The sequence below is a fragment of the Plantactinospora sonchi genome, assembly GCF_036422035.1.
GTDB classification, from domain to species: domain Bacteria; phylum Actinomycetota; class Actinomycetes; order Mycobacteriales; family Micromonosporaceae; genus Plantactinospora; species Plantactinospora sonchi.
In genome coordinates, this window is record NZ_JAZGQK010000002.1 from 1 (window position 1) to 57671 (window position 57671).

General features: G+C 71.5%; 42 protein-coding genes (1 of these 42 running past the window's edge). 21 read left to right on the forward strand and 21 right to left on the reverse strand.

Features of this window, described 5'->3' with window-relative positions; genetic code table 11:
• Positions 1-92: 92 nt before the first annotated feature.
• A complete protein-coding gene (locus V1633_RS02220) occupies positions 93-2063 on the reverse strand; it encodes a penicillin-binding transpeptidase domain-containing protein (RefSeq protein ID WP_331212425.1) in 1971 nt (656 codons plus the stop codon).
• Positions 2064-2369: 306 nt separating this feature from the next.
• On the opposite strand from V1633_RS02220, the gene V1633_RS02225 reads away from it, so the two are divergent.
• Entirely contained in the window at positions 2370-7463 is a 5094-nt protein-coding gene (locus tag V1633_RS02225) for an NAD-glutamate dehydrogenase (RefSeq protein ID WP_331212426.1), read from the forward strand.
• An 89-nt stretch (positions 7464-7552) separates the two neighbouring features.
• Here V1633_RS02225 and V1633_RS02230 read toward each other — a convergent pair whose 3' ends face one another.
• The 4 genes from V1633_RS02230 to V1633_RS02245 all read right to left on the reverse strand — a co-directional run bounded on the left by V1633_RS02230 (position 7553) and on the right by V1633_RS02245 (position 11720).
• Positions 7553-8365: a class F sortase gene (locus V1633_RS02230; protein ID WP_331212427.1), complete on the reverse strand. Its 813-nt coding sequence runs from the start codon at positions 8363-8365 to the stop codon at positions 7553-7555.
• A gap of 1 nt (position 8366) precedes the next feature.
• The gene (locus V1633_RS02235) at positions 8367-9143 is read right to left on the reverse strand and encodes a hypothetical protein (RefSeq protein WP_331212428.1); all 777 of its coding nucleotides are present in this window, start codon (positions 9141-9143) and stop codon (positions 8367-8369) included.
• Positions 9144-9439: 296 nt separating this feature from the next.
• Entirely contained in the window at positions 9440-10168 is a 729-nt protein-coding gene (locus tag V1633_RS02240) for a class F sortase (protein ID WP_331212429.1), read from the reverse strand.
• Positions 10161-11720 (reverse strand): hypothetical protein, encoded by a 1560-nt coding sequence (locus V1633_RS02245; RefSeq protein ID WP_331212431.1) that lies wholly within the window; start codon positions 11718-11720, stop codon positions 10161-10163. The genes V1633_RS02240 and V1633_RS02245 overlap by 8 nt, the downstream gene beginning before the upstream one ends.
• A 769-nt stretch (positions 11721-12489) precedes the next feature.
• Here V1633_RS02245 and V1633_RS02250 point away from each other — a divergent pair.
• On the forward strand, positions 12490-14247 hold the full coding sequence (locus V1633_RS02250) for a glycoside hydrolase family 6 protein (protein ID WP_331212432.1): 1758 nt from the start codon (positions 12490-12492) through the stop codon (positions 14245-14247).
• Between the two features lie 120 nt (positions 14248-14367).
• On the opposite strand, the gene V1633_RS02255 is transcribed toward V1633_RS02250, so the two are convergent.
• From V1633_RS02255 to V1633_RS02265, 3 genes are all read right to left on the reverse strand, one after another.
• Positions 14368-14736: a hypothetical protein gene (locus V1633_RS02255; RefSeq protein ID WP_331212433.1), complete on the reverse strand. Its 369-nt coding sequence runs from the start codon at positions 14734-14736 to the stop codon at positions 14368-14370.
• A gap of 211 nt (positions 14737-14947) precedes the next feature.
• Positions 14948-15829, reverse strand: coding sequence for a hypothetical protein (locus tag V1633_RS02260; RefSeq protein WP_331212667.1), 882 nt, complete (start codon positions 15827-15829; stop codon positions 14948-14950).
• 11 nt (positions 15830-15840) lie between these two features.
• Positions 15841-16539 carry a hypothetical protein gene (locus V1633_RS02265; RefSeq protein ID WP_331212434.1) on the reverse strand — a complete coding sequence of 233 codons (699 nt, stop codon included), beginning with the start codon at positions 16537-16539 and terminating at the stop codon, positions 15841-15843.
• Between the two features lie 435 nt (positions 16540-16974).
• Between V1633_RS02265 and V1633_RS02270 the strand changes: the two genes are divergently transcribed.
• From V1633_RS02270 to V1633_RS02295, 6 genes are all read left to right on the forward strand, one after another.
• The gene (locus V1633_RS02270) at positions 16975-18465 is read left to right on the forward strand and encodes a catalase (RefSeq protein WP_331212435.1); all 1491 of its coding nucleotides are present in this window, start codon (positions 16975-16977) and stop codon (positions 18463-18465) included.
• A 210-nt stretch (positions 18466-18675) separates the two neighbouring features.
• Entirely contained in the window at positions 18676-20025 is a 1350-nt protein-coding gene (locus V1633_RS02275; RefSeq protein ID WP_331212436.1) for an MFS transporter, read from the forward strand.
• A 186-nt stretch (positions 20026-20211) separates the two neighbouring features.
• Positions 20212-22932, forward strand: coding sequence for a sensor histidine kinase (locus V1633_RS02280; protein ID WP_331212437.1), 2721 nt, complete (start codon positions 20212-20214; stop codon positions 22930-22932).
• Positions 22933-23355 carry a roadblock/LC7 domain-containing protein gene (locus tag V1633_RS02285; protein WP_331212438.1) on the forward strand — a complete coding sequence of 141 codons (423 nt, stop codon included), beginning with the start codon at positions 22933-22935 and terminating at the stop codon, positions 23353-23355. It begins immediately after the preceding gene.
• Positions 23345-23731 carry a DUF742 domain-containing protein gene (locus V1633_RS02290; RefSeq protein ID WP_331212439.1) on the forward strand — a complete coding sequence of 129 codons (387 nt, stop codon included), beginning with the start codon at positions 23345-23347 and terminating at the stop codon, positions 23729-23731. The genes V1633_RS02285 and V1633_RS02290 overlap by 11 nt, the downstream gene beginning before the upstream one ends.
• Positions 23712-24314 carry a GTP-binding protein gene (locus tag V1633_RS02295; protein WP_331212440.1) on the forward strand — a complete coding sequence of 201 codons (603 nt, stop codon included), beginning with the start codon at positions 23712-23714 and terminating at the stop codon, positions 24312-24314. Before V1633_RS02290 ends, V1633_RS02295 begins: the two co-directional genes overlap by 20 nt.
• Positions 24315-24376: 62 nt before the next feature.
• Here V1633_RS02295 and V1633_RS02300 read toward each other — a convergent pair whose 3' ends face one another.
• The 3 genes from V1633_RS02300 to V1633_RS02310 form a co-directional block, all read right to left on the reverse strand.
• A complete protein-coding gene (locus tag V1633_RS02300; RefSeq protein ID WP_331212441.1) occupies positions 24377-25036 on the reverse strand; it encodes a LutC/YkgG family protein in 660 nt (219 codons plus the stop codon).
• Positions 25033-26511 carry a lactate utilization protein B gene (locus tag V1633_RS02305; RefSeq protein WP_331212646.1) on the reverse strand — a complete coding sequence of 493 codons (1479 nt, stop codon included), beginning with the start codon at positions 26509-26511 and terminating at the stop codon, positions 25033-25035. The genes V1633_RS02300 and V1633_RS02305 overlap by 4 nt, the downstream gene beginning before the upstream one ends.
• 71 nt (positions 26512-26582) lie before the next feature.
• Positions 26583-27332: a (Fe-S)-binding protein gene (locus V1633_RS02310; RefSeq protein WP_331212442.1), complete on the reverse strand. Its 750-nt coding sequence runs from the start codon at positions 27330-27332 to the stop codon at positions 26583-26585.
• A gap of 182 nt (positions 27333-27514) precedes the next feature.
• On the opposite strand from V1633_RS02310, the gene V1633_RS02315 reads away from it, so the two are divergent.
• The 3 genes from V1633_RS02315 to V1633_RS02325 all read left to right on the forward strand — a co-directional run bounded on the left by V1633_RS02315 (position 27515) and on the right by V1633_RS02325 (position 32295).
• Positions 27515-28552, forward strand: a complete 1038-nt coding sequence (locus V1633_RS02315) for a lactonase family protein (RefSeq protein ID WP_331212443.1) — start codon at positions 27515-27517, stop codon at positions 28550-28552.
• A 290-nt stretch (positions 28553-28842) separates the two neighbouring features.
• A complete protein-coding gene (locus V1633_RS02320) occupies positions 28843-30564 on the forward strand; it encodes a VWA domain-containing protein (protein ID WP_331212444.1) in 1722 nt (573 codons plus the stop codon).
• Between the two features lie 246 nt (positions 30565-30810).
• Entirely contained in the window at positions 30811-32295 is a 1485-nt protein-coding gene (locus V1633_RS02325; RefSeq protein WP_407951947.1) for a sugar transferase, read from the forward strand.
• Positions 32296-32391: 96 nt separating this feature from the next.
• Here V1633_RS02325 and V1633_RS02330 read toward each other — a convergent pair whose 3' ends face one another.
• The gene (locus tag V1633_RS02330; RefSeq protein WP_331212445.1) at positions 32392-33522 is read right to left on the reverse strand and encodes a PP2C family protein-serine/threonine phosphatase; all 1131 of its coding nucleotides are present in this window, start codon (positions 33520-33522) and stop codon (positions 32392-32394) included.
• A 128-nt stretch (positions 33523-33650) separates the two neighbouring features.
• On the opposite strand from V1633_RS02330, the gene V1633_RS02335 reads away from it, so the two are divergent.
• Entirely contained in the window at positions 33651-34127 is a 477-nt protein-coding gene (locus V1633_RS02335; protein WP_331212446.1) for a MarR family winged helix-turn-helix transcriptional regulator, read from the forward strand.
• A 287-nt stretch (positions 34128-34414) separates the two neighbouring features.
• Here the strand turns inward: V1633_RS02335 and V1633_RS02340 are convergent, their stop codons facing one another.
• Positions 34415-35626 (reverse strand): ROK family protein, encoded by a 1212-nt coding sequence (locus V1633_RS02340; protein WP_331212648.1) that lies wholly within the window; start codon positions 35624-35626, stop codon positions 34415-34417.
• A 134-nt stretch (positions 35627-35760) separates the two neighbouring features.
• Here V1633_RS02340 and xylA point away from each other — a divergent pair, with 134 nt between their 5' ends.
• Both xylA and xylB read left to right on the forward strand, forming a co-directional pair.
• Positions 35761-36948, forward strand: a complete 1188-nt coding sequence (gene xylA, locus V1633_RS02345) for a xylose isomerase (protein WP_331212447.1) — start codon at positions 35761-35763, stop codon at positions 36946-36948.
• Positions 36949-37333: 385 nt separating this feature from the next.
• Positions 37334-38752 (forward strand): xylulokinase, encoded by a 1419-nt coding sequence (gene xylB, locus V1633_RS02350; RefSeq protein ID WP_331212448.1) that lies wholly within the window; start codon positions 37334-37336, stop codon positions 38750-38752.
• A gap of 107 nt (positions 38753-38859) precedes the next feature.
• Here xylB and V1633_RS02355 read toward each other — a convergent pair whose 3' ends face one another.
• Complete coding sequence (locus V1633_RS02355) at positions 38860-39570, reverse strand: DNA alkylation repair protein (protein WP_331212449.1); 711 nt, start codon at positions 39568-39570, stop codon at positions 38860-38862.
• Between the two features lie 114 nt (positions 39571-39684).
• Between V1633_RS02355 and V1633_RS02360 the strand changes: the two genes are divergently transcribed.
• On the forward strand, positions 39685-40998 hold the full coding sequence (locus V1633_RS02360; RefSeq protein ID WP_331212450.1) for a hypothetical protein: 1314 nt from the start codon (positions 39685-39687) through the stop codon (positions 40996-40998).
• A gap of 102 nt (positions 40999-41100) precedes the next feature.
• On the opposite strand, the gene V1633_RS02365 is transcribed toward V1633_RS02360, so the two are convergent.
• From V1633_RS02365 to V1633_RS02375, 3 genes are read right to left on the reverse strand one after another with little or no spacing between them, the layout of a single operon-like run.
• Positions 41101-42051: a carbohydrate ABC transporter permease gene (locus V1633_RS02365; protein ID WP_331212451.1), complete on the reverse strand. Its 951-nt coding sequence runs from the start codon at positions 42049-42051 to the stop codon at positions 41101-41103.
• A complete protein-coding gene (locus V1633_RS02370) occupies positions 42048-43028 on the reverse strand; it encodes a carbohydrate ABC transporter permease (protein ID WP_331212452.1) in 981 nt (326 codons plus the stop codon). Before V1633_RS02370 ends, V1633_RS02365 begins: the two co-directional genes overlap by 4 nt.
• A gap of 7 nt (positions 43029-43035) precedes the next feature.
• The gene (locus tag V1633_RS02375; protein WP_331212453.1) at positions 43036-44379 is read right to left on the reverse strand and encodes an extracellular solute-binding protein; all 1344 of its coding nucleotides are present in this window, start codon (positions 44377-44379) and stop codon (positions 43036-43038) included.
• A gap of 313 nt (positions 44380-44692) precedes the next feature.
• Between V1633_RS02375 and V1633_RS02380 the strand changes: the two genes are divergently transcribed.
• Together V1633_RS02380 and V1633_RS02385 are read left to right on the forward strand one after the other, a co-directional pair.
• Positions 44693-46315, forward strand: coding sequence for an amidase family protein (locus V1633_RS02380; RefSeq protein WP_331212454.1), 1623 nt, complete (start codon positions 44693-44695; stop codon positions 46313-46315).
• A 132-nt stretch (positions 46316-46447) separates the two neighbouring features.
• Positions 46448-47398, forward strand: a complete 951-nt coding sequence (locus V1633_RS02385; protein ID WP_331212649.1) for a TIGR03557 family F420-dependent LLM class oxidoreductase — start codon at positions 46448-46450, stop codon at positions 47396-47398.
• A 57-nt stretch (positions 47399-47455) separates the two neighbouring features.
• Here the strand turns inward: V1633_RS02385 and V1633_RS02390 are convergent, their stop codons facing one another.
• The gene (locus tag V1633_RS02390; RefSeq protein WP_331212455.1) at positions 47456-50074 is read right to left on the reverse strand and encodes a glycoside hydrolase family 65 protein; all 2619 of its coding nucleotides are present in this window, start codon (positions 50072-50074) and stop codon (positions 47456-47458) included.
• 29 nt (positions 50075-50103) lie between these two features.
• On the reverse strand, positions 50104-50850 hold the full coding sequence (locus V1633_RS02395; protein WP_331212456.1) for a PfkB family carbohydrate kinase: 747 nt from the start codon (positions 50848-50850) through the stop codon (positions 50104-50106).
• A 160-nt stretch (positions 50851-51010) separates the two neighbouring features.
• Here V1633_RS02395 and V1633_RS02400 point away from each other — a divergent pair, with 160 nt between their 5' ends.
• Positions 51011-51250: a DUF6458 family protein gene (locus tag V1633_RS02400; RefSeq protein WP_331212457.1), complete on the forward strand. Its 240-nt coding sequence runs from the start codon at positions 51011-51013 to the stop codon at positions 51248-51250.
• Between the two features lie 51 nt (positions 51251-51301).
• Here V1633_RS02400 and V1633_RS02405 read toward each other — a convergent pair whose 3' ends face one another.
• Entirely contained in the window at positions 51302-52198 is an 897-nt protein-coding gene (locus V1633_RS02405) for a LysR family transcriptional regulator (protein ID WP_331212458.1), read from the reverse strand.
• Positions 52199-52315: 117 nt separating this feature from the next.
• Here V1633_RS02405 and V1633_RS02410 point away from each other — a divergent pair, with 117 nt between their 5' ends.
• From V1633_RS02410 to V1633_RS02420, 3 genes are read left to right on the forward strand one after another with little or no spacing between them, the layout of a single operon-like run.
• Positions 52316-53584: an MFS transporter gene (locus tag V1633_RS02410; RefSeq protein ID WP_331212459.1), complete on the forward strand. Its 1269-nt coding sequence runs from the start codon at positions 52316-52318 to the stop codon at positions 53582-53584.
• A 56-nt stretch (positions 53585-53640) separates the two neighbouring features.
• A complete protein-coding gene (locus tag V1633_RS02415; protein ID WP_331212460.1) occupies positions 53641-54675 on the forward strand; it encodes an NAD(P)H-dependent flavin oxidoreductase in 1035 nt (344 codons plus the stop codon).
• Positions 54676-54728: 53 nt separating this feature from the next.
• Positions 54729-55703 carry a serine hydrolase domain-containing protein gene (locus V1633_RS02420; protein WP_331212461.1) on the forward strand — a complete coding sequence of 325 codons (975 nt, stop codon included), beginning with the start codon at positions 54729-54731 and terminating at the stop codon, positions 55701-55703.
• Between the two features lie 27 nt (positions 55704-55730).
• On the opposite strand, the gene V1633_RS02425 is transcribed toward V1633_RS02420, so the two are convergent.
• Positions 55731-57671 carry the 3' portion of an ABC transporter ATP-binding protein gene (locus V1633_RS02425; RefSeq protein ID WP_331212462.1) on the reverse strand. 30 nt of this gene lie beyond the right edge of the window, so 1941 of the gene's 1971 nt are visible here — the last part of the coding sequence; the start codon falls outside the window, past its right edge — the gene reads right to left on this strand; it ends in the stop codon at positions 55731-55733.

Below are 57671 nucleotides of genomic sequence, written 5' to 3' on the forward strand. Positions count from 1 at the left end.
GGGGGGGCCGGCGCCCCGGGGGGCCAACACGACGCGCCCCCCACCCAGGGGGTGGGGGCCCGCTTCGGTTGTCGGCGGGCGGGCCGGGGACCTCAGTCCCGGGCGAGGTCGCGCAGGAACTTCTCCGCGATCGGTACGGCGGTCGCCGAACTCGATCCGCCCTTCTCCACGAAGACCGCGATCGCGACGTCACCCTGCCAACCCACGAACCAGGCGTGGGTGTGCGCCGGGTTGTCGTCGTACTCGGCGGTGCCGGTCTTGCCGTACACCGGCCCACCCGGCACGTCCTTCAGCGCCGTCGCGGTGCCCCCGGTGACCACCTCGCGCATCATGGTGCGCAGCGGCTCCACCGAGCCGGGCTTCAACTGCGGGCCGGGCGGCGCGGACTCACCCGGGGCCGGCTCCAGGACCAGCTTCGGCTGCTGCCACTGACCCCGGGCCACCCCGGCGGTGGCCGCCGCCATCGCCAACGGGCTGACCAGCGTGGTGCCCTGGCCGAACGCCGCGGCGGCCCGCTCGGGCGCCGAACCACCGGTCGAGACCTTGCCACTGAACGCGTCGAGGCCGAGTTGCCAGGCCGCCTCCAGGCCGAGGCTGCGGCCGGCCTCGGCCAGCCCGTCCGGGCCCAGCCGCGGGGCGAGCGCGGCGAACGCCGTGTTGCACGACTTGGCGAAGTCGACCCGGAACGGCACCCGGCCGAGGGCGAAGTTGTCGGAGTTCTTGAACGAGCGCCCCTCCACGGTGAACGTCTTCTCGCAGTCGACCGGGGCGTCGAGACTGACCGCGCCGGCGTCGAGCAGACCGAGTGCGCTGACCATCTTGAAGGTCGAGCCCGGCGGCACCTGGGCGGTGAAGGCGAGGTTCTCGGCGGTGCCGCCGTTGGCGGCGGCGAGCACCGCGCCGTCGCTGACCCGTACCGCGACCAGTGCGCTGCGCTGCGAGGTACCCCGCAACGCGTTGTCGGCCGCGGTCTGGGTCGGTACGTCGAGGGTGGTCCTGACCGGAGAGCCCGGCTTCGGCTCCTGCCGGAACACCTCGGTGTCGGTCGGGGTGACCGAACCGTCGGGACGCCGGCTCGCGATGATCACACTGGTGCCGGCGGCGCCGCGCAGCTGCTTCTCGTACCGGCCCTGGAGACCGCCGTGTCCGACCGAGTCGCCGAGTTCGTAGGCCCCGGGCTCGGCCGTCATGTCGTCGGCCTGCACCGGGTCGACCGAGCCGAGCAGGGCCCGGGCGAAGTCCCGGGTCGGGGCGAGCTGCCGCTGCTCGTCACGGAACTTCGTGCCGGGCAGGTCGTAGATCCGGGGCTTGATCTGCAGGTACGCCTCCCGGCGCAGGCTCACCACGTCGACGAAGGCGTTCGGCTTCGCCTCCTTCAGCCGGTCCGGCAGGTCGGAGAGGTCGACCGGCGGCTCGATCCGGGGCCGGATCGCCCGGAACGCCGCGTCGAGTTCCTTCACCAGATCCGCCGTGTCGGTCACCTCGTCCGGCTGCACCCCGACCAGGACCACCGGACGGGGGCGCACGATGTCCGCCCCGGCACCGTCGCTGATCGGCGCGCGGGCTGCCGGGAGCCGCCTCAGGGTCAACTGGTCACCACTCGTGAGCTGCGGCTGGACCACCTTCGGTTCCCAGATGATCTGCCAGTTGTCGTCGTCGGCACGCGTGAGGCGCAGTTCCGAGGGGTAGATCCAGTGCGTGTCTCCCGGAAGCGTCCAGTCGACCCGTACCGTCGCTGTCGCGCTGTTGTCTGTGATCTTCGCCGCACCTTCCCGGCGGAGCGTGGGTGGAGTCTTGGCCAGGTCGCCGGAGAGTTGTTTGATCTCCTCGGCCACGTCCGTGGCCGGGACCCGCTGTCCCGCCGGGTTGCGGAAGCCGACCGGGTTGAGGTCGCCGCCGCGCCAGCCGGCGAGGAACGCGTCGACCGCCTGTTCCGGTCCGTCGGATTCGGAGCAGGCGGCGAGGGACCCGGTGGCGAGCAGCAGGCCGGCCAACGCCAGGAGTGGCAACCGGGGGCCTGCCCGCCGGAGAGGGGGGCGATGGGGTGGATAAGGGAGACGCATGCCGTTGTTACCTTCCGGGTGTGCCCGCCGCCGTGACAGCCACCGGCGGCAGGTTGACGGTAGTACGCCCGGTGTCCCCGCATGTGCCCCCGTGTCGCGGCTCCGGTGTCCGACCGGTGCGGCGGGTGATGGCGGAGGCAGTGTGGGTACTCCAGGACGGGCGTGCCCGCTGTCCGCAACGGGTGACGGGACAACGTCCGGATCCGGACGTCGGGCCGGCGGTCCACTGACAAGACGGTGGATCGGCAGGGCCTAGTCTGGGCGCAGAGTGACCCACGGCGTGGTGGGTCGAGGGGAGTGGCACCGATGGACCGGCGTCCGGCGATCAAACCGGAACCCGCTCTTCGGCCGGCTTACGCTGGTCGGGACGACAGCTACGATTCGGCGGTCGACGACGACGGGGTGGGCTCTCGGCTCGCCTCGGGCGTCACCGGCGTGCCGGGGGCCAGCATCGACACCCTGTACGACCTGGGCTTACCTCCGGAGGCGCTGGCCGACGACGTCGAGGACGCGGATCTCGACGAGCCGGTACCGAACGCCGAGCGGCTGGTCGCCCAGGCGGTGGCGCTGGCCGGCGACGACCATGACGCGGCGACCCTGGTCGACCGGTTCTGGCGGTTCGCCCCGGACGAGGAGCTGATCGGGTTCACCCCGGAGGAGATGCTGGCCGCCGCGCGGGAGCATCGGGAGTTGGCCCAGCAGCGGGTGCCGGGTGAGCTGAAGCTGCGGATCCACGAGCCGGCGCCGGAGCAGCAGCATACGGTAATTGAGATCGTTACCGACGATATGCCCTTTTTGGTGGATTCTGTCACCGCGTTGCTCACCGGGCATCACCTCGACGTCCACCTGCTGGTGCATCCGCTGGTCGTGGTGCGTCGGGAGCCGCTCGGCCGGTTGACCGAGGTCGCCGCCGACGTGGAACCGGACGACGCGATCGACGGCGACATCGTGGAAAGTTGGATGCGGATCGAGGTGGATCCGATCCGTGGACCCGAGGACCGGACCCGACTGCGGGCCGAGTTGCAGCGGGTGCTGACCGATGTCCGGGAAGCGGTGGAAGACTGGCCCCGTATGCGTCAGCGGGCCCTCGAACTCGCCGACGAGTTGGCCGCCGCCCGTACGGCGGAGAACCGCCCACCCGTGCCGGAGAAGGACATCACGGACTCGGTGGAGCTGCTCCGCTGGCTGGCCCACGAACACTTCACCTTCCTCGGCTACCGCGAGTACCGCCTCGTCGAGCCGGCCGCCCCCGACGACGACCAGGGGCCCGCGTTGCAGGCGGTGCTCGGCACCGGGCTCGGTATCCTGCGGCAGGACTCCACCGTGCCGCGGACGCTCTCCTCGATGACCCCGGAGGCCGCCGCCAAGGTGCGGGAGAAGCGGCTGCTGATCATCACCAAGGCGAACTCCCGGGCGACCGTGCACCGCTCGGCGTACCTGGACTACATCGGGTTCAAGATCTTCAACGAGGCCGGCGAGGTGGTGGGCGAGCGGCGTTTCCTCGGCCTGCTCGCCACGGCGGCGTACCGGACCAGCGTCCGGGAGCTGCCGGTGGTCCGCCGCAAGGTCGCCGAGGTGCTGGAACGCTCCGGCCTCAGCCCGCGCAGCCACTCCGGCAAGGACCTGTTGCAGATCCTGGAGACCTACCCGCGCGACGAGCTGTTCCAGATCAAGACCGACGACCTCTACCAGGCGGTCATCGGAGTGCTCCGGATGGCCGGCCGCCGCCAGTTGCGGGTCTTCCTCCGGCGGGACGGCTACGGGCGGTTCATCTCCTGCCTGATCTACCTGCCCCGGGACCGGTTCACCACACAGAACCGGTTGCGCATGCAGGAGATCCTGCTCCGTGAACTGAACGGCGTCGGCGTCGACTACACCACCCGGGTGACCGAGTCCATGCTCGCCCGGGTGCATTTCATCGTCCGGACCGACCCGGCCAACCCGCCCGGCGAACTCGACGCCGACCTGCTCGCCGAGGAACTGGCCGACGCGACCCGGCTCTGGGACGACGACTACCGGCTGGTGCTGGAGCGCAAGCTCGGTGACGAGCAGGCCAAACACCTCTTCAGCCGGTACGCGGACGCCTTCCCGGAGGGCTACAAGGACGGGCACACCCCGTACGAGGCGATGAAGGACCTCGCCAAGCTGGAACTGCTCGAGGAGCCGGGCCAGCTGGAGATGCACATGTTCCGCAAGTTCGCGCCGCCGCGCTCGACGGCGGCGGTGGCGCCCGGCACCGAGGTCGGCCCACCGCCGGGCCCCGGCGCCGAGGACGTCCGGTTCAAGGTCTACCGGTACGGGGAGCCGATGATGCTCTCCGCCGTCCTGCCGGTCCTGCACTCGCTCGGGGTACGGGTCGTCGACGAGCACCCGTACGAGGTGGAGCGGGTCGACGGGCGGATCTACCTCTACGACTTCGGCCTGGAGCTGCCGGACGGCGCCCGGGACCTCACCGAGGTCCGCCCACACGTGGAGAACGCCTTCTCCGCCACCTGGCGAGGTGAGGCCGAGGTCGACGGTTTCAACGAACTGGTGCTGCGTGGTGGCCTGACCTGGCGGCAGGTGGTGGTGCTGCGGGCGTACGCGAAGTACCTGCGGCAGGCCGGCACGGTCTTCTCGCAGGACTACATGGAGTCGACCTTCATCGCGTACCCGGAACTCGCCTCGTCGCTGGTCGACCTCTTCGAGACCCGGTTCTCGCCGCTGCTCGGCCTGACCGCCGAGGAACGCACGCTGCGCAGCAAGGAACTGGTCACCTCGATCGGGCAACAGCTCGACGAGGTGAGCAGCCTCGACCAGGACCGGATCCTGCGCTCGTACCTGACACTGATCCAGGCCACCCTGCGGACGAGTTTCTACCAGCGGCGTACCGACGGGCGGCCGAAGGCGTACGTGGCGTTCAAGCTCGACCCGCAGGCGGTGCCGGACCTGCCGGCCCCCCGGCCCAAGTACGAGATCTTCGTCTACTCGCCGCGCTTCGAGGGCGTGCACCTGCGGTTCGGCCCGGTGGCCCGGGGCGGTATCCGCTGGTCCGACCGCCGGGAGGACTTCCGGACCGAGGTGCTCGGCCTGGTCAAGGCGCAGATGGTGAAGAACGCGGTGATCGTGCCGGTCGGCGCCAAGGGCGGCTTCGTGCTGAAGCAGAAGCCGGGGGACCGGGACGAGGCGGTCGCCTGCTACCAGGAGTTCATCTCGGCCATGCTGGACGTGACCGACAACCTGGTCGGCGGGCAGATCGTGCCGCCGCAGGAGGTGGTCCGGCACGACGGCGACGACCCGTACCTGGTGGTGGCGGCGGACAAGGGGACCGCGACCTTCTCCGACATCGCCAACGAGATCTCGGTCCGCAACGGCTTCTGGATGGCCGACGCGTTCGCCTCCGGCGGCTCGGCCGGCTACGACCACAAGAAGATGGGGATCACCGCCCGGGGTGCCTGGGAGTCGGTGAAGCGGCACTTCCGGGACATGGGGATCGACACCCAGAGCCAGGACTTCACCGTGGTCGGCGTCGGCGACATGTCCGGCGACGTCTTCGGCAACGGGATGCTGCTCTCCGAGCACATCCGGCTGGTGGCCGCCTTCGACCACCGGCACATCTTCCTGGACCCGAACCCGGACGCGGCCTCCTCGTACGCGGAGCGGCGGCGGCTGTTCGACGTCCCGCGTTCGTCGTGGGCGGACTACAACACCGAGTTGATCTCGGCCGGTGGCGGCGTCTTCCCGCGTACCGCGAAGTCGATCACGATCACCCCGGAGGTGCGGGCGGCGCTCGACCTCGACGCCGGCGTCGAGTCGATGTCCCCGCCGGAGCTGATGCGGGCGATCCTGACCGCGCCGGTCGACCTGTTCTGGAACGGCGGCATCGGCACCTACGTGAAGGCGTCGTCGGAGTCGAACGCCGAGGTGGGGGACAAGTCCAACGACATGATCCGGGTGGACGGCAAGGACCTGCGCTGCCGGGTGGTCGGCGAGGGCGGCAACCTGGGCTTCACCCAGGTCGGCCGGATCGAGTACGCCCTGGCGGGCGGCCGGATCTTCACCGACTTCATCGACAACGCGGCCGGGGTGGACACCTCCGACCACGAGGTGAACATCAAGATCCTGCTCGGCGCGTCCGTGGCCGACGGTGAGCTGAGCGTCGAGGACCGGGACGCGCTGCTCGCCGAGATGACCGACGAGATCGCCGAACTGGTGCTCCGGGACAACTACGACCAGGCCCGGGCCATCGGCAACGCGATGGCCCAGGCGCCGTCGCTGCTGCCGGTACACCGCCGGATGATCTCCGACTTCGAGCGGGCCGGTCACCTGAACCGGGAACTGGAGGCGCTGCCGCCGGACGAGGAGCTGGCGGTCCGGACCGACTCCGGGCTCACCGCGCCGGAGTTCGCGGTGCTGCTGGCGTACGTCAAGATCGTGCTGGAGCGGGAGATCCTGGCCGACAGCCTGCCCGACGAGGAGTGGACCTCCGAGGTGCTGGCCGGCTACTTCCCGACGCCGCTGCGCGACCGGTACGCCGACCGGATGGCGGAGCACCGGCTGCGCCGGGACATCGTGACCACGGTGCTGGTCAACGAGGCGGTCAACCGGGGTGGCATCTCGTTCATCTACCGCGTGGTGGAGGAGACCGGAGCCTCGCCGGCGGACGTCATCCGGGCGTACGTGGTGGTCCGGGAGGTGTTCCGGCTCAGGGAGGTCTGGACCGCGATCGAGGCCCTCGACAACCGGGTGCCGACCGAGGTGCAGACCGCGATCTACCTGGACACCCGTCGACTGCTCGACCGGGCGGTCCGCTGGCTGGTCACCAACCGGCGGTCGCCGATCGACGTGCCGGCCGAGATCGACCGGCTCCGCGACGGGGTGGCCCGGCTCCTGCCCGAGCTGGGGAACCTGTTCGTGGGTGGCGAACGGGCGGCGCTGGAGGCGCACATCGAGTCGTCGGTGGAGCGGGGGCTGCCCCGGGACCTGGCGGAGCGGGCCACCCGGTTGATGTACAGCTTCGGGTTGCTCGACGTGGTGGAGACCACGACGGCGACCGGTCGGGACGTCGGCGAGGTGGCGTCGGTCTACTTCGTCCTCTCCGACCGGTTCCGGGTTGACTCGCTGCTGTCGAAGATCTCCCTGCTGCCCCGGGAGGACCGCTGGCAGACGCTGGCCCGGATGGCCCTGCGCTACGACCTGTACGCCGCACTGGCGGCGCTCACCGCCGAGGTGCTCGGCGCCACGTCGGCCGAACTGCCGCCGGAGGAGCGGGTGCAGGAGTGGGAACGGTCGAACGCCATCTCGATCACCCGTACCCGCAAGGCGATCGGGGAGTTCGACGAGTCCCGGGCCGACCTGGCGGCACTCTCGGTGCTGTTGCGGCAGATCCGGACCCTGGTCCGCACCTCGGCGGCCGGCTGAGGCCACCAGCCGGGTGGAACACGGAGCTGTCGCCGGCGTCCTCCGCGGACATCGGCGACAGCTCGGTGTTCGGTGGGTGTCGGATCCGGTCAGGGGATCCGGGTCGCGGACACCACGATGTTGTTGGGATAGCTGCCCTTCTTCTTGTCGAAGACGCCGCCACAGGTGACCACCTGCAGCCGGGCGCTATCGCTGGACCCGTAGACCAGTTCGGCCGGGAAGGCTGTCTTCGGGTATGACTTGACGGTGTCGACGGCGAACCGGACGACGCTGCCGTCGGTCCGGGTCACCTGGACCTGGTCCGCCTTCTTGAGCGCGCCGAGCCGGAAGAAGACGGCGGGACCCATGGCGGCCGAGTCGACGTGCCCGACCACCACGGCGTTGCCGATCTCGCCCGGACTGACTCCCAGCCGGTACCAGCCGGCGAGGTGCGCCTGCTTCAAGGAGGGCACCTCGACGGTGCCGTCGGCGTGCAGCCCGACCGACATGATCTTCGCGTTTACCTTGATCTTCGGAATGGTGATCTTCACGGGCTCGGACCGGGGCAACGGCGCGGGTGCGGCCGGGGAGGGTGCGGCCGGGCCGGTGGACGGAGGTGTCGCACCGGGAGTCGGGGGCGGCCCGGTCTCGGACCAGCCGGAGGCCCAGTCGGGCCCGGCCGCCGAACCGGGCGCCGCTTCCGGTTCGGCATCGGCTGCGGACTCCCCACCGACCGCCGGCTCCCCGGTCGGAGCGGGTTCGTCTCCGGTCACCACGTCGACCGGCTGGGGCGGTTGGGCCGGTGCCGGTTTGAGTCCGGCGGTGAGCATCGCGGTGCCGCCGAGGGTGAGGAGGGCGACCAGGAGTACGCCGGCGGCACGCCACGGTCGCCCGTGCCGGTCGCCGGCGCTCCTGGTGTCCACGTCAGGCGAGTGAGCCATCGGTACGACGTCGGCGCATCAGCAGGAATCCGCCGATCGCGGCCGCTCCCAGCATGCCGGCCCCCGCCACGGTCCGGCTGTCGTCGGTGGTGGCGCCACCGTCGCCGCCGGGTACGGAACCCCTGGGCAGTACGACGATCTTGCCGTTGCCACACGAGCCCTTGACCGCGTAGTGACCCGGCTTGGTCTTCTCCGGGACCTTCGCCCAGGCCCAGTAGCGGTAGCTGTGGCGGTGGCCGTCGGTGGCCTGGCCTCCCTCGCCGCCACTCTGGGCCTGCGGCTGGAGGTCGTCCGGCAGCACCGGCTGTCCGTCCTCCGGCAGCCCGGGCTGGCCCGGCTGTCCCGGCTGACCCGGCTGTCCCGGTTGGCCTGGCTGTCCCGGCTGACCCGGCTGTCCCGGTTGGCCCGGTTGGCCCGGCTGTCCCGGTTGGCCCGGCTGCTCCGGCTGGTCGTCACCGTTGTCACCGTTCGCCGGTGGCTCCGACGGCCGGTCCCCGTTGTCCTTCAGCGGCTTGAGCCAGAGCTTGCCGGTGATCCTGGACGAGACCCAGGGACGATCCTCGGGAGAGAAGCAGGTCAAGATGATCTTGAACTTGGCGCCCGGCTTCACTCCCTTCGGCTCGGTCTTGACGTAGCCCCGGTACTCCGGGTCGTGGTGCGATCCGCCGTCCGCCAGGGCGGTTCCGGGTGCGCAGATCAGCAACGATGCGGCGCCGAGACCCGCGCCCGCCATCACCTTCCCCAGCAACTTCCTACTCATGACGCGTAGTCACTCCTTCCCCGTTGGGTTCGCCCGACGGCAGCCGGGCTAGGACCGACGCTAATTAGTTTGTGAGCCAATGTCGTGATTATGGGTGTTTAGGCCGCCAGGTAGCGTTGGCGTGGTAGAGAACTCTTTGCGTTTGCTGCGGCCTTGCTGTGCGCCCAGCCCCATTTGGGGTGCCCCGTCCGGCTGGGGCTGCCCGACCACACCCGTGCGACGCGCAGGGAACAACGGCTCGGGGGTGACGCCGCAGCGTCACCCCCGAGCTCTCGTAGCCGTCCGCCCGGCCGTACCTAGCTGGCGAGCCTGGCGAACGCGATGATGTTGTCCGGATAGGAGCCGGCCCGCTCGTCGAAGTCGCCCCCGCAGGTCACCAGGCGGAGCCCGGGCTGCACCGAGGGGCCGTAGACGAGATCGGTGGGGAAGTTCGTCTTCGGGTACGACTTCACGCTGTCCACGACGAACGTGGCGGTGCCGCCGTCCTTCCGGACCACCTCGATCCGGTCTCCGGGCAGCAGGGCGCCGAGCCGGAAGAACACCGCGGGTCCGATCTCCTTGGAGTCCACGTGACCGACGATCACGGAATTGCCCGCCTCGCCGGGCGTCGGACCCGGCTGGTACCAGCCGGCGAGGTGCGCCTTGCTCAGCGGCGGTACCTGCACCATGCCCTCGTCGGTGATCCCGACCGGCATGACCGCCGCAGCGACCCCGATCTTCGGGATGCTCACCATGACCGGCTCGCTCCGGGGCAACACCCTGGTGCTCGGCGTCGGGTCGGGCGTCGACGGTACGAGGTCGGGTGACTCGGACCGGTCCGGCGCGCCGCTCGCGACCGGCCCCACGGAGGGTTCCGGAGCTGCCACCGGTCGCGGCTGTGGCGGGGCGGCGGTGTCCGGTGCGTTCAACGCGGCACCGATGAGGCCCGCCCCGACCAGGGCGAGCAGGGCGACGAAGCCGATGCCGGCGGCTCGCCACGGTTTCCCGGGACGGCCGCCGGCTCCGCTCGTCACGGCGTCAGGCACGTGATTCATCGGTACGGCGCTGACGCATCAGCACCAGGCCGCCGAGCGCGGCCATCCCGAGCATCCCCACGCCACCGACCGCGAGGTTGTCGCCGTTGCCGGCGGTGATGCCGCCGTCGCCGCCGTCGACCCAACCCTTCGGCACGATGATCAGCTCGCCCTCACCGCACGAGCCCTTGAGGTCGTACGTGCCGGGCTTGGCGTCCCACGGGATCGTGACGCTGGCCCAGTACTCGTACCCGGCCTCGCCCTTGTGGTCCCGGTTCCGGCTCTCCTCGGAGGCCTTGTCCTCCTCGGCCCTGCCGCCGTCCTGCCAGTCCTTGTAGTCCTCGGCCTTCTTGCTGTCTTCCCAGGCCTTGTAGTCCTCGCTCTTCTTGCTGTCTTCCCAGGCCTTGTAGTCCTCGCTCTTCTTGCTGTCTTCCCAGGCCTTGTAGTCCTCGCTCTTCTTGCTGTCTTCCCAGGCCTTGTAGTCCTCGCTCTTCTTGCTGTCTTCCCAGGCCTTGTAGTCCTCGCTCTTCTTGCTGTCTTCCCAGGCCTTGTACTCCTCGGCCTTCTTGCTGTCCTGCCAGGCCTTGTAGTCCTCGCTCTTCTTGCTGTCTTCCCAGGCCTTCTGCTCTTCGGCCGAGTAGTCCCCGGACTTGTGCTCGTCGGCCTTCTTGGCGTCGTCCTGGGCCTTCGGGTCGTAGGACTTGTGCTCGTCGGCCTTGTACTCCTCGGCCTTCTTGCTGTCTTCCCAGGCCTTCTGCTCTTCGGCCGAGTAGTCCCCGGACTTGTGCTCGTCGGCCTTCTTGGCGTCGTCCTGGGCCTTCGGGTCGTAGGACTTGTGCTCGTCGGCCTTCTTGCCGTCCTCCCAGCCGGTCCCGCCGCTGTTGTCCGCGAGCAGTCCGCCGCCGACCCCGCCCGAACCGGCTCCCGGCTGCCCCGCCGGGGGCTGGTAGCCGTCGGCCGGCTGCTCGCCCTGCGAGCGGGACGGTGCCGGCACCGCGCCAGCTGACGGACCAGGCGATTCCGCCTTCTCCTCGGCGGACGCCGAGTCCTCGGGCGCCTTCTTCTCCTTGTACCGGCGGTACTCCTGGTACTCCTGGTACTCCTTGTACTTCAGGAACTCCTGGTACTCGTGATCCTGCTTGTAGTCGCCGCCCTTGTAGTCTCGGGGCTCGGTACCGTTCTTCCCGCTCTCGGCACCCTCCTCGGACTTCTTGTCGTCCCAGCCCTTGCTGTGCTCGGACTTCTTGTCGTCCCAGCCCTTGCTGTGCTCGGACTTCTTGTCGTCCTCGTACGAGTGCTCCTTCGGGGTCAGGTCGACCTTGCCGGTGACCTTCGACCACAACCAGGCGTGTTTCTGCCGCTCGGAGCAGAGCTCGCCGAGCTTGACCTCGTGCCCGGGCTTCACCACGTGCGGCTTCGTGAAGACGCGGCCCAGGCTGTCCTTGTAGTGGTCGCCGGAGTGGTCGGCGCCGTCAGCGAGGGCGGCCGAAGGGGCGCAGAAGAGTAGGGACGCGCCGCCGAGGGCGGCTCCAGCGATCACCTTGCCGAGGAACTTCTTGGACATGACTTTCGTCATCCTTCCCTCTTGCTTCAGCTCGAGGAGACGAGCCATGACCGAGATTAACGAGTTTGTGAGCTTTCATCAGATTTTCCAGGCATTTACCCAAAGGTGCTGCTCACGGTGCTACAGGTGGGTATCTGCACGCCGCGATCGGCTCGTCTCGTCAGGTCCCGACCGGGCCCCTCCGCGCCCTCCGGGCAAGACCCTGCCGCTTCGCCCCGCCCGGTGTCGTCGAGGCGGGGATCGGCCTTTCGATCGCGCCGGGCCGGTCTCGGCCGTTCGGCCCCGTTCGCCGTTTTGTCCGCTCCCGGCAGGTGTGGAGTCAGCGGTCGGTGGGCACCCGGTCGGTGCTCGTCGGGGCCCTCCAGTCGGCTGATATCCACTGTGGATGGCCTGCCGAGAGGTGGTGTGCCCGCCTGCCGGAGATCGGTGCCGGCGGTCTGGCGGAGCCGGGCGGGCGCCCGCCCGGGGGGCTGGGATATCGTCATCCGTAACTGTGATGGGTGTTGTGGTGGAAGCGCTCCCATGCAAGAATTCATCCACTGTGCTGGGGGAGCCACACCGCGCAGCAGACGCCGAGGGCATCCGGTCTCCGGACGGCGTCACCACGGCCGCCTGACCGCGGTCGGCACCACCACCAATCGCGCCCGTCCGGGTCGGGCGAACCGCAGTCCCCCATGGCGCCCGCGGACCTGTCCCACCGAACGACGTCCGCAAGGCCGCCGCGCCGGCTCCGCTCGATCGGACCGGCTGGCCCTAGGAGATCAGTGGCATGAATTTACGGAGTAGATTGTCCATCCGCCAGAAAGCTGTGGCGGTGGCCGGTGCGAGTGCCCTGGTGGCCGCCGGTCTCGTAACCCTTCCGGCGTCGTCCGCGCTCGCCGCTCCCGGTTGCAGCGTGACCTACAGCGCCAACCAGTGGCAGGGTGGCTTCAGCGCCAGCATCACCATCCGGAACGTCGGCGACCCGATCAACGGTTGGACGCTGCGCTTCACCTTCCCGGACAGCGGCCAGCGGGTCAGCCAGGGCTGGTCGGCCACCTGGAGCCAGTCCGGCAGCCAGGTGACCGCGCAGAGCCAGTCGTGGAACGGCAACCTGGCCACCGGCGCCTCCACCAGCATCGGCTTCAACGGCTCGTGGAGCGGCAGCAACCCGGCGCCGACGTCGTTCAGCGTCAACAACGTCGCCTGCAACGGCACCGCGCCGACCACCCCGCCGACCGGCGGCCCGACCGGCGGCCCGACCAACCCGCCGACGACGAGGCCGCCGACCGGTGGGCCGACCCCGGCGCGGGTGGACAACCCGTACGCCGGAGCCACGGGTTACGTGAACCCGGAGTGGAAGGCCAAGGCGGAGAGCGTCTCCGGTGGAAACCGGGTGTCGAACACGCCGACCGGCGTCTGGATCGACCGGATCGCCGCCATCGAGGGCACCCCGGACAGCAGCTCGAACGGTCCGATGGGCGTCAAGGACCACCTGGACGAGGCGCTGGCACAGGGCGTCGGCTACATCCAGTTCGTCATCTACAACCTGCCCGGCCGGGACTGCGCGGCGCTCGCCTCCAACGGTGAGCTCGAGGCGGGCGAGATCGACCGCTACAAGACGGAGTACATCGACCCGATCGCGGCGATCCAGGACGACCCGGCGTACGCGAGCCTGCGGATCATCAACATCATCGAGATCGACTCGCTGCCGAACCTGGTCACCAACGTGTCGCCGCGGGAGACCGCGACGGCGAACTGCGACACGATGAAGGCCAACGGAAACTACGTCAAGGGCGTCGGCTACGCGTTGGCCAAGCTCGGTGCGATCCCGAACGTCTACAACTACATCGACGCCGGCCACCACGGCTGGATCGGTTGGGACGACAACTTCCGGGCGTCGGCCACGATCTTCGCCGAGGCCGCTCGGGCCGAGGGCAGCACCACGTCGAACGTGCACGGCTTCATCGCCAACACCGCCAACTACTCGGCCACGCTCGAGCCGTACCTGAACGTGACCGAGGCGAACCGGCAGTCCAGGTGGATCGACTGGAACCGGTACGTCGACGAGCAGCGCTTCGCTCAGGCCCTCCGTACCGAGCTCATCTCGCAGGGCTTCAGCAGCAGCATCGGCATGCTGATCGACACGTCCCGTAACGGTTGGGGCGGCTCGGCCCGGCCCACCGGCGCGGTGACCTCCGGCACCGTCGACCAGCAGGTGGACGGTTCCCGCATCGACCGCCGGATCCACCTCGGCAACTGGTGCAACCAGAGCGGGGCCGGCCTCGGCGAGCGGCCGCGGGCCAACCCGGCCAGCGGCATCGACGCGTACGTCTGGATCAAGCCCCCGGGCGAGTCGGACGGTTCCAGCACCCTCATCGAGAACGAAGAGGGCAAGGGCTTCGACCGGATGTGCGACCCGACCTACGGTGGCAACCCGCGTAACAACAACAACATGAGCGGCGCGCTCTCCGGCGCTCCGATCTCGGGTGCCTGGTTCGCGGCTCAGTTCCAGCAGCTGATGCAGAACGCCTACCCGGCGCTCTGACCGACAGCGACGGCTGAACCGGCGCCAACCGGTACGTACCAACCAGGCGGTCCCCGCCTCCGGTCCGAGAGGGTCGGAGGCGGGGACCGCCGCCGTCAGAACGCCGGATCCGTGCCCCGCTCAGGGAACGGTTCTCTCCACCGCGGCCGGTCCCTCCCGCTCCAGTTCCCGCCGGGCGCGCTCGACGTTGCCCGGGTCGGGGTCGCGGCCCTGCGCCGCCGCCAGGTCCTCCGGATCCCACGGCTGCTCGGCGCCGGTCCGGGCCCGTTCCGGTGCGCTGCCCGCACCGGCGCCGTGCGGGTCACCGAGCAGGTCGTCGGTGGGCGGGAAGTCGGCGGAAACGTCGTCCGGGTCGACGAACTCGGGGTTCGCCGCCCCGGGGCCTCCGTCGGAGGCGAACTGCGGTACCGCGATGTCGTCGTCGATCGCGGCGGCCACCTCGGGAGTCTCCTCAAGCGGACGGTCCGGCCTCGGATCGCGGTCGGTCATCTAACTGCCCTCCTGTCCGGTGTCCCGACGTACGGGTGGGATGTCCTCCGGTCGGCTGTCTCTTCCCACTCGCGTACCCGGGATGGCCGGCGCCATACCTGCACCGGTCGCCGGCGGGTCGCCGCGCGGGAACGCGGCGTGGTACACACGACGGCTCCCCGACGCGCCGGTGGGCGTCGGGGAGCCGAGGGTCGAGCGGTACGGCCGGCCGCTAACGGCCGAGTATCCGGTCCAGGAACTCGCGGTGCCGCCGTACCGTTATCCGGAGCTGCTCGGTGTCGGTGGAGCCGTCCGTCGCGCCGTCACCCTGCCCGAGCCCGAGGTCCGCACGCTGCGCGGCCAGGGCGGCGGTCAGCGCCTCGACCGACTCCTCCACCAGCCGCTGCGCGTCCGCCGCGGCGCCGGACGGGTCGTCCACGAACCGCAGCTGCACCTCCCGCCAGCGGTCCCGGAAGCCCTGCACGGTCTCCGGCTCGAGGAACGCCGCCGCGGCCGGCTGTCCCTCCATGGTGGAGCCGCCGGTCCCGGACAGGCTGCCGTCCGTGGTGGTCCGGCTGTCCCCCGACGGGCTGCCGGCCATGGTCGGGTAGCTCTCCGCGACGCTGTCGTCGGCCGGACTCCGGTTCGCCGCACCGGTGGTGGCGGCGGTTCCGGAGTCGTCGTCGATGCCGTCGATCCGGTCCTCGGCCACGCCGTCACCGGACCGGGCGAGTTCCTCCTCGCGGGGATCGCGGCGGTCGCCGGCCAGCGCGGACGACGCGACGGCGCCGCCGACGCTGGTGGCCCCGAAGGCGGTCGGCACCGGTGCCGGCTCGTGGAACTCCGGCCGCTGCGCCCCGTCGATCCGTCGGGCGCCGCCGTCCTGCTCCGGCACCCCGTCGTGGTCCGGCCGGTCACCGACGGCGTCGGCGTGGCTGGCGTCGGCCAGGTCACCCCGGTCCGCCGTACCCCGGGCGGTGTCCGGGTCGTCGGTCACCGAGCCCTCGACCTGGCCCGGGGCCTGTCCGGCCGGGTCGTTGTCGTAGGAGCCCCGCTCGTCCAGCGCGTCCTCGGGGCGGGGGTCTTCCTGGATCTGCTGGTGCTGTTGGCGCATGGCAGGTCTCCTCAACGACTCGAAACGTCCTGCGGGGTCTCCGGGCGGGGCTGTGCCGCGTGGGGGCGACGTCCGTCGTCCGTCGTGCTGTCGTGCTGACGTGCGGGGTCCGCACCGTCACCTACGGCCTCCGCGTCGTCGTGGCGGCTCACCCCGTCCGCGTCACGGTGCTGACGTACCGGGTCCTCGCCGAGTAGTTCGGCGAAGAGCGCCCGGTAGTGCACGACGGCCTGCCGCAGCTCCTCGGTGTCGGCCTCGCCACGCTCGTTGCGCAGATGGATGTCGTGAGCCTCGCGGTAGTGGCCCAGGGTCTGGGCGTGCTCGACGGAAAGGTGGGCGAGTCGCTCGTCGTACTCCCCGGTGGGGTAACCACGTTCGGCGACCAGTCGGGTGACCAGCTCGTCGGCCGCCCCGACCGCTTCACCAGGCGAGTCGACGAACCGGGCCTGGATCTCCTCCCAGTCGGCCGCGTAGCGCTGCCGGGACTCGGCGGAGAGCGGGGTCAGGGTCAGCTCCGCGTGCCGGCGCTCCCGTTCCCGCAGTTCACGTTCGGCGGCGGCGCGGCTCTCCTGCTCGGCGACCAGCCGCTCGTACTCGGGCCCGAACTTGCTGCGCAGGGCCCGGCGGCGGCTCGCCACCCAGATTGCCGGCACGGCCGCCGCGACCACGAGGACAACGAGGACGATGAGGACGATTTCTGTGGGCGACATGGCTCCTCCTTCGACCTCTGGTATTCCCGCCTGCCCCTGATCCGCAATCCACCTGCGCCGTACTTTCACGCGCAGTGATCGGAGCCGGCGAAAGCCCTGAAGCTGTCGTAACAGGCCCGAAGTGGCATGAAATCCCGGGGTGGATCCCCGACCCGTCGACGGATGACCCTGGCCTCAAAACTTGACTCATTCCAGAAAACGCGTTTGGCTGGTCCGGTACGGGCACGGACGGATGTGGGGCACCTGCGGGTGACGACCCGCTCAGGCGGACCGCCACCCACCGGCGGTGACGGCCGGTGCCGTCCGCTGCCTGACCCGGGCGCCCCGCGTTGACCCGGTGGTGGCACGTCCCCGCTCCGCTGGACCACCACGGGACCGGCGCTCGGGGCCGCGCGGCCCCGAGCGCCAGGAAGAGCAATGATCAGGAGGAGACCGATGAGCGATCCCCAGTCGACCAAGCCGACGCTCACGACCCGTCAGGGTCACCCCGTCCACAACAACCAACAGCAGCGCACCGTGGGGTCGCGTGGGCCCGCCACGCTGGAGAACTACCACTTCCTGGAGAAGATCAGCCACTTCGACCGGGAACGGATCCCGGAGCGGGTGGTGCACGCCCGTGGTTTCGTTGCGCACGGTGAGTTCGAGGCGTACGGCACGATCGGTGACGAGCCGGCCTCCACCTACACGAGGGCCAAACTCTTCCAGACCAGCGGCAAGATCACCCCGGTCACGGTCCGCTTCTCGACCGTGATCGGCGGCCGGGACTCCTCCGAGGCGACCCGGGACCCCCGCGGCTTCGCGGTGAAGTTCCGCACCGACGACGGCAACTGGGACCTGGTCGGCAACAATCTGCCGGTCTTCTTCATCCGGGACGCGATCAAGTTCCCGGACGTGATCCACGCGCTGAAGCCGGACCCGGTGACCTTCCGACAGGAGCCGAACCGGATCTTCGACTTCATGTCCAACACCCCCGAGTCGATGCACATGCTGACCTGGCTGTTCAGCCCGCGTGGCATCCCCGCCGACTACCGCCGCCAGGACGGGTTCGGCGTCAACACCTACCGGATGGTCAACGCCGCGGGTGAGGGCGTACTGGTCAAGTACCACTGGAAGTCGCAGCAGGGCATCGAGTCGCTGACCGAGGAGCAGGCGGCGGCGATCCAGGCGACCGAGTTGGGCCACGCGTCGAAGGACCTCTACGAGGCGATCGAGCGCGGCGAGTACCCGAAGTGGGAACTCAACGTCCAGATCATGAGCGACGACGAGCACCCGGAGCTGGACTTCGATCCGCTGGACGACACCAAGACCTGGCCCGAGGACCGGTTCCCGCTGCGGCCGGTCGGGATGATGACGCTGAACCGTAACGTCACCAACTTCCACAACGAGAACGAACAGATCGCGTTCGGTACCGGCGTACTGGTCGACGGGCTGGACTTCAGCGACGACAAGATGCTGGTCGGCCGGACGTTCTCCTACTCCGACACCCAGCGGTACCGGGTCGGCCCGAACTACCTCCAGCTGCCGATCAACCGGCCGCGCGAGGACGTCCAGGTAAGTACCAACCAGGACGGTGGACAGATGTCGTACGGCGTGGACAACCGGGGCGCCAACCCGCACATCAACTTCGAGCCCTCCTCGGTCGCCGGTCTCGCCGAGGCCGACGAGTCGTACCGGGAGTACCGCCCGCACGTCTCGGGACAGCTCATGCGGGCGCCGATCGAGCGGCAGAACAACTACGGCCAGGCCGGCGAGCGCTACCGCACCATGCCGGACTGGGAGCGGGAGGACCTGGTGAAGAACCTGGTCAACCTGCTGGGCCAGTGCGACAAGCACATCCAGGAGCGGATGGTCTGGCACCTCAGCCAGTGCGACGAGGACTACGGACGTCGGGTCGCCGACGGGCTCGGCCTCGTGGTCAGCGCCTGATCCAGCCGGCCTCGAGCCGGGCGGCCCCCGCCCCCGCTCCCGCCTGTTCCGACCTGATATCGGGCGCGGGCGGGGGCGGTGACCGACTACGATCGCCGCCATGACGCGCCGACATTAATTCCCACCCAGAGGCCGGTGCGGCCCGTGCTGCCGCGCCCCGCCGGGACCTTTCGTGACTCCGAGTCCGAATCGTCCCCACGGGAAGGCCTCATGTCCGTCACCTCTTCTCCCACCGCGCCCGAGAGCCGGGCGCGGCGGCTCGCCGTCACCTACCACCTGTACGTCTTCCTCGACGACTTCGTCCTGCTCTATCCGGTGTACGCGCTGCTGTTCACCGACACCGGACTCTCCGTCGCGGAGATCTCGTCACTGTTTGTGCTCTGGGCGCTGAGCGGCCTCCTGCTGGAGGTCCCGTCCGGTGTCGTCGCCGACGCCGTGTCCCGGCGGCTGCTGCTCGGCGCCGCACCACTGTTCGGCGCGCTCGGCTTCGCGCTGTGGGTGGCGGCCCCGTCGTACGGCGCCTTCGCCGTCGGCTTCCTGCTCTGGGGCGTCCGGGGTGCCCTCCAGTCCGGAGCCGCCGAGGCGCTGCTGTACGACGAACTCGACCGGCTCGGCCTCGCCGGACGGTACGGACGGTTGATCGGCCGGGCCACCACGACCGGGCTGGTCGCCGTTCTGCTGGCCACCGCGGTCGCGGCCCCGGTCTTCGCCGCCGGCGGTTATCCGGCGGTCGGGGCGGCGAGCGTGCTCGCCAGCCTGCTCTGTGCCGTGGCCGGGTTCGCGCTGCCCGAGCACCGGTCCACCGCGGCCCCGGCCCCGGTCGCGACGGCGGGAGCCGGGACGACCGGTCCGGCTCCCGGTGTCGGGGGCGGCGGTGTCCACAGGGGTGACCCGACCAGGGAGGGTGACCCGCCGGATGAGGTCGCCGAGCCGTCCGGCTGGCTCGCCGTACTGCGGGCCGGGCTCACCGAGGCCAGGACCAACCCGCCGGTACGACGGGCACTGCTGCTCCTCGCCGTGATCAGCGGCATCTGGGGCGGACTGGAGGAGTACACGTCGTTGCTGGCCGGGGAGGTTGTCGCGGCGCCGACCGTACCGCTGCTGGTGCTGCTCGTCTGGGCCGGCGTCATGCTCGGCGGACTGCTCACCCCGGTCGGTCAGCGCCTCGGGCGCGGCTGGTTCGCCGCGACCGTGGCACTCGCGGCGGGTGCCCTGGCCGTCGGGGCGCTCAGTGGCCGACCGTCGGGGTTCGTGCTGATCGCGCTGGCGTACTGCGCCCTGCAGATGGTGGGCCTGGTCCTCGACGTACGGCTGCAGGAGAGCATCAGCGGGCCGAGCCGGGCCACGGTGACCTCACTGGCCGGACTCGGCACCGAGTTGATCACAATCACCCTGTACGGCGGATACGCGTTCGCCTCCGGGTTCGCGGGACACGGCGGGGTCGTCGCGCTCTGCGCGGTGCCGTACCTGGTGGTGGCGATGGTGCTGGTGCGGGTACCGGGCAGCGGACGGTCCGAGCCCGCCTCCCGGGTCGCGTCAAGAGCCGCGAGGACGGAGTGAGAACGTCACTTGTCGATCCGATCCGACCCCGGGGCCCACCGGACGTACCCTCGTCCGGTAGTGCGCCGGCCCTCGATTACGTATCCTGCCGAAGGCACGCGCGCCCGCGACCCTCGACTCTGGCCGGAGCCGCGGGCCGCCGGTCCGGGTGTCGGCCCCTGACGCATCCCCTCCGGCGAGGTCTGATTGGAAACCCAGAACTGGCCGATCCGCTCGAAGATTGTCGCGCTGGTCGCCGTGCCGATCGCCGCACTGATGGCGCTCTGGATCTTCGCGACCACGCTCACCGTGGGGCCGGCGTCCAGTCTGCTCGCCGCGCGGACACTTCTCGACGGGATCGGCCGACCTGCCGAGGCGCTGGTCCTCGAACTGCAGAAGGAACGGCGGCTGTCGGTGATGAGGCTGGCCGACGGTGCCGTCGCGCCGGCCCTCACCGACCAGCGGGTCCACACCGACCAGGCGATCGCGGCGCTGCGCCGGCAGGCGTCGAGCGGGGACGTCCGGGACAGCACCAGCCAGGTACTCGACGCCCGGCTCGACCAGCTGCTCACCGCCGTCGCGACGCTGCCGTCCGGTCGCGGCTTCATCGACGGGCGGAGCGTCGACGCGACCGGCGCGCTGGGCCTCTACAGCGGCATCATCGACGCGGCGTTCCGGACCTTCTCCGCGCTGCAGGCGCTGCCCGACGAGACGCTGGCCCGGGAGGCCGGCGCCCTCACCGACCTCGGGCGTGCCCGCGAGGTGCTCGCCCAGGCCGACGCGCTGCTCGCCGGGGTCTTCCGGGCCGGTCGGTTCGGGCCGGGTGAGCACACCCAGCTCGTCCAGATCATCGGCACCCAGCGGTTCCTCTACGCCTCCGCGATCGCGGAACTGCCGGACGCCGACCGGACCGACTACCAACGCCTCACCGAGGCGGAGCCGTTCGTCCGGCTCCGTGCGATGGAGGACGACCTGATCGGCCGGGGACGTGGCGGCGCCGCCGCGCCGGTCGACTCACAGGCCTGGCAGACCAACTACGAGACCGTGCAGCAGCAGCTGCGGGAATTCGAACTGACCGGCGCCGAGGCACTCACCGCCCGGGGCCGCCCGGTGGCGGTCAACATCCTGGTCCGGTTGGGACTGGCCGGCCTGCTCGGACTCGTGGCGGTGCTGGCCTCCGGCTTCATCGCGCTACGGATCGGCCGGTCCCTGGTCCGACGGCTGACGAGCCTGCGGGCGGTCGCCCTGACCATGGCCGACGAGCGACTTCCCGACGTTGTCGGCCGGCTGCGCCGGGGCGAGCACGTCGACGTCGCCACCGAGGCGCCGCCGCTGGACTACGGGCGGGACGAGATCGGCCAGCTCGGCCAGGCGTTCAGTGAGGTGCAACGGACCGCGATCAGTTCGGCGGTCGACGAGGCCGCGCTGCGCAAGAGTCTCCGGGACGTGTTCCTCAACATCGCCCGGCGTAGCCAGACCCTGCTGCACCGGCAGCTCGCCCTGCTGGACAGGATGGAACGACGGGTCACCGAACCGACCGAGCTGGCCGACCTCTTCCGGCTCGACCACATGGCGACCCGGATGCGGCGACACGCGGAGGACCTGGTCATCCTGGCCGGTGCGACGGCAGGGCGGGGATGGCGCAATCCGGTCGCCATGGTCGACGTGATCCGGGGCGCGATCTCCGAGGTCGAGGACTACGCGCGGGTCGAGCTGGGCAACGTCCCACCGTCGGCGGTCACCGGGCCGGCGGTCGGTGACGTCATCCACCTGCTCGCCGAACTGATCGAGAACGCCACCTCGTTCTCGCCGCCGCACACCCGGGTCCGGGTCACCGGCCAGACGGGGGCCAAGGGCTACACGGTCGAGATCGAGGACCAGGGCCTGGGCATGAGCGCCGAGGCCATCGAGGAAGCCAACCGACGGCTCGCCGAACCACCCGAGTTCGACCCCGCGAACAGCGCCCGACTCGGGCTGTTCGTCGTCGCCCGGCTCGGCGCCCGGCACGGCGTACGGGTACGTCTCCAGTCGTCCCCGTACGGCGGAATCACCGCCACCGTCCTGGTCCCGAGCGACCTCGTGGTGCCGGAGAGTGCGGTGCCGGCACCCCGGGACGGGGCCGCCGCCACGCCACCGGCCGGGGACGGCCCCGACGTGCTGCCGCAACGCCGCCGCGACCAGCCGACCCCGACGTCAGGTGGCGGACCGGCGGAGTCCGGACCGGAGCCGGCGGACGGTGTGACCGCCCGGCCGGCCGCGTCGCCGGAGCCGGAGCCGCGTCCGGCGTCCGCCCTCGGACCGCGACGGAAGGCGGGCGCGGCCCTCGACGCGCTGATCGCGTCGGCACCCGCCGGCAGGTTCGGTGAGGTGCGGCGGACCACCGACGAGATGCCGGCCGACGACGTGGTCCCGGGTACGCGGCGGCCCGCCGGTCCACCCGACACGCACGTCGGCGACCTGCCCGAGCCGGGTACGGCACACGACGGTGACGACGCCGGTACGACTGCCGGACGCCACCCCGACACCCCGCCGACCGGCGACGACGACACGGTGGTGATGCCGGCGGTCAGGGCCGACGGGCCGGTCCGGTCACCGGTGGCGCCAGCCGGCTCGGACGGGCTGCCCCGCCGTGTCCGGCAGACCAGCCTCGCGCCGCAGTTGCGTACCGCCGGCCCGGGAGCGGTCGGCACCGGCCGGACCCGGCCCGGCGTCGGCGGCACGACCGGGGCAGAGGGATCCGACCCCGACAACTCGGACGAGCCGTCGCCGCGGTCGCCGGAGCAGATCCGGGCGGTGATGGCAGCATTGCAGTCTGGTACGGCACGAGGTCGTCGGGACTCCGGTACGACACCGCCGTCGATCGGAACTCCCGATGTCACGGCCCGGGTCGCCGATCCGGGCGCCACCGATTCGGAAAGGGACGGGTGAGTGGTGCAGACAACGAGGCCGGGTGCGGATCTCAGCTGGCTGCTCGATGATCTCGTGGAGCGGGTACCGCCCGCGCAGCAGGCTGTGGTCCTCTCCGCGGACGGACTGCTGATGGCCGCGTCGGCGGGATTGGACCGGGAGGACGCCGAGCACATGGCGGCCATGGCGGCCGGATTCCAGAGCCTGGCCAAGGGCGCGAGCCGACACTTCCAGGCCGGGGCGGTACGGCAGACCGTGGTGGAGATGGAGGACGCCTTCCTCTTCGTGACCTCCGCCGGTCAGGGCGCCTGCCTGGCGGTGTTGAGCGGCTCCGCCGCCGACATCGGGGTCATCGCGTACGAGATGGCCATGCTCGTCACCCGGGTGGGCCAGAACCTGAGTGCGCCGTCCCGATCTCCCCGGGCGCCCGCAGATGCGGACTGACCAGTCGGATCCGGACCACGAATGGCTGGATGCCGAGGCCGGGCCGGTGGTTCGCCCGTACACGGTGACCGGTGGTCGGGTCGAGCCGGCGTCCGGCAGGTTCGACCTGATGGCGTTTGTGGTGGCCGATCCGCCCACCGACGACGGCACGCAGCCCCCGCAGCCGGAACAGCGGGCCATCATCGCGATGGCGCAGCAGCCGGTGGCGGTCGCCGACCTCGCGGCCGACCTCGACCTGCCGGTGGGTGTGGTCCGTGTCCTGCTCGGCGACATGCTCGCCAACGGGCTGATCTCGATGTACGAGCCGCCCGCATCGCGCCAGTTCCCAGACGACGACATTCTCAAGGCGGTGGTCAATGGACTCCGGGCTCTCTGACCGGACGGCGACCGGGCGGCGCATCCCGCTCGCGCTGAAGATTCTCATCGCGGGTGGCTTCGGGGTCGGCAAGACGACGCTGGTCGGTGCGGTGAGTGAGATCCGGCCCCTGCAGACCGAGGAGGTGCTGACCGACGCCAGCGCCGGTACCGACGACCTGTCCGGTGTGGAGGGCAAGCGGACCACCACGGTCGCGATGGATTTCGGCCGGATCACCATCAACGAGGATCTCCAGGTCTACCTGTTCGGCACTCCGGGTCAGGACCGGTTCTGGTTCCTCTGGGACGAGTTGGCGTACGGGGCGCTCGGGGCGGTGGTGCTCGCCGACACCCGCCGGCTCGCGGACTGCTTTCCGTCCGTGGACTACTTCGAGCGTCGGGGCATCCCGTTCGTGGTCGGGGTCAACTGCTTCGACGGCGCCAGGCGGTACAGCGTCGATTCGGTCCGCAACGCGCTCGACCTGGATCCCGAGGTGCCGATCCTGCTCTGCGACGCCCGTAGCCGGCAGTCCGGCAAGGCGGTGCTGATCGCGCTGGTGGAGCATGTCGCCCAGCGTCGCGGAGATCCGGTCCCGGCCGGTTGACCAGGGTGCCGGGCCGTCCGCCACCCCCGGTGGGTGGCCCGGGGCGACCGGTCGGACCGGTTTCAGTCGGTGACGAGCAGGACGTCCAGCCGGCGGGGGCCGTGCACGCCCTCCACCCGGTCCAGTTCGATGTCGCTGGTCGCCGACGGGCCGGAGACCATGGTGAGCGGTCGGGTCGGGTCGGCGAGCCGGGCGAGCGCGGCCGGCAGGCCGTCCACGACCTGGTCGACCCGGACCACACAGAGGTGGTGGTCGGGCACCAGGCTCAGCAGCCGGCGGCCCTGGTCCGGGCCGCCGTCCAGGATCAGCGTCCCGGTCCGGGCGATCGCCACCGCGCAGCCGGTGACCACGGCCAACCCCGGCGTGTCGAGGTCGGCCACGGTCAGCGGCTCCGGGTCGCCGTCCCGCCGGACCCGTCCCGGGTACGCCGAGAGCCAGTTCCCCGGCACCCGCCCCGGTACGGCGACGGTGGGAACCGGGCCCAGCAGGTCGGCCAGGGTCTCGGCGACCTCGTGGCGCCCGCAGAGTCGTACCGTGGCCCGGTAGTCGACCAGCCGGTCGACGAGCAGGTCGAGCAGGTCCCGGTCCGCTGTCGGGGGGCCGTCCGGCGTACCGGCGCGGTAGTCGCGGGGGACCGTCACCGGTGCGGTCGGTCGGGCGGCCCGGATCCGGGCCAGCACCTCGTCCCGGGCCGGGCCACCGGTCACCTCGGGCACCGTCACGGCTGTCCTCCCGGTTCTGCCGTGCCGTTCGGACCGGCCGCCCGGGTACCCCGCCGGTCCCGACCGGCCCACCAGTCCCGGAAGGTCTCGGCGGCCGGCAGCGGCGCGTCCCGGCTCGCCGTCCAGGCCGACAGCGGCCACGGCAGTCGCCGTACGCCCCGTCCGCGGGTGACCAGCCGCAGTGGGGCCGAGCCGCGCCGGGCGGCCCGCAGCGCCGCCGCGTAACGCCGCCGGTCCCGCATCACCCAGGACATCGTCCGCATCGCGGTCCGCTCCGCCGAGGGGCGTCCGCGACGCGCGTCCACCCCCCGCTGGCGCAGGTGGACCAGTACCTCCGGGATGTCGATCCGGACCGGGCAGGCGTCGAAGCAGGCGCCGCAGAGCGTCGAGGCGTACGGCAGGCTGCGGTTGGCACCGGCGTCCGGGCCGGTCATCTGCGGGGAGAGGATCGCGCCGATCGGACCCGGGTAGACCGAGCCGTAGGCGTGCCCGCCGACCCGCTCGTAGACCGGGCACACGTTCAGGCAGGCCGAGCAGCGGATGCAGCGCAGCGCCTGGCGCCCGACCGGATCGGCGAGGGTGGCGGTACGCCCGTTGTCGACCAGCACGATGTGCACGGCCTGCGGCCCGTCGCCCGGGGTGACCCCGGTCCACGTCGAGGTGTACGGGTTCATCCGCTCGCCGGTGGAGGAGCGGGGCAGCAGCTGCAGGAAGACCTCCAGGTCGCGGAAGGTCGGCAGCAGTTTCTCCACCCCGACCACCGAGATCAGGGTCTCCGGGAGGGTGAGGCACATCCGGCCGTTGCCCTCGGATTCGACGACCACCAGGGTGCCGGTCTCGGCGATGGCGAAGTTGGCCCCGGAGATCGCCACCCTGGCGCCGAGGAACTTGGCCCGCAGGTGTCGCCGGGCCGCCTCGGCGAGGGCGGCCGGCTCGTCGGTGAGCGTCGCGAGATCCACCCCGGGCATCCGCCGGGCGAAGATCTCCCGGATCTGCTGCCGGTTGTAGTGGATCGCCGGCACCAGGATGTGCGACGGGGTGTCGTCGGCGAGCTGCACGATCAACTCGGCGAGGTCGGTCTCCACCGCCGCGATCCCGGCCTCGGCGAGTGCCTCGTTGAGCCCGATTTCCTGGGTGGCCATCGACTTGACCTTGACCACCTCGGTGCTGCCGGTGCCCCGGACCAGCTCGGTGACCAGGGTGTTGGCCTCCTCGGCGTCCCGGGCCCAGTGCACGGTCGCCCCGGCGGCGGTGGCCGCCGCCTCGAACTGTTCGAGCAGCTCCGGCAGGCGGACCAGGACGTCGTCCTTGATCGCGGCGCCGGCCGCCCGCAGTTCGGCCCAGTCGGGGACCTCGCCGACCACCCGCAGCCGCTTGTCCCGGATGGTGTGGGTGGCCCGGCGCAGGTTGGCGCGCAGCTGGGTGTCGGCGAGTTCGCGCCGGGCCGCGGTCGGGAACGGCAGCGGCGCGACGATGTTGCCGGTACCGGTCGCCCCGCCGCCTCCGTGCTGGTGGGTCGCCCCGCCGGAGGTCGGGTCGCCGTCGCTCACCGTTGCTCCTCGGGGCCGGCGAGGATCTCCGCGTAGTGGATGGCGCGTACCGGTGCGTCGCCGTCCGTTGTCCGGTCCCGGCGGGACAGCCCGCCACCGATGTGCGCCAGGCAGGAGTTGTCGGCGGCGGCCACGTAGTCGGCGCCGGTGTCGCGGATCGCGCCGCACTTGTCGGCGAGCATCGCGGCCGACACGTCGGCGTTCTTCATCGCGAAGGTGCCGCCGAAGCCGCAGCATTCCTCGGCGCCGGGCAGCTCGACCAGTTCCAGCCCGCGTACCGCGCGCAACAGCCGCAGCGGGCGGTCGCCCAGCCGGAGCATCCGCAGCCCGTGGCAGGTGGGATGGTAGGTGACCCGGTGCGGGAAGGAGGCTCCCAGGTCGGTCTCGCCGAGTACGTCGACCAGCAGCTCGGAGAGTTCGTGGACCCGGGGGACGAGGTCGTCGACCGCCGCGGCCAGGTCCGGATCCCCGACCGCCAGCCGGGGGTACGACTCCCGGACCATCGCCACGCACGAGCCGGAGGGGGCCACCACCGCGTCGTACCCGGCGAAGGTGTCCACGAAGCCGCGCACCAGTGGCAGCGCCTCGGCGCGGTAGCCGCTGTTGGCGTGCATCTGCCCACAGCAGCTCTGCGCGGTCGGGAACTCCACGGTGTGTCCGAGGCGTTCCAGGATCCGCACGACGGCCCGACCGGTGCCCGGAAACATCAGGTCGTTGACGCAGGTGACGAAGAGGGCTATCCGCACTCGGGACCCCCACTTGTGAGGGCGGTGGCGGTCCGGAGCAGCCCGATCATGATCAAGGATCCTATCGGCTCGCCGGGTGGCGGCATAGGTTCGGCGGCCGGGCCAACTGGCCGGACTCGGTCAACGGGCTCTGGTTTGATCGTGCGGAGGAGCCCGATGGCGGGCCGGGGAACGGAGCGAGGATGTCCGGGGAGACCAACGGAATCGTCCATATCGGCTGTTACACGGCGGAGAGCGGAGGGCGGGGAACGGGTGTCGTCGCCGCCCGGCGCGACCCGGCCAGCGGCGGACTCGACGTACTGGGGGTGGTCGCGTCCACCCCGTCGCCGTCGTTCCTGGCCCGGCATCCCCGGCTGCCCGTGCTCTACGCGGTCAACGAGCTGACCGAGGGAACGGTGAGCGCGTGGACCATCCGTGACGACGGTTCGCTCACCGCGCTCGGTGTCCGGTCGACCGGTGGGGACAGCCCCTGCCACCTGGCGACCGACGCGGCCGGCGAGTTCCTGTACGTGGCGAACTACGGCAGCGGCAGCGTCTCGGTGCATCCGCTGGACCCGTCCGGTGCGCCGGGGGAGCGGACCGACCTGGTCCGGCACACCGGGCACGGTGCCGTACCGGACCGGCAGGAGGGGCCGCACGCGCACATGGTCTCGCCCGACCCGACCGGTACGTCGTTGTTCGTGGTGGACCTCGGCACCGACTCGGTGCACCGCTACCGCCGGGACGACGCCGGACGGTTGCACGCCACCGGCCGTACCGCGACCCGCCCCGGGACCGGTCCACGTCATCTGACCCGGCATCCGGACGGTCGACGGGCTTTCCTCGCCGGTGAGCTGGACGCCTCGGTGACGGCGTACGACCTGGACGGCGCCGACGGTCTGACCGAGCGGGGGCGGGTGGCGGCCAGCGACCGGTCCGGTCCGGTCCAGCCGTCGGAGATCACGGTCGGGCCGGACGGCCGTTTCCTCTACCTGGCGAACCGGGGTGTCGGCACCGTCTCGGTGTTCGACCTGGACGGTGACCTGCCCCGGTACGTCGCCGAGGTGGAGACGACCGGGGACTGGCCCCGGCACATCACGGTGCTCGGTGGGCACCTCTACGTGTCGGAGGAACGGTCCGGGGTGGTGGTCGTCCTTCCGGTCGATCCGGCGACCGGGGTCCCGGGACCGGCGACCGTCCGGCTGCCGGTGGCCAGCCCGACCTGTGTGCTCGGGAGCTGACCGCTCACCTGGCGCTTTCGCCCGGCGGGCCAGTCTTAAATCTCGAATAAGAATCCATAAGATCGAATTGCGGGTAGAGGTCGGAATCAAGCCATGATGGGCTACTTACCGGACAGTAAGGGATCGACCAGCTACCCAAAGTAAATCTTGCCTGTAACGACTTTGCCAGACGGCTAACATTCCGCCACCCTCCCCTGGCACGAACATCAAGAAATCCGCAAGATGGTCAGGTGCCTGGCCGCCATCGCAGACGTGGGAGTATCCGTGGGTTCGGCGCCATCGCCTCGGCGATGGCGCTCGCCCTCGTTGTGGTCGGAGGATGGTTCGGCTATCAGCAGTTCGCCGGACCGGACTGCTCGGGTGAGGTGAAACTCCCGGTCGCCGCGGCGCCCGAGATCGCGCCAGCCGTCCAGGCGACCGCCGCGGACTGGATGGCCGACGGCGCGGCCGTGGACGGGACCTGCGTGGTCGTCGAGGTCACCGCGAGCGAGCCGGTCGACGTCGCGGCCGCCATCGCCGGTCAGCACGGTGTCTCGTTGAACGGCATCGGGCAGGCGAGCGGTAACGCCGTACTGCCGACCGTGTGGGTGCCGGACTCCTCCACCTGGCTGCTGCGACTGCGGCAGCAGGCGCCGGGCTTCGAGCCGGAGAACGGTGCCTCGCTGGCGCGCAGCCCGGTCGTGCTGGCGATGCCCGAGCCGGTCGCCTCCACCATCGGCTGGCCGCAGAAGAAGCTCGGCTGGTCCGACCTGCTGCAAACGATCACGACCGGGACCCGGTTGCGGACCGGCATCGTCGAGCCGAGCCGGGACGCGGCCGGCCTCTCCGGACTGCTCTCGCTGGCCGCCGCCGCGCAGGCGTCGGGTGCCGAGGGAGGGACGGCGGAAGCGCAGCGGGTGACCACCGGAGCGCTGCGGACCCTGGCCACCGGTCGGGCGACCGTCCAGGAGGAGCTGATCGCCCGGTTCCCCCGCTCCACCGACGCGGCCGCTGTCGCGTCCGGCCTCGGTGCCGCTCCGCTCTCCGAAGAGGACGTCATCGCGTTCAACGCCAAGAAGCCGCCGGTGCCGCTCGCCGCCCTCTACCTGGACCCCGCGCCGCTGTCGCTCGACTACCCGTACGCGGTGATGCCCGGCGCCGAACCGGCCAAGGTCGACGCCGCCGCGCAGCTCTTCGCCACCCTCGGCACCGGGACCTTCCGGGGCCGCCTGGCCGGTCGGGGACTGCGTGGCCCGGACGGCACCTTCGGCGACGGCTTCTCGGCGCCGCGCGGCGCACCGAGCCCGGCGGGCACCGAACCGACGCCGACCGCCGCGCCGAACCCCGGCGGTACGGCGGCCGGCGGCTCGGCCGCCGTGCTCGAACGCACCCTGTCCAGCTGGTCGGTCGCCACCCAGTCGGGTCGGATGCTCGCCATCATCGACGTCTCCGGTTCGATGCTCAACGAGGTCCCGACCGCCAACAACGTCAGCCGGATGAAGGTCACCCTGGAGGCCGCCCGGCGTGGGCTGGGCCTGTTCGACGACTCCTGGGCGCTCGGGCTGTGGAGTTTCTCCACCGAACTCTCCGGCAGCCGGGACTACCGCCAGTTGGTGCCGATCGGACCACTCTCCAGCCAGCGCAGCAGGCTGGAGAGCGCACTCGCCGGCCTCCGTCCCAAGGAGAACGGCAACACCGGCCTGTTCGACACGATCCTCGCCGCGTACAAGACCGTCCAGGAGGACTGGGAGCCGGGCCGGGTCAACTCGGTGGTCATGCTCACCGACGGCAAGAACGAGGACGCCAGCGGCATCAGCGAGTCGGCGCTGGTCAACCAGCTGAAGGAGATCGCCGACCCGGACCGTCCGGTGCAGGTCGTGATCATCGGCATCGGCAACGAGGTCAAGCGCTCCGAACTGGAGTCGATCACCAAGACGACCGGCGGCGGTGTCTTCGTGACCGAGGACCCGGCGAAGATCAGCGACATCTTCCTCCAGGCGATCGCCCTGCGTCCGTCGGGCGCGCCGCGCTGAGCCCACCCGCCACGCCGATCCACCTCGCTGTTTCCACCGCCCCGGGCCGCGTCGACGGGCCCGGGGCGGCCCGCGTCGAGCGGCGCGGCTGAGCAGTTCCCCGACCGACAGCGCAAACAAGTGACAGTAATCTGTCGGAAGCTCTCCGTAATGCCCCCGGTACGCGAAGATGTCGAAGTGCCTCGGGCCGCTGGCTAGGAGAGCCGGCAGCTGATCGGGGCGCCCCCTGGGAGCGAGGGAGGGCCGGTGACGTCGGCGACTTTGCTGAGCCCTGCCACGATGCCTCCGGAGTCCACTCCGGGGGCATCCGCACGATCACCACGGGAGCGCCAGCGCAGCTACCTCCGGGCCATCCTCGCCCTCGACACCGTCATCCTGATCCTGGCGGTGCTCGGCGGCTACTTCGCCCGGTTCGGCGGCGACCAGGCCCGCGGCTCCGACATCCCGTACGTGATCGTCGGTCCGGGACTGGTGCTCGCCTGGCTGGTCACCCTGAAGGCGCTGCGCTGCTACGACCACCGGGTGCTCGGCTACGGCGCCGACGAGTACCGACGGGTCACCTCCGCCAGCCTCCGGCTCGCCGGCGGGATCGCGATCACCGGCTACATCGCCGACGTCGGAGTGTCCCGGGGCTTCCTCGGCATCTCGTTCGCGGTCGGCACGGTCGCCCTGGTGGTGGCCCGGTTCGCGGCCCGTAAACACCTGCACCGGGCCAGAGCCCGGGGCGAGGGATGGGCCCGCCGGGTCATGGTGGTCGGCGACACCGCCCACGTTCTGGAACTGGTGCACACGCTGCGGCGCGAGCCGTACGCCGGCTACCAGGTGGTCGGCGCCTGCATCCCGGACGCGCTGCTCGCCCCGGTGCCGCAGCGGCTCGGCGACGTACCGGTGCTGGGGTCGTTCCGGGCGATCGTCGACGCGGCGACCGCGATCAACGCCGACACCGTCGCGGTGACCGCCTGCACCGAACTGACCGCCACCCGGCTGCGTCGGCTCGGCTGGCAGCTGGAGGGCACCGGCATCGACCTGGTGCTGGCACCGGCGCTCACCGACGTCGCCGGCCCTCGGATCCACACCCAGCCGGTCGCCGGACTGCCGCTCATCCACGTCGAGGCGCCCGAGTTCCGGGGCGCCCGCAAACTCGTGAAGGGGTTCGTCGACCGCGCCCTGGCGTTCACCGCGCTGTTCGTCGCGCTGCCACTGCTCGCCGTCATCGCGCTGGCCATCAAGTTCGACAGCCGGGGACCGGTGATCTTCCGACAGGTCCGGGTGGGGCGGGGCGGCCGGGAGTTCGGCGTCTTCAAGTTCCGGACCATGGTGGTGAACGCCGACGCGTTGCTGGCCGAGCTGACCGCCAAGAACGAGACCGACGGCCTCATGTTCAAGATCCGCCACGATCCCCGGGTCACCCGGGTCGGCCGGCTGCTGCGTAAATGGTCCCTCGACGAACTGCCCCAGCTCGCCAACGTACTGCTCGGCCAGATGAGCCTGGTCGGACCGCGCCCGCCACTGCCCTCCGAGGTGGCCCGCTACGACGGCGACGTCGCCCGCCGACTGCTGGTGAAGCCCGGCATGACCGGGCTCTGGCAGGTCAGCGGCCGGTCGGATCTGAGCTGGGAGGACGGCATCCGGCTGGACCTCTACTACGTGGAGAACTGGTCACTCGCCGCCGACCTCACCATCCTCTGGAAGACCTTCGGCGCGGTGGTCCGCACCCGGGGCGCGTACTGAGCCTGCTCCGGGAGCCGCTCCCCGGAGGCTGAGGCTGCCGTACTTCTCCGCCGGATGCCAGATGCCGGATGCCGAGCGCCCGATCAGCCCGGCGGCTCAGACGGCCGGGCCGGTCCAGTCCAGGCAGACCACCACCGCGTCGTCGACCAGGTCGCTGCCGACAAACGCCCGCAGGTCGCCGAGGAGTGACCGGACCGCCTCCAGCGGGGCCAGCGACCGGGTCCGCCGCGCCGACCGGTGCAGGGCGGTCTCGGCGTACCGGGCGGAGCGCGAGGTGGCGTTGAAGACCCCGTCGCTGACCACCAGGAGCCGGTCGCCGGGGAGGAGGCGGAACCGCTGCGACTGGTAGATCGTGCCGTCGAACATGCCGAGCGGGAACTGGTCGTCCAGCGGCTGGTCGCGTACCTCGTCGTCGCGGACCAGCAGCAGCCGGGGCGACCCGGCGTCCACCGCCGTCACCAGACCGGTGGACAGGTCCAGCTCCAGCAACAGCGCGGAGAGATGCTGCACACCCCGGTGGTAGGAGTAGATCGCCTGGTCGGCCAGGGCTGCCTGGTCGGCCAGTTCGAGGCCGGCCCGGCGGGCGTTGCGCAGCGCGTTGGTGCCGAGGCAGGTCAGCATCGAGGCGGTGACCCCCTCGCCCATGCCGTTGATCGCCGACAACCACAGCCGCCGGCTGTCGTCCGCCCAGTCGAAGGTGTCACCGCGTACCGCGTACGCCGGTTCGAGCTGGCCGGCGAGACTGAACGAGGGACGGGTCCGACTCCGGCCCGGCAGCAGTTCCCACTGCATCTCCGCGGCCAGGGTCAGCTGACGGGTCCGGGCGCCCACCGCGTACCGGTCGGTCCCGGCCCGGACCGCGACCAGCTCGTGCGCCAACGCGACGGCCGCCTCCGCCAGCTCCGACCGGCGTTGCGGGTCCGCCGGATCCGGGTTGAGCCGGAGTACGCCGATCCGTTCCCCGCGTACGGTCACCGGCAGGTACACCGTGCCGTCCTGCACCACCTCCGACTGGTGGTCGAAACACCGCCAGGCGGGGGTGCCGGCGCCGCGTACCGGGTCCCCGCCGGTCAGCGGCAGCAGCGCGGAGAGTCGGTAGTCGACCTGGAGCAGCGTGGTCTCGACGATGCCGTACTCCTTGGTCAACTCGTCGCCGAGGTGTTCCACGACAAGGTCGGCGGGGGCCTCGCCCAGGCAGCGTCGGATCCGGATCAGCCGGTCGTTCATCGTGCTCTCACTGTCCCACGTGGCGCAGGTCGTCCGGGGCGGCTGGACCGGCGCGCCGGGCGCGCCGGACCGGAGGCCGGGCGCAGCCGTGCGGCGACCTGCGTGGCGGCGGTAGTGTCGGGGCCACCATGAATCATTCCGGTGGTCCGAACGGACCGGATGCGCGCCTCGTCACGGCGGTCGACACCGCCGCCGCAGCGCTGCTCTCGGTCTGGGACGCCGCCCGGGAGCAGACGACCGGACGGCTCTCCACTTCCCAACTGCGCGCACTGATGGTGGTCGAGCAGTTCGACGGGCTCAACCTGCGCGGGCTGGCCGGCGAGCTGAACATGCTGCTCTCCTCGGCGAGCCGGCTCTGCGACCGACTGGTCGCCGCCGGCCTGGTCGAGCGGGAGCCGGGCCGGGCCGACCGACGGGAGATCTCCCTGCATCTGACCACCGTCGGTCAACGCCTGCTCGACGAGGTACGCGCCGACCGCCGTGCCCGGCTCGCCGTCACGCTCGCCGAGATGAGCCCGGCCGGTCGGCAGGCCCTGCTGCGCGGGCTCGTCGAGTTCGACCGCGCCTTCCGGGCGGAGGTCGAGGAGACCGAGCGCTCGGCCTGAGCGTGCGGCGCTCCGCCCCGGGGCGGTCCCGGACCGGTGATCGCGGCTGCTCTCCGCCACCCGCGCGGCGGATTGTCGGGCTGTGCGCATCGGTGCTGGCACTCCTGTCGACGGCAATGATTGCTTCCTGGGATAGTTGTCCGCCGGCAACAATAGCGACCCGGATTCGGGGTCGGTGACCGGGAACGGTCACCTGGCGTCGGCGCGACGACAACTCTCGGAAGTAGGCTTCCCGAACCCGGGGTGGCCGACACCTCCCGCGCCGGCCCTCGGCGCGGTGCGCGGGGTTACCGGCCCGGCCGGGCCAACCAGCGGGCCGGTTGGTCCAGCACGGTGCGGACCACCGAGCCGGCCGCTCCGAGCGCGGCGGCGTCGCCGCCGAGCAGCGCGGCGCGCACGGTCACCGGTGACCAGGCGGCGGTGAGTACGCGGCGACCGATCTCCGCCCTCACCGGCGGCGCCAGCCAGGGGGCGAGCGGAGCATAGACGCCGCCGAGCACCACGGTGTCCACGTCGAGCAGATTGATCACTCCGGCGACCGCGACGCCGAGCGCGCCGGCGGCGTCGGCGAGGGCCTGACAGGCCACCGGATCGGCCCGCTCCGCCGCCTCCACCAGCCGGGCGACCGGGGCGCCGGTCAGGCCGGCGCCACCCAGGATGGCCTCCTGGCCGGCGTACTGCTCAAGGCAGCCGCGACCGCCGCAGCGGCAGGGGCGCCCCTCCGGATGCACCGGAACGTGACCGAGTTCACCGCTCCAACCCCGAGCGCCCCGGAAGAGCGAATTGTGCAGAACGATTCCGGCACCGATCCCCACCTCGCCGGAAATGTAGATGAAGTTCCCCGAATCAGCGGCGGACGAGGCGTGAAGTTCGCCGAGCGCCGCGAGGTTCGCCTCGTTGTCGACGGTCAACCCCCGACCGGCGAGCACCGGATGCCCGCCGAGCAGCGCTGGTACGTCCACGTCCCGCCAGCCCAGGTTCGGCGCGAGCCGGACCACCCCGTCCGCGGTGACCAGCCCCGGTACGGCGAGCGCCGTGCCGGCGAGCAGCAGGTCCCGCCGGTCCGCCTCGGCGCCGGCCTCGCTGATCAGGTCGGCGACCAGGGCCAGGGCGTCGGCGGGCGGTACCGGTCGGAGATCCATCCGGCGGACCGCCCGGTGGCGTACCGTGCCGGTCAGGTCGACCAGGCAGGCGGCGAGATAGTCGACGTTGACCTCCAGCCCGAGCCCGACCGGGCCGTGGCCGGCCAGGACCAGGCCGAGTGCGGGGCGGCCGGCACCGGAACGGGGAGTCGGGTCGACCTCGGTGAGCAGTCGACCGGTGATCAGGTCGTCGACCAGGGTGGAGACGGTGGCCCGGGTCAGGCCGGTGGTGGCGGCGACCGCGGCCCGGGACGGCGGGTGGGGCGCGTTGGCGATGTGCCGGAGCACCAGCGCGAGGTTGTGCTCGCGCAGGCTGGCCTGGCGGACGGCGGTGGCCGCCGCCGCGCCGACCGGCATCGTGGTGGGTCGCGGCACGGTATTGACAATGCCATACCCCGGTAAAATAATTCAACCGATAAACAAATCGGCCGGGTTGCCGGCATGTCAACCCGGGATGTTCTCAGCGTCGAGTCCCCTCCTGGAGGTCCCCCATGGCAGTCCGACCCACCCCTGCCGACAAGTTCTCCTTCGGCCTCTGGACCGTGGGCTGGACCGCCCGCGACCCGTTCGGCGAGGCCACCCGGGACGACCTGGACCCGGTCGAGGCGGTGAACCGGCTGGCCGAGCTCGGCGCGTACGGGATCACCTTCCACGACGACGACCTGATCCCGTTCGGCTCCGACGACACCACCCGCGACCACCACATCAGCCGGTTCCGCAAGGCGCTGGAGGAGACCGGGCTGGTCGTACCGATGGTCACCACCAACCTCTTCACCCACCCGATCTTCAAGGACGGCGGCTTCACCAGCAACGACCGCGACGTCCGCCGCTTCGCGCTGCGCAAGGTCCTCCGCAACATCGACCTCGCCGCCGAACTCGGCGCGCACACCTTCGTGATGTGGGGCGGCCGGGAAGGCTCCGAGTACGACGTCGCCAAGGACATCCGGGCCGCGCTCGACCGCTACCGCGAGGCGGTCAACCTGCTCGCCGAGTACGTCATCGACCGGGGCTACAACCTCAAGTTCGCCATCGAGCCGAAGCCGAACGAGCCCCGGGGCGACATCCTGCTGCCGACCGTCGGACACGCGCTCGCCTTCATCAACGAACTGGACCACCCCGAGCTGGTCGGCCTCAACCCCGAGGTCGGGCACGAGCAGATGGCCGGGCTCAACTACATGCACGGCATCGCCCAGGCACTCTGGGCCGGCAAGCTGTTCCACCTCGACCTGAACGGTCAGCGCGGCATCAAGTACGACCAGGACCTCGTCTTCGGACACGGTGACCTGCTCAACGCGTTCGCGCTGGTGGACCTGCTGGAGAACGGTGGTCCGCAGGGCGGCCCGGCGTACGAGGGCCCCCGGCACTTCGACTACAAGCCGTCCCGGACCGAGGACTACACCGGCGTCTGGGCCTCGGCCGAGGCGAACATGCGGACGTACCTGCTGCTCAAGGAGCGGGCCGCCGCGTTCCGGGCCGACCCGGAGGTGCAGGAGGCGCTGGCCGCCAGCAAGGTCTCCGAGCTGTCGACGCCGACGCTGAACGACGGTGAGACGTACACCGACCTGCTCGCCGACCGGAGTGCGTTCGAGGAGTTGGACGTGGACGCGGTGGCGGCGCGGGGCTTCGGTTTCGTGCGGCTCAACCAGTTGGCGGTGGAGCACCTGCTCGGCGCTCGCTGAGCGTGCGACGAACCGGGGCCCGGTTGGCAGGTGATGGATCGGGTCCCGGTCGTCGATGGTGGGTCGGGGGCCGGTCGTCGATGGTGGGTCGGGTCCCGGTCGTCGATGGTGGGTCGGGGGCCGGTCGTCGGTGGTGGTTGGGGGCCGGATCGCCCACTCTGGGCGGTCAGGCTTGATCCCGTCGTGGTCGATCCGGCCGCCAACCCCGGTCTGGTCGGGGTGAGCCCGTCGGGTCGGGGTTCCCACCTGGGGTCCGGTCGGGGTGAGCCGGTCGGGTCGGGGTTTCCAGCTCCGGGCTGGTCGGGGTGAGCCCGTCGGGTTCGGCCCGACGGTAGACAGGCTTTTTCGTTCCGTCGCGGAAGATCGTCCGAAGGAGATCGGGAAGATGACGCTGGTGGCCGGGGTCGACTCGTCGACCCAGTCGTGCAAGGTGGTGATCCGGGACGCCGAGACCGGGACACTGGTCCGCGCCGGTCGGGCGGCGCACCCGGACGGGACGGAGGTCGACCCGGCGGCGTGGTGGAGAGCGCTGCAGGAGGCGATCGCCGAGGCCGGCGGGCTGGACGACGTCGCCGCCCTCGCCGTCGGTGGGCAGCAGCACGGCATGGTCTGCCTGGACGAGGCCGGTGCGGTGGTCCGACCGGCGTTGCTGTGGAACGACACCCGGTCGGCGGGCGCCGCCGCCGAGCTGGTCGACGAACTCGGTGGGGGTGAGAGCGGCGGGCGGGCCTGGGCGGACGCGGTCGGCAGCGTGCCGGTCGCCAGTTTCACCATCACCAAGCTGCGCTGGCTGGCCCGGCACGAGCCGGAGAACGCGGCACGGGTGGTGGCGGTGTGCCTGCCGCACGACTGGTTGACCTGGCGGCTGGGGGGCGCCTCCGGGCTCGACGCGCTGCGCACCGACCGGGGTGACGCGAGCGGAACGGGTTACTGGTCCCCGGCGACCGGCGAGTACCGGTTGGACCTGCTGGAGCGGGCGTTCGGGCGTACCCTCGCGGTGCCGACGGTGCTGGGGCCGGCCGAGGTGGCCGGGCGGCGGCCGAACGGCGCGCCCTTGGGGCCGGGTACCGGCGACAACGCGGCGGCCGCGCTGGGCGTCGGCGCGCTGCCGGGTGACGTGGTGGTCTCCATCGGTACGTCCGGCACCGTGTTCAGCGTCGCGGACAGCCCGGCGGCGGACCCGTCGGGGACGGTGGCCGGTTTCGCGGACGCCACCGGGCGGTTCCTGCCGCTGGTCTGCACGCTGAACGCGGCCCGGGTGCTGGACGCGGCGGCGGCGATGCTCGGGGTGAGCCTGGACGAGCTGGCGAAGCTGGCGCTGTCGGCTCCGGCCGGGGCGGACGGCCTGGTGATGGTCCCCTACCTGGAGGGGGAACGGACCCCGAACCGTCCACTCGCGACCGGTGCCGTGCACGGGCTGACCCTGCGCACCTCAACCCCGGCGCACCTCGCCCGGGCGGCGGTGGAGGGGATGCTCTGCGCGCTCGCCGACGGCCTGGACGCGATGCTGGCGCACGGGGCGACCGCGAACCGGATCATCCTGGTCGGTGGCGGCGCCCGGTCCGAGGCGGTACGCCGGATCGCGCCCGAGGTCTTCGGGTGCCCGGTGCTGGTCCCCGAGCCGGGGGAGTACGTCGCCGACGGTGCCGCCCGGCAGGCCGCCTGGGTACTGGCGGGCGGGGAGCAGCCGCCCACCTGGTCCACCGGCCGCGCTCAGGAGTACGCCGGGGACGGTGTGCCGCGCATCCGCGAGCAGTACGCCGCGGCCAGGGGTCTGGTCCTGGACCGTACGGCGGCGGCGTAACGCGATCACGAGGGAGCTTCTGCTGGTGGCCGGCGGCTGTCGTCGCTGGCCACCAGTTGGCGCTGACCCCGTACGGCACGCTCTCCCGGGCCGGGGGGCACCGACGGCTAGACGGCGCCGGACAGGTACTCGCCACGTCGTCGCGGATCGAACCTCTCGATCGCGTACCGCAGCATCACCCGGGGCATGGCCCGGTAGTGCCGGGCCAGGAACTCCTCCTCCGCCGCCCGGTCACGGTTGCCCACCTCACGCAGCATCCAGCCCACCGCCTTGTGGACGAGGTCGTGCGGGTCGTGCAGCAGCCGTTCAGCCAGCCGGAAGGTCCAGTGGAAGTCTCTGGCCCTGATGAAGGCGAACGTCGCCATGACGGCGATCCGTCGATCCCACAACAGGCTCGACCCGGCCAACCGGTCCAGGACGCTCCGGTCCCTGTCGATCAGCCAGGGGCCGACGATGTACGGGGCGGACGAGTCCACCAGGTCCCAGTTGTTGATGCGGTCGGTGTGGGCCAGGACGATGCGGAAGATCCGGCCCTGCTCCTCCTCGTCACCCTTGGCGAACTTCCGCACCAGGATGAAGAGCGCGGTCAGTCTCTCCTCGTGCGCACCGCTCGTCAGCAGCTCCGTCGTTTCGGCCAGCGAGAGGTCACGCCAGTACCGCCCGGCCACCCTGCGCTGTTCCGGTACGGAGACACCGATGGCCCGGTCGCCCTCGCCGTACCCACCGGGCGTCATCTGCAGGAACCGGCGCACCGCCTCCGCCCGGCGCGGGTCGGCGAGGCTGGCGAGTGCGTGCCGGACGTCCGTGGCCGTGACCATGACTGTCCAACCTACCGGGACCGCCGGTGCCGACAGACCCAGCCAGTGGGGTCCTCGGACGGCGACCACGTCCCGGGGTCCGCTGACGAGCGGGGATCTGCCATCCTCGCTGGAGTGTGGAGACGAGCGTCGGGGCGGGATCCGGTGGAGCGGCGGCTACGTGAGGCGTTCGGCCGGGGCGTCGAGGTCGACCTGACCGACGTAGCCGGGCCGGTACGCGCCGAGGTGCTGGCCGACCTGCTCGCCGAACCGGGAAGCCCGTCCCGGGCGGCGTTGCGGCTGCGGGGCGCCCGGGTCGTCGGTCGGCTCGACCTGCGCAACGTCTCGGTCGGCGTACCGGTGCGGTTCGAGGGGTGCGAGTTCGACGACGTACCGGAGTTGACCGAGGCGGTGCTGGTGAACCTGGTCCTCCGCGGGTGTGTGCTGCCTGGACTGTCGGCCCGGCTCGCCGAGGTACGTGGTGACCTGACCCTGGCCGGCTGCGAGGTCGGCGGGCTCGTGGACCTGCGGGACGCCCGGATCGGCGGCAACCTCGACCTCGACGGGGCGACGCTGCGCCGTCCGGGCGGGGTGGCGCTCGACGGTGACCGGTTGGCGGTGACCGGCAACCTGACCGCCCGGTACGGCTGCACCGTCCACGGGGAGCTGTTGCTGGTCCATGCCCGGATCGGCAGCCAGCTCAACCTGACCGGCGCGTGGCTGCGCAACCCCGGCGGCTTCGTGCTGAACCTCGGCGGGGCACAGGTGCGCAGTCTCTGGCTGACCTTCGCCGAGCGGCCCGAAGGCCGGGTCCGGCTCTCCGGCGTACAGGCCGAGTCGATCTTCGACTATCCGGCGTCCTGGCCGCCGGAACTCGACCTGATCGGCTGCACCTACAAGCTGCTGATCGCCCGAGAACCGGGCGGGCCGGGTGAACCGCTGCCGTTGGTGCCGGTCAGCGTCCGACAGCGGCTGGACTGGCTGCGGCGCAGTCCCGAGGGCTACGTCCCGCAGCCGTACGAGCAGTTGGCCGAGGCGTACCGGCGGGGTGGGCAGGAGGTGGAGGCCCGCCGGGTGCTGCTGGAGCGGCAACGACGGCGGCGGGCCACCCTGCGGCTGCCGGGGCGGATCCTCGGCCACCTGCTCGACGGGCTGGTCGGGTACGGCTACCGCACCTGGTTGGCCGGTATCTGGCTGGTCGGCTTCTGGGTACTCGGGGCGGTCAGTTTCGCCCTCGATCCGTCCGTGCCCCGGAACCCGGCCGAGGCGCCGACGCGTAATCCGGTGCTGCAGGCGCTCGACCTGTTGCTACCGATCGTCAACCTGGGCCACGACAACGCCTGGAAGCCCTCGGGAGCCACCGAGTACGTCGCCGCGCTGCTGGTCCTCGCCGGCTGGGTGCTGACCACCGCCGTCGTCGCCGGGTTGACCCGGACCCTGAACAGGTGAGCCGGCCGACCGGCCGGGTTCAGCGCCGCAGACCCGAGGGCGACGGCCGGCGGCAGGCGGCGGTGCGGGCGGACCGGAGTCGTCGCCGCGTCGGTCCGGTGTTCAGCCCTTGCGGCCGGTGGTGGCGATGCCCTGGACGAAGTGCCGTTGGGCCAGGAAGAACAGGATGATCATCGGAATGGTGGCGATCACGGACCCGGCGAGGACGATTTCCCACTGCTGCTGGTCGCTGCCGTAGCCGAAGCGGTCGAGCAGCACCTTCAGGCCGCGCGGCAGGGTGAAGAGCGACTCGTCCCGCAGGTAGATCAGCGGCTTCAGCAGGTCGGTCCAGCTCGCCTTGAACTCGAAGACGAACGCGACCAGCAGGGCCGGCCGGATCAGCGGGAAGGCCATCCGCCAGAAGAGCTGCGGATAGCTGGCGCCGTCGACCCGGGCGGCCTCGAAGTACTCCCGGGGCAGGGAGAGCAGGAACTGCCGGATCAGGAAGATGTAGAAGGCCGAGCCGAAGAGGTTGCCCGCCCAGAGCGGTACCTGGGTGCCGGTGAGTCCCAGCTCCGACCAGATCAGGTAGTTCGGGATCATGGTGACCGCGAACGGCAGCATCATGGTCGCCAGCACCAGCCCGAAGAGGATGTTCCGCCCCGGGAACCGGAAGTAGGCGAAGCCGAACGCGATCCACGCGCTGGAGATGGTGACCGCCGCCGCCGCGGCGACCGCCACCACCACACTGTTGCCCAGCCAGGTGAGCAGTGGAACGGCGGACCACGCGTCGACGTAGTTCTCCGGCGCGAAGGGGACCGGCAGGAATCCGGTGGAGAAGACGTACTCGCGGGGACGCAGCGAGGCGCTGACCAGCCAGACGAACGGCACCATGAACAGCACCGCGGCGCCGACCAACGCGACCAGGTAGGGCAGCCGGCGCCACCACGGCCGGCCCGCGTCCGGGTCGGACATCGGCCGCCGCCGTCCGGCCGGCTCGGACGGACCCGGCGGCGCCGGACTGAATCCCGGTACGACGGGGTCCGCACCGCTGCGGACCACGGTGTCGCTCATCGGTCCTCTCCCTCGTAGTAGACGAACCGGCGGGAGAGCCGCACCTGGACCACGGTGATGACGAGGATGACCAGGAAGAGCAGCCAGGCCATCGCCGAGGCGTACCCCATGTGCAGGAACTGGAACGCCTCCTGGAAGAGCCGGATCACGTAGAAGCTGGCGGCGTCGGAATTGAACGCGTTCTGGGTCTGCCGGTTGCCGAAGTACATCGTGTAGACCTCGGTGAACATCTGCAGCGAGGCGATCGTGTTCACGATCAGCGTGAAGAAGAGCGAACCGGAGATCATCGGTACGGTCACGTGCCGGAACCGGGACCACGCCCCGGCACCGTCCAGGCTCGCCGCCTCGTACAGGTCGCGGGGCACGTTCTGCAACGCGGCGAGGTAGATGATCACGGTGGAGCCGAGGCTCCAGAGGCTCATCAGCACGATCCCGGGCATCACCCAGCCCGGATCGGTGGTCCACGCCGGGCCGTCGATCCCGACCAGCGCCAGCCCCCGGTTGACCAAGCCGTCCTGGGTGTTGAGCAGGAGCAGGAAGAGCACCCCGACCGCCACCGTCGGAGTCATCACCGGCAGGTAGAAGACGGTCCGGAAGAAGCCCTGCAACCGGCCGACCCGGAGCAGCAGCATCGCCAGCCCGAGCGAGACCGCCATGGTCAGCGGCACGTGCAGCACCGTGTAGTAGACCGTGTTGGTCAGGCTGCGCAGCACCGCCGGGTCCTCGGCGATCCGCCGGTAGTTGTCCAGCCCGGTCCAGGTCGGCGCGTTGATCACGTCGTACTCGGTGAAGCCGAGCCAGAGGCTGGCCAGCATCGGACCGGCCTGGAAGACCAGGAAGCCGACGATCCACGGCGCGATGAAGACGTACGCCCAGCGGGCCTCGCGGCGCGCCGCCGGGCTCCTCCGGTGGCGACGCCGGACGGCGGACCCGGTGGCCCGTCCGCCCGGCGCGGCGGTGACGCTGCTGGTGCTCATCACCGGCCTACTTCGCGGCCCGGTCCAGCGCGGCGGTCGCCTCCGACTGGGCCCGGCGCAGCGCCTCGGCCGGATCGTTCTGACCCGACAGCACCCGGTTGACCGCGTCCATCCACGCCTTGTCGAACTCGGCGGCGGCCGGCGAGGCCGGGATGGTGAACGCGTGGTCCTGCACCGACAGGATCGTCTGTACGGCCTGGTCGAACCGGGGGTTGCCGGACGGCTGGTAGACCTCGGACATGATCCGCCGGTCCGCCTCGGCGTTACCGGTGTAGAGGCCGGTGAACGGGGCGTTGGCGGCCTTCCGGGCCTCCACCCGGGCCTTCGCCGCCGCCACCCAGGTGTCGGTCGAGGTCATCTCCTTGGCGAACGCGCACGCCGCCTCCGGGTTCTTCGCGCCCTTCGGAATCGCCCAGGCCTGGCCGTTGCTCATGGTCAGCGGACTGCCCTGCCGGTCGACAAACGGCTTCACCAGCAGTTGCGCCTCCGGGGTGTTCTTCGCCGCCTGGTTGAGGAACCAGTCCTCCATCGGCCAGACCGCGAGCTGGTCGCGGGCCAACGGGCTCTCCGCCCCGAAGAAGTCGAAGGTGTCCCGGAAGCCTTTGAACTTCCCCCAGCCGCCCTGCCGCTGGATCAGTTCGACCGTGGTCCGCAGTGCCTCCAGCACCTTCGGGTCGTCGAGCCGGGCGGTCCGGCCGTCGGCGGAGAGCAGGTCGACTCCGTTGGCCTTGGCCCACATCGGCAGGAACTCGGGAATCTTCGGATCGAGACCGATCCGGTTGATCCGGTTGCCGCTGACCTCGGCCAGTCGGTCCGCCAGCGCCGGCAGTCCGGCCCAGTCGGCGAGGTTGACCTGGTCGGGGCTGAGTCCGGCCTTCCGCAGTACCGCCTCGTTCAGGTAGACGACCCGGACGGTGTAGAACTCCGGGATGCCGTAGAGCGTGCCGTTCAGGGTCACCTGCTCGCGGGCCGCCGGCCGGTACTGGTCGAGGTTGATGCCCTGGTCCTTGACGCAGTCGGTGAGCGGCATGACCGAGCCTCGGCTGGCGTACGTCCCGATCAGTTTCCGGTCCAGGTAGACCAGGTCCGGCGGGTTGCCGTCGGCGACCGCGGAGAGGAACACCTGCTCGTCGAAGGCACCCTCGCTGATGTTCACCGTGACGTCCGGGTGTGCCTGCTTGAACCGATCGACCCGGGTGGTGGCGATCTCGTCGGGCAGACTGAACCCGAGCGTGGTGAGCGAGCCGGAACCGGTGCCGCCGTCCGTACCGTCGCCACCACCGACGCCACCGCATCCGGTGACGCCGAGCGCCAGCGTCAGCAGCGCGGCCAACCCAGGGCCTTTCCACATCATGACCTCCCCGACCGTTCCCGGGCCGGTCCGGGAGCGCAGCGGGTCCCTACTTCCACTTCGCCGCCAGGTTGAAACGCCTCCGGCGAGGATCGGGCACGGTCTGCGCCACCTTCCCGCCGACCTGCGGCACGGGAGGTGTGCGGCAACGTCGCAGCGATCCGAGGTTGTGTATCGCCGGCCCGACGTCGAAGATCGATTTACCGCACTGAAATCGATCCGTCTCGTACTGTCAACACCCGGCTCGTCTGCTCTGAGGACCCCCACTCCGGGCCACCCGAACGCCCGGACACCCCCACGGAAAGGCGCACAGGTGCATCGATCCGCCGTGTCACCCCGGTCCCGACCCGGTCTCCGGGTCGCGCTGCTCGCCACCGTCCTGGCCAGCGTCGCCGCCGTCGTCACCGCCTCCCTCGGCACCCCCACCGAGGCGACCGGCCGGCACCGGCCGTTCCCGCTCGATCTCGAACGTGCCGGCATCCCCCAACTCCAGACCGCGCTCGCCACCCGGCGGATCACCTCCGAGGAACTCGTCGAGGCGTACCTGGCGCGGATCCGGACGCTGAACAGCAACGGGCCGGGGCTGAACGCGGTCCGGGTGGTCGCCCGGGACGCCGTCGCCCAGGCGCGACAGGCCGACCAGGAGCGCCGCAAGGGCCGGGTCCGGGGCCCGATGCACGGCATCCCGGTGCTGGTCAAGGACAACATCGACGTCAAGGGCCTGCCGACCACCGCCGGCGCGCTGGCGTTGGAGAACTCCCGGCCGGCCGGGGACGCCTTCCTGGTCACCCGGTTGAGAGCGGCCGGCGCGGTCATCATCGGCAAGACCAACCTGACCGAGTTCGCCAACTTCACCACCAACGGCATGCCGTCCGGCTACAGCGGGCTCGGCGGCCAGGTGCTCAACCCGTACGACGTCAGCCAGGCCCCGAGCGGGTCCAGCTCGGGATCCGGGGCGGCGGCCGCGGCCGCGCTCGCCACCGTCACCATCGGTACCGAGACCTCCGGCTCGATCCTCAGCCCGTCGGCGGCGAACTCCCTGGTCGGGGTGAAGCCGACGGTCGGACTGGTCAGCCGTACCGGGGTGGTGCCGATCGCGGCCAGCCAGGACACCGCCGGCCCGATGACCCGGACCGTGTACGACGCCGCCGCGCTGCTCACCGCGCTCACCGGCGTCGACCCGGCGGACCCGGTCACCGGAACCAGCGCCGGTGTGGTCGGCACCGACTACACGTCGGCACTCTCCACCACCGCGCTGGCCGGGAAGCGGATCGGCGTGGCCAGCTCACCGACCGGCAACCAGGGAGTGCTGTTCACCGAGGCCCTCGACGTGCTCCGGGCCCAGGGCGCCACGGTGGTGCCGGTGACGGTGAACACCGGCGGCATGCCGCCGAGCATCCTGACCTACGAGTTCAAGCGGGACCTGAACGCGTACCTGGCCCGGCTGCCGCGCGACGCCCCGATGCGGACCCTGGACGACGTGGTCCGGTGGAACCTGGCGCACGCCGACGAGGGTTCGGTCAAGTTCGGCCAGACCCAGCTCGTCGCCTCCAACGAGGTCGACCTGACCGACCCGGCGGCCCGGGCCGAGTACGAGACCAACCGAAACACCGGCATCAGCACCGCCCGGGAACGGATCGACTCGGTGTTGACCGCCGAGAACCTGGACGCGATCGTCTTCGTCGGCAGCGGCTCGGCCGGGATCGGGGCCCGCGCCCAGTACCCGTCGGTCGCGGTGCCGATCGGCTACGACCCGTCGAACGGTCGCCCGGTCGGGATGTCCTTCCTCGGCACCGCCTGGACCGAGGCCGACCTGCTGGCCCTCGCCTACGACTACGAGCAGGCGTCGCTGAGGTGGCGGCCGCCGTCGCAGGTGAACCCGTCGCTGTTCCGGTGCGCCGACTTCGCCGACCGCACGACGAGCTGCGCCCCGTAACGAGGTAAGGAAGGGGCCCTTCCTGTCGTTTCTGGTATAGAAAGGGCCCCTTCCTAACCGGTTCGACATGCGGTGCGTCGGTAGCGGGTAGGAGATGTGGTGCAACCGCGACACATCCCCCGGGAGGACAGCATGCGGATCGGTTACTTCCTGTCCAGTGAGGAGTACACCCCGGCCGAGCTGCTGGAACAGGCCAGTGGCGCCGAGCAGGCCGGATTCGAGGCACTCTGGATCTCCGACCACTACCACCCGTGGGTGGACGCGCAGGGGCAGAGTGCCTTCGTCTGGTCGATGATCGGCGCGTTGAGCCAGGTCTGCCGGCTGCCGGTGACCACCGCGGTCACCTGCCCCACCGTACGGATCCATCCGGCGGTCATTGCCCAGGCGGCGGCGACCAGCGCGGTACTGCACCAGGGCCGGTTCGTGCTCGGGGTCGGCACCGGCGAAGCGCTCAACGAGCACATCTTCGGTGACCCGTGGCCGAGCGCCGACGTCCGGCTGGAGATGCTGGAGGAGTCCGTCGAGGTGATGCGCGAGCTCTGGCAGGGCGGTTTTGTCGAGCACCACGGCAAGCACTACACGGTGGAGAACGCCCGGATCTACACACTGCCCGAGACCCCACCGGCGGTCTACGTCTCCGGCTTCGGGCCGAAGGCGGTCGACCTGGCGGCCCGGATCGGCGACGGCTACGTCAGCACCATGCCCGACGGCGACCTGGTCAAGCGCTTCCGGGACGGCGGCGGCGGGGACAAGCCCTGCCAGGCCGGGTTCAAGGCCGCCTTCGCCGACAGCGCGGCGGAGGGTGCCCGGATCGCGTACGAACGCTGGCCGAACGCGGGTGTGCCGGGTGAGCTGTCCCAGGTGCTGCCCTCTCCCCGGCACTTCGAGCAGGCGTCGGAACTGGTCACCGAGGAGATGGTGGGCAAGGCGTTCGTCTGCGGCAACGATCCGGAGGCGCACCTGGAGATGATCGACAAGTACCGGCAGGCCGGCTTCGACGAGGTGTACGTCGCCAACACCGGTCCGCACTACCAGGGCCTGTTCGACCTGTACGCCAAGCACGTCCTGCCGCAGGTGCGCTGAACGACGCCCCGACGTGACGGCCGTCCGGACTCCCCGGACGGCCGTCACCGTCTTCCGTCACCGCCGTCCGGGGCGGTTTCCCCTCGGGTCGCGCCGAGCCGCTGCCGGGGCGGCGGTCACGGGTTCCACCGGTGCCTGGCTGTTTCGGCGGCGGGGCCTCCGGCCGGGCGGCGACGCCGGCTCCGGCCCCGGGTCCGGTGCCGGCGGCAGCGGTACCGTCACCGCGCGGCCGGGCACCAGCGTCACCGGCCGCCCGTGGTGGCGCAGTTCCAGCCCGTCCGGGCCGTCCGCCGCCAGCAGGTACGTCACCTCGTCCGGTTCGACGGTGACCTGGATCCGGCGCCCCTGCCAGCGAAGGGCGAACCGCATCCGGTGCAGGGCCGGCGGCAGGCGGGGGGAGAAGGCCGGCCCACCGTCCTCGTCGCGGAAGCCGCCGAAGCCGACGACCAGTGCGATCCAGACCCCGGCGAGGGCGGCGACGTGCAGCCCGTCCCGGGTCTGGTCGCCGAGGCTGTGCAGGTCGTGCAGGGCCGACTCGGCGAGCAGGGCGTACGCCAGGTCGAGGTGTCCCAGTTCGGCGGCGAGGACCGCCTGGCCGCACGCCGACAGCGACGAGTCCCGGACCGTACGGCGCTCGTAGTAGGCGAAGTTGCGGGCCTTCTCCTCGGCCGTGAACGCCGATCCGCAATCCTGCATCGCCAGTACGACGTCGGCCTGCTTGACCACCTGCCGGCGGTACAGCTCCAGGTACGGGTAGTGGAGCAGCAGCGGGTACTCGGCCGCGTCGGTGCCGGCGAAGTCCCACTCCGGGAGTGCGGTGAACCCGGCGCACTGCTCGTGCACTCCACGCTTCGGGTCGTACGGCAGGTGCATCGCCTCGGCGGCCGCGCGCCAGGCGTTCAGTTCCGCCGGCTCGACGCCGAGCTCCCGGGCCCGCTGCGGAAACCGGCAGGCGGTCTCCACCGCGCCGAGCAGGTTCTTCCGGGCCATCAGGTTGGTGAAGAGGTTGTCGTTGACCAGTGCGGTGTACTCGTCCGGTCCGGTCACGCCGTGCAGGTGGAAGCCGCCGGCGTCGTCGTAGTGGCCCACCCGGCTCCACAGTCGGGCGGTCTCCACCAGCAGTTCCAGCCCGGTGTCGCGGAGGAATCCGAGGTCGCCGGTGGCGGTGGCGTGGCGCAGCACGGCGACCGCGATGTCGGCGTTGACGTGCAGCGCGGCGGTGCCGGCCGGCCAGTAGCCCGAACACTCCCGGCCACCGATGGTCCGCCACGGGAAGGCCGCGCCGGCCAGCCGCAGCGTCCGGGCCCGCTCGCGCGCCTGGTCGAGGGTGTCGTGCCGCCACCGCAGCGGCCCGGCCGCGAGTTCCGGTCGCAGGTACGTCAACACCCGCAGGACGAAGATCTCGGCGTCCCACATGGTGTGCCCGTCGTAGCCGTTGCCGGTCAGCCCCTTCGCCGGGATCGGCCGGTCCCCGGTCCGGGCGGCCGCCTGCACCAGGTGGAAGAGCGCGAATCGGACCGCCTGCTGCAGCTGCGGATCGCCGTCGACCAGCACGTCCGCGTCCGCCCAGTAGGCGTCGAGGTAGGCCCGCTGATCGGCGAGCAGACCGGCCCAGCCGCGCTCGACCGCGCGGTCGAGCGCCGCCCGCGCCGCCGCGACCAGTTCCGCCCGTACCGGTCCGCCGCCGGTCCCGTTCCCGTCGTGCGGCCGTACCGGTCCGCCGCCGGTCTTCCGGTCCCCGTCGTGCGGCCGGCCGGCCTCGGCGGGTGGCTGGTCGGCCGAGTGGGCGTACGCCACCAGCTTGGTCAGTACGAGCCGCTGCCCCGGAGCCAGTTCGGTTTCGACGATGGTCCGGATCAGGTCGGACTCGGCGGCGACCGCGATCCGGGCCTCGGCCGGTGCCTCCTCGCGGTCATCGTCCGAGGTGACGGTCTCGACCAGGTGGGTGACGGCCGCCGCGACCCGCTGCCCACTGGTGCGGGTCCGGTGCGCCAGCAGCCCACCCGCCCGGTCGACGACGCGGTGCTCCGCCACCAGCGGGCGGTCGAGCGTCGTCGGGGCCCGGGGGTCGTCGCCGTCGGCGTCGCCCAGTTCCGGATTGGCCCGCAGGTCCGAGTGCAACCTGACCCGGGCCGTCCGGTCGAGGGCGGTCACCTCGCAGCGGATCCCCAGCACCGCCGGCTCGACCAGCGAGACCAGACGCGTCCAGGTCACCCGTACCGGTGCGGAGGACGGGGTCCGGCCGTGCGGTGCCCGCTCGTGCAGCGTCCGGCTCAACGTACCGGCGCGCAGGTCGAGGACCCGTTCGTGCCGGTCCGGCCGGTCGTCGCGTACGTCGAGCGGCTGGTCGTCGACGAAGAGTCGCAGCGGCGTTCCGTCGGGTACCCCGATCAGGACCTGGTTGCGTTCCGGGAAGGCGTACCCCTGCTCGGGGTAGGTCAGCTCGCGTTCCTCGTAGCACGAGTTCAGGTAGGTGCTCGGCAGGCCGCTGGTGCCGCCTTCGTCGAGGACGCCCCGGACCCCGAGCCACCCGTTGCCGAGCGCGAAAATCGACTCCAGATCGGACAGCTCCTCGGCGCTGACCGGGTCCTCCCGGACCAGCCAGGTGTCGGGATCGTCGCTGGCCGGTGCGGTACGCGGGCGGGGTACCTGTGGCGTCGGGCGGTGGCGGGTCATTCGTCTCCGTCCTCGGGGGCATCCGGTGGTCAGGTACGGCGGGCGTCCGCGGCTGTCGTCGGCGGCGTCGCGCCGGTGCCGAGTCGGGCGTCGAGTTCGGCGAGCCGGTCGGCCAGCGCCCCGGGGGTCAGGTCGGGCCGGCCGCCCGGATGACCGACGGTCGCCCCGGCGGCGGCCACCGCGTACCGGGCCGCCGACCCGGGCGGTTCGCCACGGAGCAGCGCCACGGTCAGCGCCGCGGTGAGAGCGTCCCCGGCGCCTGTGGTGTCGACCACGTTCTCCCTGCTCAACGGTACGAGCAGGTGATCCGTTCCGGCGCGGTCGTCCCGCCACACGAAGAGGTTGCCGGCCGACCCGAGCCCGAGTGCGAGCAGTCGGGGGCCTGCGTCGAGCAGTTCGACGGCGGCGGCACGTACCCGGTCGGGGTTGTTGTCCTCCACCCCGGTGAGCAGCGCGGTCTCCCGGTCGTCGGCCCGGAGCACGTCGGCGGCCGCGAGCAGCGGCGTCCGGTGCCGGTCGTCCGCCGGAGCGCCGTCGAGCACCACGAGCCGGCCGGCCAGCAGATGGTCGGCGACCTCGTCGTCGCCGACGACCGCGAGCAGCGTCGGTGCCGTGCTCAGTTGACCCAGCGCGACCGCCTGGTTGGCGCCCTTGCCGCCGAGCAGTTCGCGTCGCTGGCCCACGTCGGCCGCATCGTCCGTTCCGGGCATCTCCGGCACGGTCAGTACGAGGTCACGGGCCAGTTGGCCCACCACCAGCACCCGGGAAGCAGCCACCGCTCCTCGCTACCCAGAACCTGCCCGCGCTACGCCGGTGGTCGACAACCACGGTTGTCCTCGCCACACCGGGGGGCCGGCTCAGCGGCCCGGTGATTGAGCAGGACGGCGATCGGGTAGCAGCACGGGGACAGCCAAGGAACCCCCAAGGAGGCCTGTCATGGGTATCGGCACCAGCATCTTCCTGATCGCACTCGGCGCGATCCTCACCTTCGCGTTGAACGCCAGCCTCGGTGGCCTCGACCTGGACGTCGTGGGCTGGATCCTGATGGGCGCCGGGGTGCTCGGCCTGATCATGACCACCGTGATCTGGGGCCGGCGTCGCTCGGTGGTCACCACGGCGGAGCCGACCGAGTACCGCAGGGTCGAGGAGCGCCGGGACGTGGCGCCGCCGCTGTAGGGACGCGGACCGGCGTGCCGGGGGCGGTTCCGCCCCCGGGTCGCGTCCCGGTCAGGACGTGCTGAGCGCCAGTTCCTCCTCGACGGCCTCGACGAAGGTGGTGACCACCCGCCGTCGGATCGGGCCGTCCGCCGTGGCCAGCGACATCGACCAGTACAGTGCCTCGCCGCGCAGCCGCTGCGGGGCCAGTCGGCTGTCGTCCAGCGGAATGGTGGCCGGGACCAGTGCCACCCCGAGCCCCGCCTGTACGTACGCCGGGATCGAGGTCACGTCGGCGATCTCCAGGGTGATCGAGCGGAGCAGTGCCGCGCGGGCGAACGCCTCGTCCACCACCGACCGGTTGCCGAAGCCGAGCGGGGAGTCGATCCAGCGGTCGCCGGCGAGTTCGGCGAGAGAGACGTCCGGCACGGCGCCGAGCGGGTGGTCCGGCGGCATGATGAGCTGCAGCGGAACCCGGGTCAGTTGGCGGACCGTCACCCCGGGCGGCGGTGGTCCGTTGACTGATACGAATGCCACATCAAGTTCACCTTCGGTGAGGGCGCGGACGAGGCCCACCGATCCGTCGGGGAAGGCCCGCATGCTGACCGTGACCGCTGGATGGCGTGACTGGAACCGGCCGAGCAGTCGGGGCAGGTCGAGCGGCTGCATCGTGGTCATGGTGCCGACCGCCAGCGGCCCGCGCAGCCCGGCCTGGGCCTCCCGGACGGCCTGCCGGGCGGTCGCGGCGGCGGCGAGGGTGGTACGTGCCTCCGGCAGCAGGGCGCGGCCCGCGTCGGTGAGCACCGCCCGACGGGCGGTACGGGTGAACAGTGCGGCGCCGAGTTCCGCCTCCAGCGCCCGCAGGGTGCTGCTGACCCCCGACTGAACGAGGCGGAGCCGGTCACCTGCGGCGGTGAGGGTGCCCTCCTCGGCGATCGCCAGGAAGACCTCCAGGTGACGCAGTTCCACGCCGACGCCCCTTCCATCTCTGACTCAGATGGAAGCTAGCACAAACAATCGTTGTTCATGCTGGGTTGGCTGAGGCATCGTCGAGCGGTGGCTCAACCCCTGGCTAGGAGAGAAAACGTGGTTTCGCAGGTCATCGACGTACGGCCGGCCGTGTCGGCAGCGGCACCGCCGCCCGTACCGTCGACACCGTCGATCGTCCGGCACCGGGCCGGATTCTGGATCGTCGCTTTCGCCTTTGTCGTCGCGATGGCCTTCTCCACCGCACCGACCCCGCTCTGGACCCTCTACCGGCAACGCGACCACTTCTCCACCACGATGGTGACCGTCGCCTTCGCCGCGTACGCCGTCGGCGTGGTGGTCAGCCTCTTCCTGGCCGGACACGTCTCCGACTGGCTCGGCCGGCGCCGCGTACTGGTGCCGGCGATCCTGCTGGAGGTGGTCGCCGCGGTCGTCTTCCTGCTCTGGCCGGACCTGCCCGGCCTGGTCCTCGCCCGGGTCATCACCGGCTTCGGCATCGGCATGATCACCGCCACCGCCACCGCACACCTCGCCGAGTTGCACGCCGTCGCCCGCCCCGACGCGCCACCGCTGCGCGCCGGACTGGTCGCCACCGCCGCCAACCTCGGCGGCCTCGCCATCGGCCCACTGGTCGCCGGCCTGCTCGCCCAGCACGTCGACGGCAAACTGACCGTGCCGTACCTGCTCTTCCTGGTCCTGCTCGTCGGCTCGGCCATCGGACTGTTCCTGGTGCCGGAGACCGTGCCGGCGGACCGCAAGGACGGCCAGCCGTACCGGCCGCAGCGGATCGCCGTGCCGGCCACCGAACGGATCCGTTACTTCGCGGTCGCCGGGGCCGCCTTCGGGCTCTTCGCGATCCTCGGCCTGTTCACCTCGCTCGCCCCGAGCTTCCTCGCCGGGATCGGGCAGACCTCGCCGGTGGTGGCCGGGCTGGCCGCGTTCGGGGTATTCGGCGCGGCGACCGTCGCCCAGCTTCTCCTGGGCCGGGTCGCGCCGGCCCGCCAACTCACCATCGGCATCCCGGCGACCACGCTCGGCGTGGTCGTGCTGGCGGCGGGAGTGCTGCTCTCCTCCCCGGCCGGGTTCCTGGCCGGTGGGCTGATCGCCGGCGGCGGCGCCGGCGTACTGCTCAAGGGGAGCCTGGGCACGGCCGCCATGCTGGCCCCGAGCCACGCCCGGGGCGAGGCGATCGCCGGGGTCTTCCTGACCGCGTACGTCGGTCTCGCGCTCCCGGTGCTCGGCATCGGCGTCGCCACCCGGCTCGGCGTGCCACTGCCCACCTCGCTGGTCGGCTTCGCCGCCCTGGTACTGGCGATGATGGCGGTGGTCGCGGCCACCCTGCGCCGGCATCCCGCCGCCACCGCCTGACCGTCCCGGCATACTCGGCTCGTGAACGATGGTCGCCCGGACGGGAACGGTGTCGGATGACGGCGCCGTGGACGCGGTTGTTCGACAGTGAGCTGCCGGTCATCGGCGCTCCCATGGCCGGCGGAGGCAGCACGCCCGCGCTGGTGTCGGCGGTCGCGGACGCCGGTGGGTTCGCCTTCCTGGCCGCCGGCTACAAGACCCCGGCGGCGGTCGCCACCGAACTGGCCACGCTGCACCGGGCCGGTACGCCGTTCGGGGTCAACGTCTTCGTGCCCGACCCGGGCGGCATCAGCGAGCCGGAGTTCCGCCGGTACGCCCGCGAACTCGCCCCCGAGGGCGAGCCGTACGGACTGGACCTGGCGAACACGCCACTGGTCGAGGACGACGACCACTGGCGGGACAAGCTGGACCTGCTGCTCGCCACGCCCGTGCCGGTGGTCAGCTTCACCTTCGGCCTGCCGGACCCCGGAACGGTCACGGCGTTGCGCCGGGTGGGCACCCGGGTGCTCGCCACGGTGACGACGGTCGCCGAGGCACTCGCCGCACGCGACCTCGGGGTCGACGGAATCGTCGCGCAGAGCACCGAGGCCGGCGGGCACAGCGGCACCCACGACCCGGCTCGGCCGATGCCGCCGACCACCGTCGAGCGGCTGGTCCGCGAGTGCGCGGCGGCGACCGGGTTGCCGGTCGTGGGCGCGGGCGGGATCGACGGCGCGGGGCGGGTCCGTCGGCTGGTCGCCGAGGGGGCGGCCGGGGTCCTGGTCGGCACACTGCTGCTGCGTACCGACGAGTGTGGGACGAGCCAGCCGCACAAGGACTCGCTGGCCGACCCCGCGCGTACCGAAACCGTACTGACCCGGGTCTTCACCGGTCGTCCGGCCCGTGGGCTGCGCAACGGCTTCATCGACCGGCACGACGCGTCCGCGCCGCTCGGCTACCCGGCCATCCACCACCTGACCCGGGAACTGCGCGCCGCGGCGGTCCGCGCGAACGAGCCGGACCTGATGCACCTGTGGGCCGGCACCGGCTACCGGCAGGCCCGCACCGGCCCCGCCGCCGACGTCGTCAGCGGGCTGGTGGCGACGCTCTGAGCACCGCCCGGCGGTGTCGTGCGGACCTCGGCCGCAGCGCCTAGAGTTGCCGGATGCCCAACCCACCCGCCGTGTCCGGCTCGGTCCTCGTCATGCGTGGGGAGTCGGTGCTGCTGGAGACCCACCACGGGCTCGCCGACGCGACCGCCGGGACACCGTGCTCGGCACGGACCCGGTTCCAGCTCGCCTCGGTCAGCAAGCAGATCACCGCCACGGCAGTGCTCCAGCTGGTCGAACGGGGTGCGCTCGGCCTCGACGACCCGCTCGACCGATGGTTCGCCGGCAGCCCGGAGAGCTGGCGTGGCATCACCACCCACCACCTGCTGGCGCACACCTCCGGCATCGGGCACTGGCGGGAGTATCCGATGCTCGACCTGACCGCGCCGATGGACCCTGACGAGCTGCTGCGGGTGTTCGCGGACGTACCGCCGCTGTTCGTGGCGGGCGCCGGCTGGCACTACAGCAGCCCCGGATTCGTACTCCTCGCCCACCTCGTGCAGCGGGCCGCCGACGAGCCGTACCGGGACTACCTGGACCGGATGGTCTTCACCCCGCTCGGCATGACCCGGACCTTCGCCGGGATGCCGCACGGCCGCGACGACCTGGCGCGGGGGTACCTCGACGACGAGCCGGTGCGCTCGTTCGAGCTGGACGTGGTCGGCATGGGCGCCGGGGACGTCTGGTCCACGGTCGGCGACATGCAGACCTGGCTGGCCGCCGTACGCCCTGACGGGGACGGCGACAGCCGGTCGGCCGGCCACCCGCTCGGGCCGGAGACCCGCCGGCTGATGGTCGCCAGGCACGCCGCCACCGGTCGCGGCACCGACGAGAGCGGCTACGGGTACGGCTGGTTCCTCGGTTCGCTGGCCGGGGAGGAATGGGTGCACCACTCCGGCGAGAACGCCGGGTTCAGGGCGTTCGATGCCTGGTCGGCGCGCTCCGACCGGCGGGTTGTCATGCTGAGCAACCAGGATCGGACCGACGCGACCGCCGTCACCGCGATCCTGACCGGCACCGCCGGTCACTGACGACCGCACCGCCGGCCGGACCACCGGTCAGTCCCGCGCCGCGTAGCCGCTGGCCTGGAGTTCGAAGAGTTCGTGGTAGAGCCCACCGGCGACCATGAGCTGGTCGTGGTTGCCCTCCTCGATCAGCCGCCCGTCCCGCAGGACGTAGATCCGGTCGGCGTGCCGCACGTTCGCCAGCCGGTGTGTGATCAGGACGACCGCCCGCTCGGGATGCCGACGGAACTGCTGGAACAGGGCGTGCTCGGCCCGGGCGTCCAGGGCCGCGGAGGGCTCGTCGCAGATCAGCAACCGCCCGTCCCGGTAGAGGCCCCGGGCGGCGACCAGCCGCTGCCACTGGCCGCCGGAGAGGTCGTGTCCGTCCTTGAAGCTCCGGTCGAGCAGCGTGTCGTACCCGTGCGGCAGGCCGGTGACCAGGTCGTGTGCCGAGGCGGCCTCCGCCGCCTGTACCACCGTCGGCCCGTCGCCGTCCGGTCGGTCGTGCCGCCCGACGGCGATGTTCTGCCGCGCGGTGAACGGGAACTTCCACCAGTCCTGGCTCAGCACGGCGACGTGTGACCGGACGCTCGCCGGATCCAGGGCGGCCACGTCGACGCCGTCCCACCGGATGGTGCCGCTGGTGGGCTGGTAGAGGTTGGCGAGCAGTTTGGCCAGTGTGGTCTTGCCGGAGCCGTTCTCGCCGACCAGGGCGATCACCTCGCCCCGGCGTACGGTGAGGCTGACCTTGTCCACGGCGGGCTGCTCGGTGTCGGGATAGCTCAGGCTGACCTCCTCGACGTCGATCCGCTCGAAGCCGACGACCTGTTCGCCGCCGCCGGCTGGAGTCCTGCCCTCGGCCCGTTGCACGAAGGTCAGGAAGTCCCGGTAGTAGAGCGCGTCCTCGTAGAGCGAGTTGGTCGCGTAGATGGTGGTGTTCAGGCTGGTTCGGGCGGCTTGGAGGGCGAGCAGCGCGGTGGCGGCGGCGGCCAACGGAACCACCCCGGCCAGCAACAACCAGCCGAGTACGGCGTAGACGGCGAAGGTGGCCAGGCCGGTGAGTGACGCACCGGTCACCCGGCTCGACGTCTGGGACTTGACCAGCATCAACTGCGCGGCGGTCTCCAACCGCATCACCCGTCGGTACTCACCGACCAGGAAGCCCCGCATCTGGTACGTCCGCACCTCGACCGCGGTGTGCCGGTTCGCCATCAGGTGCGCGAGCATCCACATCCGGCGTCGTCTGGTGAGTCGGGCCAGCAGTGCGAGGTACTCGCGGCGGGCGATCCGGACGGCGGTGATCGCGGCGGGCACCGCCGCGATCAGCAGGCAGGGCAGCAGCAGGGGTTGGATCACCGCGACCGCCGCCGCAGTGGCCGCCACCCCGACCACGCCGGTGATCAGGTCGACGGTGTGGTTGACGATCGAGGTCGCCTCGTAGATCCCCCGGTCCCGGGCCCGGTCCATCTCCTCGGCGAAGCCGGCGTCGTCGAACGCGGCCAGCTCGACCGCCGTGGTCGCCTCGAAGAGTCGCAGCTCGACCTGGTAGTTGATCTGGGGAACGAGGCGGGCCTGCGCCCAGCCGGCGGCGATGGTCAGACCGCCCTTGGCCATCACCGCCAGCGCGGCCACGGCCAGGCCCGGCGCGGCGGCCCGGATCCGGTCCGGGGTGGGCGCGGAGGCGAAGAGTTCCCGCAGTACGGTGCTGGTGGCGAGCAGCCCAAACGTGATCATCACGCCGGCGACGACGTTCAGCCCGATCGCGGCCAGGGTGTCGAGCCGGCTCACCTGCCAGGCGAGGCCGGCCGCCTCCCGGACGATCGTGGGCAGCTGGCGGGCCACCGCCCAGAAACTGGTCTCGGCGAACGCGTAGCTGTGCCGCATCCACTCGGCGTGGGCCAGCTCCGGCAGGGCGTCCGGTTCGGCGGACGTGGCCGGATCACCGTCGGTGGTCGCTGTTCCGGCGCCGGTGGTTCCGGTCGACTCGGCCGACCG

What these genes read in the sequence shown, in the direction of transcription:
- V1633_RS02415 (WP_331212460.1), top strand. Translation starts at nt 53,641, where the DNA reads ATGACGGCGCCGTGGACGCGGTTGTTCGACAGTGAGCTGCCGGTCATC.
- V1633_RS02220 (WP_331212425.1), bottom strand. Translation starts at nt 2,063, where the DNA reads ATGCGTCTCCCTTATCCACCCCATCGCCCCCCTCTCCGGCGGGCAGGC.
- V1633_RS02250 (WP_331212432.1), top strand. Translation starts at nt 12,490, where the DNA reads ATGAATTTACGGAGTAGATTGTCCATCCGCCAGAAAGCTGTGGCGGTG.
- V1633_RS02355 (WP_331212449.1), bottom strand. Translation starts at nt 39,570, where the DNA reads ATGGTCACGGCCACGGACGTCCGGCACGCACTCGCCAGCCTCGCCGAC.
- V1633_RS02225 (WP_331212426.1), top strand. Translation starts at nt 2,370, where the DNA reads ATGGACCGGCGTCCGGCGATCAAACCGGAACCCGCTCTTCGGCCGGCT.
- V1633_RS02330 (WP_331212445.1), bottom strand. Translation starts at nt 33,522, where the DNA reads ATGAACGACCGGCTGATCCGGATCCGACGCTGCCTGGGCGAGGCCCCC.
- V1633_RS02320 (WP_331212444.1), top strand. Translation starts at nt 28,843, where the DNA reads ATGGCGCTCGCCCTCGTTGTGGTCGGAGGATGGTTCGGCTATCAGCAG.
- V1633_RS02340 (WP_331212648.1), bottom strand. Translation starts at nt 35,626, where the DNA reads ATGCCGGTCGGCGCGGCGGCGGCCACCGCCGTCCGCCAGGCCAGCCTG.
- V1633_RS02315 (WP_331212443.1), top strand. Translation starts at nt 27,515, where the DNA reads ATGTCCGGGGAGACCAACGGAATCGTCCATATCGGCTGTTACACGGCG.
- V1633_RS02365 (WP_331212451.1), bottom strand. Translation starts at nt 42,051, where the DNA reads ATGAGCGACACCGTGGTCCGCAGCGGTGCGGACCCCGTCGTACCGGGA.
- V1633_RS02295 (WP_331212440.1), top strand. Translation starts at nt 23,712, where the DNA reads ATGGACTCCGGGCTCTCTGACCGGACGGCGACCGGGCGGCGCATCCCG.
- V1633_RS02390 (WP_331212455.1), bottom strand. Translation starts at nt 50,074, where the DNA reads ATGACCCGCCACCGCCCGACGCCACAGGTACCCCGCCCGCGTACCGCA.
- V1633_RS02385 (WP_331212649.1), top strand. Translation starts at nt 46,448, where the DNA reads ATGCGGATCGGTTACTTCCTGTCCAGTGAGGAGTACACCCCGGCCGAG.
- V1633_RS02290 (WP_331212439.1), top strand. Translation starts at nt 23,345, where the DNA reads ATGCGGACTGACCAGTCGGATCCGGACCACGAATGGCTGGATGCCGAG.
- V1633_RS02270 (WP_331212435.1), top strand. Translation starts at nt 16,975, where the DNA reads ATGAGCGATCCCCAGTCGACCAAGCCGACGCTCACGACCCGTCAGGGT.
- V1633_RS02400 (WP_331212457.1), top strand. Translation starts at nt 51,011, where the DNA reads ATGGGTATCGGCACCAGCATCTTCCTGATCGCACTCGGCGCGATCCTC.
- V1633_RS02375 (WP_331212453.1), bottom strand. Translation starts at nt 44,379, where the DNA reads ATGTGGAAAGGCCCTGGGTTGGCCGCGCTGCTGACGCTGGCGCTCGGC.
- xylB (WP_331212448.1), top strand. Translation starts at nt 37,334, where the DNA reads ATGACGCTGGTGGCCGGGGTCGACTCGTCGACCCAGTCGTGCAAGGTG.
- V1633_RS02275 (WP_331212436.1), top strand. Translation starts at nt 18,676, where the DNA reads ATGTCCGTCACCTCTTCTCCCACCGCGCCCGAGAGCCGGGCGCGGCGG.
- V1633_RS02255 (WP_331212433.1), bottom strand. Translation starts at nt 14,736, where the DNA reads ATGACCGACCGCGATCCGAGGCCGGACCGTCCGCTTGAGGAGACTCCC.
- V1633_RS02265 (WP_331212434.1), bottom strand. Translation starts at nt 16,539, where the DNA reads ATGTCGCCCACAGAAATCGTCCTCATCGTCCTCGTTGTCCTCGTGGTC.
- V1633_RS02420 (WP_331212461.1), top strand. Translation starts at nt 54,729, where the DNA reads ATGCCCAACCCACCCGCCGTGTCCGGCTCGGTCCTCGTCATGCGTGGG.
- V1633_RS02335 (WP_331212446.1), top strand. Translation starts at nt 33,651, where the DNA reads ATGAATCATTCCGGTGGTCCGAACGGACCGGATGCGCGCCTCGTCACG.
- V1633_RS02370 (WP_331212452.1), bottom strand. Translation starts at nt 43,028, where the DNA reads ATGAGCACCAGCAGCGTCACCGCCGCGCCGGGCGGACGGGCCACCGGG.
- V1633_RS02245 (WP_331212431.1), bottom strand. Translation starts at nt 11,720, where the DNA reads ATGTCCAAGAAGTTCCTCGGCAAGGTGATCGCTGGAGCCGCCCTCGGC.
- xylA (WP_331212447.1), top strand. Translation starts at nt 35,761, where the DNA reads ATGGCAGTCCGACCCACCCCTGCCGACAAGTTCTCCTTCGGCCTCTGG.
- V1633_RS02260 (WP_331212667.1), bottom strand. Translation starts at nt 15,829, where the DNA reads ATGCGCCAACAGCACCAGCAGATCCAGGAAGACCCCCGCCCCGAGGAC.
- V1633_RS02235 (WP_331212428.1), bottom strand. Translation starts at nt 9,143, where the DNA reads ATGAGTAGGAAGTTGCTGGGGAAGGTGATGGCGGGCGCGGGTCTCGGC.